At 69.8% G+C, this 57,671-nt stretch carries 48 protein-coding genes (1 of these 48 running past the window's edge); 28 read left to right on the top strand and 20 right to left on the bottom strand.

Going from position 1 to position 57,671, the window contains the following annotated elements:
* Positions 1–331 carry the end of an ATP-binding SpoIIE family protein phosphatase gene (locus ACZ619_RS28615; RefSeq protein ID WP_469604726.1) on the top strand. Its footprint begins 2,087 nt before the window's first position, so 331 of the gene's 2,418 nt are visible here — the last part of the coding sequence; its start codon lies off the left edge, out of view; the stop codon is at positions 329–331.
* A gap of 241 nt (positions 332–572) precedes the next feature.
* Here the strand turns inward: ACZ619_RS28615 and ACZ619_RS28610 are convergent, their stop codons facing one another.
* Positions 573–1,466 carry a cyclase family protein gene (locus ACZ619_RS28610; RefSeq protein WP_469604724.1) on the bottom strand — a complete coding sequence of 298 codons (894 nt, stop codon included), beginning with the start codon at positions 1,464–1,466 and terminating at the stop codon, positions 573–575.
* A 252-nt stretch (positions 1,467–1,718) separates the two neighbouring features.
* On the opposite strand from ACZ619_RS28610, the gene ACZ619_RS28605 reads away from it, so the two are divergent.
* The 4 genes from ACZ619_RS28605 (at position 1,719) to mftR (ending at position 4,838) form a co-directional block, all read left to right on the top strand.
* Positions 1,719–2,603: an SDR family NAD(P)-dependent oxidoreductase gene (locus tag ACZ619_RS28605; protein WP_469604722.1), complete on the top strand. Its 885-nt coding sequence runs from the start codon at positions 1,719–1,721 to the stop codon at positions 2,601–2,603.
* 178 nt (positions 2,604–2,781) lie between these two features.
* Positions 2,782–3,675 (top strand): enoyl-CoA hydratase, encoded by an 894-nt coding sequence (locus ACZ619_RS28600; RefSeq protein ID WP_469604719.1) that lies wholly within the window; start codon positions 2,782–2,784, stop codon positions 3,673–3,675.
* A gap of 93 nt (positions 3,676–3,768) precedes the next feature.
* Positions 3,769–4,089, top strand: coding sequence for a hypothetical protein (locus ACZ619_RS28595; RefSeq protein WP_469604718.1), 321 nt, complete (start codon positions 3,769–3,771; stop codon positions 4,087–4,089).
* A 95-nt stretch (positions 4,090–4,184) separates the two neighbouring features.
* Positions 4,185–4,838 (top strand): mycofactocin system transcriptional regulator, encoded by a 654-nt coding sequence (gene mftR, locus ACZ619_RS28590; protein WP_469604715.1) that lies wholly within the window; start codon positions 4,185–4,187, stop codon positions 4,836–4,838.
* Positions 4,839–4,975: 137 nt separating this feature from the next.
* Here the strand turns inward: mftR and mftG are convergent, their stop codons facing one another.
* Positions 4,976–6,559: a mycofactocin dehydrogenase MftG gene (gene mftG / locus ACZ619_RS28585; RefSeq protein ID WP_469604712.1), complete on the bottom strand. Its 1,584-nt coding sequence runs from the start codon at positions 6,557–6,559 to the stop codon at positions 4,976–4,978.
* Between the two features lie 311 nt (positions 6,560–6,870).
* On the opposite strand from mftG, the gene mftA reads away from it, so the two are divergent.
* The 6 genes from mftA to mftF are packed head-to-tail and all read left to right on the top strand — an operon-like array spanning position 6,871 to position 12,000.
* The gene (gene mftA / locus ACZ619_RS28580) at positions 6,871–7,029 is read left to right on the top strand and encodes a mycofactocin precursor MftA (protein WP_469604709.1); all 159 of its coding nucleotides are present in this window, start codon (positions 6,871–6,873) and stop codon (positions 7,027–7,029) included.
* Positions 7,030–7,043: 14 nt separating this feature from the next.
* Positions 7,044–7,331: a mycofactocin biosynthesis chaperone MftB gene (mftB, locus tag ACZ619_RS28575; protein WP_469604707.1), complete on the top strand. Its 288-nt coding sequence runs from the start codon at positions 7,044–7,046 to the stop codon at positions 7,329–7,331.
* Positions 7,328–8,566 carry a mycofactocin radical SAM maturase gene (mftC, locus tag ACZ619_RS28570; RefSeq protein ID WP_469604704.1) on the top strand — a complete coding sequence of 413 codons (1,239 nt, stop codon included), beginning with the start codon at positions 7,328–7,330 and terminating at the stop codon, positions 8,564–8,566. Before mftB ends, mftC begins: the two co-directional genes overlap by 4 nt.
* Positions 8,567–8,582: 16 nt before the next feature.
* Complete coding sequence (gene mftD / locus ACZ619_RS28565) at positions 8,583–9,764, top strand: pre-mycofactocin synthase MftD (RefSeq protein ID WP_469604701.1); 1,182 nt, start codon at positions 8,583–8,585, stop codon at positions 9,762–9,764.
* A gap of 2 nt (positions 9,765–9,766) precedes the next feature.
* On the top strand, positions 9,767–10,576 hold the full coding sequence (mftE, locus tag ACZ619_RS28560) for a mycofactocin biosynthesis peptidyl-dipeptidase MftE (protein ID WP_469604698.1): 810 nt from the start codon (positions 9,767–9,769) through the stop codon (positions 10,574–10,576).
* Positions 10,573–12,000 carry a mycofactocin biosynthesis glycosyltransferase MftF gene (gene mftF, locus ACZ619_RS28555; RefSeq protein WP_469604696.1) on the top strand — a complete coding sequence of 476 codons (1,428 nt, stop codon included), beginning with the start codon at positions 10,573–10,575 and terminating at the stop codon, positions 11,998–12,000. Before mftE ends, mftF begins: the two co-directional genes overlap by 4 nt.
* A 79-nt stretch (positions 12,001–12,079) precedes the next feature.
* Here the strand turns inward: mftF and ACZ619_RS28550 are convergent, their stop codons facing one another.
* Positions 12,080–13,879 carry a flavin-containing monooxygenase gene (locus ACZ619_RS28550; protein ID WP_469604690.1) on the bottom strand — a complete coding sequence of 600 codons (1,800 nt, stop codon included), beginning with the start codon at positions 13,877–13,879 and terminating at the stop codon, positions 12,080–12,082.
* Positions 13,880–14,406: 527 nt separating this feature from the next.
* Between ACZ619_RS28550 and ACZ619_RS28545 the strand changes: the two genes are divergently transcribed.
* A complete protein-coding gene (locus tag ACZ619_RS28545) occupies positions 14,407–15,252 on the top strand; it encodes a mycofactocin-coupled SDR family oxidoreductase (RefSeq protein WP_469604688.1) in 846 nt (281 codons plus the stop codon).
* Between the two features lie 124 nt (positions 15,253–15,376).
* Here the strand turns inward: ACZ619_RS28545 and ACZ619_RS28540 are convergent, their stop codons facing one another.
* Both ACZ619_RS28540 and ACZ619_RS28535 read right to left on the bottom strand, forming a co-directional pair.
* Positions 15,377–15,772 carry a nuclear transport factor 2 family protein gene (locus tag ACZ619_RS28540; RefSeq protein WP_469604686.1) on the bottom strand — a complete coding sequence of 132 codons (396 nt, stop codon included), beginning with the start codon at positions 15,770–15,772 and terminating at the stop codon, positions 15,377–15,379.
* 43 nt (positions 15,773–15,815) lie between these two features.
* The gene (locus tag ACZ619_RS28535; protein WP_469604683.1) at positions 15,816–16,862 is read right to left on the bottom strand and encodes a phosphotransferase family protein; all 1,047 of its coding nucleotides are present in this window, start codon (positions 16,860–16,862) and stop codon (positions 15,816–15,818) included.
* 101 nt (positions 16,863–16,963) lie between these two features.
* Between ACZ619_RS28535 and ACZ619_RS28530 the strand changes: the two genes are divergently transcribed.
* Complete coding sequence (locus ACZ619_RS28530) at positions 16,964–18,049, top strand: phosphotransferase family protein (RefSeq protein ID WP_469604681.1); 1,086 nt, start codon at positions 16,964–16,966, stop codon at positions 18,047–18,049.
* Positions 18,050–18,182: 133 nt separating this feature from the next.
* On the top strand, positions 18,183–18,914 hold the full coding sequence (locus ACZ619_RS28525; RefSeq protein ID WP_469604679.1) for a FadR/GntR family transcriptional regulator: 732 nt from the start codon (positions 18,183–18,185) through the stop codon (positions 18,912–18,914).
* A 64-nt stretch (positions 18,915–18,978) separates the two neighbouring features.
* Here ACZ619_RS28525 and ACZ619_RS28520 read toward each other — a convergent pair whose 3' ends face one another.
* The 10 genes from ACZ619_RS28520 to ACZ619_RS28475 all read right to left on the bottom strand — a co-directional run bounded on the left by ACZ619_RS28520 (position 18,979) and on the right by ACZ619_RS28475 (position 32,750).
* Positions 18,979–19,761, bottom strand: coding sequence for an SDR family NAD(P)-dependent oxidoreductase (locus tag ACZ619_RS28520; protein WP_469604676.1), 783 nt, complete (start codon positions 19,759–19,761; stop codon positions 18,979–18,981).
* Between the two features lie 79 nt (positions 19,762–19,840).
* Positions 19,841–21,349 carry a class I adenylate-forming enzyme family protein gene (locus ACZ619_RS28515; RefSeq protein WP_469604673.1) on the bottom strand — a complete coding sequence of 503 codons (1,509 nt, stop codon included), beginning with the start codon at positions 21,347–21,349 and terminating at the stop codon, positions 19,841–19,843.
* Positions 21,350–21,351: 2 nt separating this feature from the next.
* Positions 21,352–22,941: a CocE/NonD family hydrolase gene (locus tag ACZ619_RS28510; protein ID WP_469604670.1), complete on the bottom strand. Its 1,590-nt coding sequence runs from the start codon at positions 22,939–22,941 to the stop codon at positions 21,352–21,354.
* Positions 22,942–23,062: 121 nt separating this feature from the next.
* Positions 23,063–24,262 carry an acyl-CoA dehydrogenase family protein gene (locus ACZ619_RS28505; RefSeq protein ID WP_469604667.1) on the bottom strand — a complete coding sequence of 400 codons (1,200 nt, stop codon included), beginning with the start codon at positions 24,260–24,262 and terminating at the stop codon, positions 23,063–23,065.
* A 1-nt stretch (position 24,263) separates the two neighbouring features.
* Positions 24,264–25,280, bottom strand: coding sequence for an acyl-CoA dehydrogenase family protein (locus ACZ619_RS28500; protein WP_469604664.1), 1,017 nt, complete (start codon positions 25,278–25,280; stop codon positions 24,264–24,266).
* A gap of 26 nt (positions 25,281–25,306) precedes the next feature.
* The gene (locus tag ACZ619_RS28495) at positions 25,307–27,397 is read right to left on the bottom strand and encodes an acetate--CoA ligase family protein (protein ID WP_469604661.1); all 2,091 of its coding nucleotides are present in this window, start codon (positions 27,395–27,397) and stop codon (positions 25,307–25,309) included.
* A 62-nt stretch (positions 27,398–27,459) separates the two neighbouring features.
* Entirely contained in the window at positions 27,460–28,374 is a 915-nt protein-coding gene (locus tag ACZ619_RS28490; RefSeq protein WP_469604659.1) for an enoyl-CoA hydratase/isomerase family protein, read from the bottom strand.
* Positions 28,375–28,391: 17 nt separating this feature from the next.
* Complete coding sequence (locus tag ACZ619_RS28485; RefSeq protein ID WP_469604657.1) at positions 28,392–29,672, bottom strand: CaiB/BaiF CoA transferase family protein; 1,281 nt, start codon at positions 29,670–29,672, stop codon at positions 28,392–28,394.
* Positions 29,673–29,674: 2 nt separating this feature from the next.
* The gene (locus ACZ619_RS28480; RefSeq protein WP_469604655.1) at positions 29,675–30,805 is read right to left on the bottom strand and encodes a CoA transferase; all 1,131 of its coding nucleotides are present in this window, start codon (positions 30,803–30,805) and stop codon (positions 29,675–29,677) included.
* 52 nt (positions 30,806–30,857) lie between these two features.
* Positions 30,858–32,750 (bottom strand): flavin-containing monooxygenase, encoded by a 1,893-nt coding sequence (locus tag ACZ619_RS28475; RefSeq protein ID WP_469604652.1) that lies wholly within the window; start codon positions 32,748–32,750, stop codon positions 30,858–30,860.
* Positions 32,751–32,985: 235 nt separating this feature from the next.
* Here ACZ619_RS28475 and ACZ619_RS28470 point away from each other — a divergent pair, with 235 nt between their 5' ends.
* From ACZ619_RS28470 to ACZ619_RS28445, 6 genes are all read left to right on the top strand, one after another.
* On the top strand, positions 32,986–34,194 hold the full coding sequence (locus ACZ619_RS28470) for a CaiB/BaiF CoA transferase family protein (RefSeq protein ID WP_469604650.1): 1,209 nt from the start codon (positions 32,986–32,988) through the stop codon (positions 34,192–34,194).
* Positions 34,191–34,982 carry an enoyl-CoA hydratase-related protein gene (locus ACZ619_RS28465; RefSeq protein WP_469604647.1) on the top strand — a complete coding sequence of 264 codons (792 nt, stop codon included), beginning with the start codon at positions 34,191–34,193 and terminating at the stop codon, positions 34,980–34,982. Before ACZ619_RS28470 ends, ACZ619_RS28465 begins: the two co-directional genes overlap by 4 nt.
* Positions 34,982–36,118 carry an acyl-CoA dehydrogenase family protein gene (locus ACZ619_RS28460; protein ID WP_469604644.1) on the top strand — a complete coding sequence of 379 codons (1,137 nt, stop codon included), beginning with the start codon at positions 34,982–34,984 and terminating at the stop codon, positions 36,116–36,118. The genes ACZ619_RS28465 and ACZ619_RS28460 overlap by 1 nt, the downstream gene beginning before the upstream one ends.
* A complete protein-coding gene (locus tag ACZ619_RS28455; protein WP_469604642.1) occupies positions 36,115–37,119 on the top strand; it encodes an acyl-CoA dehydrogenase family protein in 1,005 nt (334 codons plus the stop codon). Before ACZ619_RS28460 ends, ACZ619_RS28455 begins: the two co-directional genes overlap by 4 nt.
* Before the next feature lie 96 nt (positions 37,120–37,215).
* Positions 37,216–39,036 carry a CocE/NonD family hydrolase gene (locus tag ACZ619_RS28450; protein ID WP_469604639.1) on the top strand — a complete coding sequence of 607 codons (1,821 nt, stop codon included), beginning with the start codon at positions 37,216–37,218 and terminating at the stop codon, positions 39,034–39,036.
* 65 nt (positions 39,037–39,101) lie between these two features.
* Positions 39,102–40,010, top strand: a complete 909-nt coding sequence (locus ACZ619_RS28445; protein ID WP_469604637.1) for an SMP-30/gluconolactonase/LRE family protein — start codon at positions 39,102–39,104, stop codon at positions 40,008–40,010.
* 110 nt (positions 40,011–40,120) lie between these two features.
* Here ACZ619_RS28445 and ACZ619_RS28440 read toward each other — a convergent pair whose 3' ends face one another.
* From ACZ619_RS28440 to ACZ619_RS28425, 4 genes are all read right to left on the bottom strand, one after another.
* Positions 40,121–41,101, bottom strand: coding sequence for an NAD(P)H-dependent flavin oxidoreductase (locus tag ACZ619_RS28440; protein ID WP_469604634.1), 981 nt, complete (start codon positions 41,099–41,101; stop codon positions 40,121–40,123).
* Between the two features lie 59 nt (positions 41,102–41,160).
* Complete coding sequence (locus ACZ619_RS28435; protein WP_469604631.1) at positions 41,161–42,216, bottom strand: MBL fold metallo-hydrolase; 1,056 nt, start codon at positions 42,214–42,216, stop codon at positions 41,161–41,163.
* Between the two features lie 102 nt (positions 42,217–42,318).
* Positions 42,319–43,071, bottom strand: a complete 753-nt coding sequence (locus tag ACZ619_RS28430) for an enoyl-CoA hydratase/isomerase family protein (protein ID WP_469604629.1) — start codon at positions 43,069–43,071, stop codon at positions 42,319–42,321.
* Positions 43,068–44,252, bottom strand: coding sequence for a thiolase family protein (locus tag ACZ619_RS28425; protein WP_469604627.1), 1,185 nt, complete (start codon positions 44,250–44,252; stop codon positions 43,068–43,070). Before ACZ619_RS28425 ends, ACZ619_RS28430 begins: the two co-directional genes overlap by 4 nt.
* Positions 44,253–44,458: 206 nt before the next feature.
* On the opposite strand from ACZ619_RS28425, the gene ACZ619_RS28420 reads away from it, so the two are divergent.
* From ACZ619_RS28420 to ACZ619_RS28385, 8 genes are all read left to right on the top strand, one after another.
* Complete coding sequence (locus tag ACZ619_RS28420; protein ID WP_469604624.1) at positions 44,459–45,412, top strand: LLM class flavin-dependent oxidoreductase; 954 nt, start codon at positions 44,459–44,461, stop codon at positions 45,410–45,412.
* 121 nt (positions 45,413–45,533) lie between these two features.
* The gene (locus tag ACZ619_RS28415; RefSeq protein ID WP_469604621.1) at positions 45,534–47,300 is read left to right on the top strand and encodes a flavin-containing monooxygenase; all 1,767 of its coding nucleotides are present in this window, start codon (positions 45,534–45,536) and stop codon (positions 47,298–47,300) included.
* A 73-nt stretch (positions 47,301–47,373) separates the two neighbouring features.
* Complete coding sequence (locus ACZ619_RS28410) at positions 47,374–48,057, top strand: 3-oxoacid CoA-transferase subunit A (RefSeq protein WP_469605009.1); 684 nt, start codon at positions 47,374–47,376, stop codon at positions 48,055–48,057.
* A 1-nt stretch (position 48,058) separates the two neighbouring features.
* A complete protein-coding gene (locus ACZ619_RS28405) occupies positions 48,059–48,691 on the top strand; it encodes a 3-oxoacid CoA-transferase subunit B (RefSeq protein WP_469604618.1) in 633 nt (210 codons plus the stop codon).
* A gap of 458 nt (positions 48,692–49,149) precedes the next feature.
* Positions 49,150–50,715: an ABC transporter substrate-binding protein gene (locus ACZ619_RS28400; protein WP_469604615.1), complete on the top strand. Its 1,566-nt coding sequence runs from the start codon at positions 49,150–49,152 to the stop codon at positions 50,713–50,715.
* A gap of 114 nt (positions 50,716–50,829) precedes the next feature.
* A complete protein-coding gene (locus ACZ619_RS28395; RefSeq protein WP_469604612.1) occupies positions 50,830–51,777 on the top strand; it encodes an ABC transporter permease in 948 nt (315 codons plus the stop codon).
* Positions 51,774–53,681, top strand: a complete 1,908-nt coding sequence (locus tag ACZ619_RS28390; RefSeq protein WP_469604609.1) for a dipeptide/oligopeptide/nickel ABC transporter permease/ATP-binding protein — start codon at positions 51,774–51,776, stop codon at positions 53,679–53,681. The genes ACZ619_RS28395 and ACZ619_RS28390 overlap by 4 nt, the downstream gene beginning before the upstream one ends.
* A gap of 123 nt (positions 53,682–53,804) precedes the next feature.
* The gene (locus ACZ619_RS28385) at positions 53,805–54,776 is read left to right on the top strand and encodes an ABC transporter ATP-binding protein (protein WP_469604607.1); all 972 of its coding nucleotides are present in this window, start codon (positions 53,805–53,807) and stop codon (positions 54,774–54,776) included.
* A gap of 566 nt (positions 54,777–55,342) precedes the next feature.
* Here the strand turns inward: ACZ619_RS28385 and ACZ619_RS28380 are convergent.
* Entirely contained in the window at positions 55,343–56,935 is a 1,593-nt protein-coding gene (locus tag ACZ619_RS28380) for an MFS transporter (RefSeq protein WP_469604605.1), read from the bottom strand.
* Between the last annotated feature and the right edge of the window lie 736 nt (positions 56,936–57,671).

Raw genomic sequence — 57,671 nt, 5'->3', positions numbered from 1 at the left:
CGAGGCCCGAATGGTGACCGCCCGGCAACTGAGCATCTGGGGACTGGACGAGCTGGCCTTCACCACGGAACTCATCGTCAGCGAACTGGTGACCAACGCCCTCCGCTACGCCGGCGGTCCGGTCGGCCTGCGGCTCATCCGCGAGAACGTACTCGTCTGCGAGGTCACCGACCCCAGCAACACCCAGCCCCGCCTCTTCCACGCACGCACGACTGACGAAGGAGGCCGCGGCCTCTTCCTCGTCGCCCAACTGACCGCGCGCTGGGGCAGCCGCTACAGCCGGCGCGGCAAGACGATCTGGACCGAACAGCCGTTGACCGCAGCCGTTTAGGCTGCCGCGGATAGCCCGTTCCGGAGCCGCTCCTGCGACAACCACGGGCCAGGGTCGCAACGGTGACGAGCCGGAGCCTTCGGTTCCTTGTCCAGCACCGCTCACTTGGGCTGGGCCGGCCTCCGTGCCCCGGCAGCCTGCGGTGGCACCGGCGAAGGCCGAAGCCGCACCGCTTCACCGTCCACCCGTCAAGCGGGGAGCCCCATACGAGCGGCCGCGGTCGAAGCTCGCCCCGCTCGCCTCAGAACAGCGCGATCGGGTTGATGGCCGTGCCGGTCGTGCCCAGGCACCGCAGCGGTGCGAGCACGAAGGCGAACTGCCACCTACCGACCGCACGCGCGTGGCCGGCCAGTCGGCTCAGGGAGGCGTTGTCCACCAGCGGAAGACCCATGAACACCAACGCACCGACGTGGACGGGAAGATACGGCGTTCGCCGCGGGAGGGCGTCACTGCCGCCATCACTCATCAGTACGGCCACGTCGCGCTCTCGCAGCCACGGCAGGCACTCCGTGGTCATGCCAGAGAGAGTCGTCTGCCCGTCCACGCGCTCGCATTCCCGCCCTTCCGCCAGCACCCGCGCCTCGCGACCGCAGTTGACGGCCAAGATGTCGCCGGGCCCCACACGGACCCCGAACTCGCGCTCCGCGGCGTCGAGTTCCTCAGGGCGGACGGGGTCATCGGCCGGGATGAAATCGGTGCCGCGCAGTGCGGGGATGTCGAGGAGGACTCCGCGTGAGACGACGCCGTCGACCATCGCGGACAGGTCGTTGGCCCGCACCCCGTTCGAGGCGACGAGCGAGGCGGGGCGGCCGTTGTACATCAGCCCGTCGAACGACACGTGGCACAGGGCGTCGAGGTGGGTGAAGGTCCCGCCGTGCGGCGCGATCGTCAGGGTGTCGGTCGCCACACCGACACCCTCGGCCGGTGCGACATCCCCGCCCTGCAGGAGCGACCACTGCGCCGGGTTCCAGTTGTGCTCCGACCCGGACTTCTCGATGTCGCGCGAACAACTGATGGTCACACCCTCCGACACCGTGGCCAGCGCGCGGAGCCGCTCGTCGGGCCCGATGAGGTTCAGCGTCCCGGCCTCGTCGTCCTCGCCCCAGCGCCCCCAGTTGCTGACCTCGCCGAACAACGCCCGAAGAGCCTTTGCCTCAGGATCCATGCCTGCCTGCTCCGATCTCTACGAGGGCACCCTGCGGGTGGTGTACATGGCCACAGCGCCAATTTAATAGTATCCTACTTTAAGGATCGCGTCTCGGTCATTCGATCACGACCGGATCCGCCCCGATCCCCCTCCCGCGACCCCACTGGAGCGCGGAGGCACCCAGCGACTCCCCGCCCGTCCATGCGGGCTCACCCACATACCAGGAGACAGGGGAAGACGATGCGAAAGCTCGACGGCCGCGTCGCGGTCATCACCGGAGCCGGACGGGGTATCGGCCGCGAACACGCCCTGCTCTTCGCGCACGAGGGCGCCAAAGTCGTGGTCAACGACCTCGCGGCGCACGACGGCACCGGATCCGGCACCTCGCCGGCGCACGCGGTGGCGGCCGAGATCTGCGCCGCGGGCGGCACGGCGACCGCCAACGTGGACGACGTCTCGACCTGGGCGGGAGCCGCGAGGGTCGTCGAACAGGCGGTCACGGAGTTCGGCGGCCTGGACGTCGTGGTCAACAACGCCGGGATCCTGCGCGACGCGTTCCTCACCGACCTGAGTGAACAGCAGTGGGACGACGTCATCACGGCGAACCTCAAGGGGCACGCGGGGATGCTGCACCATGCCGCCGCGTACTGGCAGGGCCGGAGCAAGGCGGGCCACCGGGTCGACGGCAGCATCATCAACACCTCGTCCGGCTCGGGCACGACCACGGTGGTCCCGCGCGAGATCAACTACGCCGCCACGAAGGCCGCCATCCTGGCCATGACCCAGGTCGCGGCGTTCGAACTCGGGCGGTACGGGGCGCGGGCGAACTCCATCGTCCCGTTGGCCCGCACCCGACTCACGCTGGCCGCGCCGGCCCTCCAGGACCGGATGGCCAAGCCGGAGACCGGCGTCGACGCCTGGGACCCCGCACAGATCTCACCGCTGGTCGCCTTTCTCGCACAGGCCGACTGCCCGATCACGGGTCGCGCCTTCGCGGTGCGCGGCGGGGAGATCGACGAGCTGGAGGGCTGGCGCTCGATCCGCTCCGTCACGTCCGACGAGCCGTGGACGCTCGACGGCATCGGCGCGATCGACTGGAAGCACCCTCGACCCGGAAACGCATGAGAGCCCTCGACCGCCTCTCGGGGCGTCGCGGCCTGCCAGTGAGTGGCTCCCCGACAGGACGGGCGACTCCACAACAGGACGAGCAGCTCATTGACAAGAGGCACATACCAAACCGTAATAGTAGTACACCACTTTCAGTGACTGCTGGTCGTGGGTAGAGCTGGGAAGGATATTCGACATGGACCACGTCACAGTCGAGCGCCTGGACGACGGCCGGATCGTTCGCATCACGTTGAACCGGCCGAAGCAGCGGAACGCCCAGCATCGGGGGCTGTTGGTCGAGTTGGACGAGGCCTTCGCCGACGCCGAGGCCGACGACGCGGTCCGGGTCGTCATCCTGGCCGGCGCGGGCTCGTCCTTCAGCGCGGGCCATGACCTCGGTTCCGCGGAGGCGGCCGCGCAGCGGAGCCCAGGGCCCGGCCAGCATCCGACGTTCAGGTCCCACGGCGGCACGCGGCAGGCGGCCGAGAAGCGCATGTTGCAGGAATCGAGCTTCTACTTCCGCAACACCCTTCGCTGGCGCAACCTCCGCAAGATCACTGTCGCGCAGGTGCAGGGGAAGGTCCTCTCGGCCGGACTGATGCTGATGTGGGCCTGCGACCTGATCACGGCGAGCGAGGGGACGGAGTTCGCCGACGTCGTCGCCACGCGGCTCGGTATGTGCGGCGTGGAGTACTTCGCGCATCCTTGGGAGTTCGGGCCGCGGCGCGCCAAGGAACTGCTGCTGACGGGAGACAGCCTGGGCGTCGAGGAGGCCTACCAGATCGGCATGGTCTCCAGAGTGTTCCCCAGCGACTCCCTCGCCGACCGGACGCTGGAGTTCGCCCGGCGCATCGCCTCACTTCCGACGGCGGCCTCGCTGCTGGTGAAGGAGTCGGTGAACCAGGCGGTCGACAACATGGGGTTCTACAACGGCCTCCAGGCCGGCTTCGCGCTGCACCAGCTCAACCACGCGCACTGGGCTGAGCTGCGCGACGACGGCTATCCCGCCGCCCGTGTCGAGGACGGGGTGGACGACTGGCGCAAGCCCTCGCCGATCCGTGTGCGATCCCGTAGCGAAGCGTCCGCCTGACCGCCACTGCCGCCGGTTCGCGCATCGCGCGCACATGAACGGCGAACACAGGCGGCCTGGAACGCCCGCACGTATGCGAAAGAGGAGTTTCTTGTGGTCCATCTGAAGCCCGGCGCACGATTTCGGAGCGCCGTCTGCACCACCGAGGTCGTGGTGGTCGTCGCACCCGGCCAGGACGTCCCCCTGGAGTGCGGGGGACACCTGATGGTCGCCATCAACGGCGGCACAACGACAACGGACGACATCGAGCTGGACCCAAGGAGGGCCGCGGGCACCCAGCTGGGGAAGCGCTACACCGCCGGTGAGGATCTGAAGCTGGAGCTTCTCTGCACCAAGGCCGGCCAGGGGTCACTCGCGGTCGATGACACGCCGCTCGGGGTCAAGGAATCGAAGCAGCTCCCGTCCTCCGACTGACCTACCCCGTCGCCTACCCCGCCGCCGGGACGCGCCTGCCCGCCGCCGTCCGGACAGCCCTGTGGTGGAATGCCTCCAGGCGGAAAGAGGCGGGCGTGGAGTCGACATCGCAGAGCGGAAACGTCGCGGAAGGGTCACTGCCCGCGAGAGAGCGGCCGGAGGCCGCCGGCGGCAGGAACGGACGGCCCCGCGCCACCTCGCGGGCCGAGCTGGAACGCATCGGCTTCCGCCTGTTCGCGCTCCAGGGTTTCGACGACACCACGATCGACGACATCGCCCGCGCGGCGGGGATCGGCCGGCGTACCTTCTTCCGCTACTTCACCTCGAAGAACGACCTCGTGTGGGGCGACTTCGACCAGCAGCTGAGCGGGTTCCGTGAGCTTCTGAGCGCGGTGCCGCCCGGTGTCCCGGTCATGGACGCGCTCCGCGAGGCCGTCGTCGAGTTCAACCGGTTCGATCCGTCCGTCGTGCCCTGGCACCGGCAGCGCATGACGCTCATCCTGACCGTGCCCGCCCTCCAGGCCGACGCCACCCTCCGCTACGCCTCCTGGCGCCGCATAGTCGCCGAGTTCACCGCGGGACGCATGGGCCTGTCCCCCGAGGACATGGTGCCCAGGCTCTCCGGCCATACCGCGTTGGCGGCGGCCATCTCCGCGTACGAACACTGGCTGTCGGACGGACAGTCCTCTCTCACCGAGGTACTCGATCGGCTCATGCGCCAGCTCGCCGACGGGCTCGGCAGGTTGTAGATCACAGCGTCTCCGACGGCACCCGCAGGACCCGCTGATACTGCCCGTGTCATCCGTTTCGGCAGGGGGACCAGTCATGCCGGGCCCGGATGTCGGCGGCCCCCTTGTAGGACCGCGAAAGACATGACGGGAGAAGTTCAGCGCGCGTCGGTTCGGAGGGCGTGTGCGACGAGTTCGCCGATGAGCACGGCGGTGGCCGCGGGGCCGCGGTGGGGCGCGTCGGGGAGGATCGAGGTGTCGGCGACCCGCAGGCCCGGTACGCCGTGCACACGGCCGAACTGGTCGACGGCCGCGTGTTCCGGATCATCGGCGGGGCCCATGGGGACGGTGCCGCAGGTGTGCTGGGCGGTCCCGAGGTGCTCGCCGATCCAGCGGTCCAGGGCGCGGTCGTCGTCAAGAATCGCCGGGTCGGGACCGGTCAGGGAACGGGACACGGCACGGAACGGCGGTGTCTCCACCAGGGTCGCGACGACACGGACCGCCTCGCGCAGGCGCCCGAAGTCACCCGGCGTGGAGAGGTAGCCGTAGTCGACGCGGGGCGGAGTTCTCAGGTCGGCGGACCGGATACGCAGCCGACCGGTGCGGCGGGGCGCCAGATCGGAGACGAGAAACGGCAGCGGGGCGCCGGCGACACCCGCCACGCCGGTCACGAGCCCGGCCAGGGGAACTACCGACTGGAGGATCTCCAAGTCGCCCGGCCCCCCGGAGGAAGGCGCGGAGGCGGATACGGCACGCGTTCCGGACCGGAGATGAAGGCAGCCTCCGAGCCAGGTATCGGCCGGGGCGCCGAGGTCCTCGCGCGGGGTCCACTCCACGACCAGCTGCGGGTGGTCGCTGATGCGTGCCCCGACGGCGGGCGCGTCCCGCACGAGGGGTATGCCGTGCCGCTCCAGATCGGCGCGCGGGCCTATGCCGGACAGGCACAGCAGCTGCGGCGTGACCAGGGCACCCGCGCACAGGACGACGGTGTCCCCGCCGACCTGGACGAGGCGTCCCCCATGTTCGTAGAGGACGCCGGTCGCGCGGCCGTGCTCGATCAGGACCCGGTGTGCCTGGCAGCCGACCCGGACGGTCAGGTTGGGACGGCTGCGCACCTCGGGGGAAAGGTACGCGAGGGCCGTGTTGCGGCGGATCCGGTCGACCGCGTTGCTCGGCACGGGGCCGAAGCCGGGCGGGGCCTGGTCGTTCTTGTCGGGCTCGGCGGGAAACCCGGCAGCCCGCGCCGCGTCGCGGAAGGCCGCGGCGGCGGGGTGTCCGAGGCCGGCCCGCCGGATGCGCATCGGTCCTCTGTCGCCGTGCAGTTCCTCCGCAGTGTGGTCGAGATCCGTCTCCAGCCCTCGAAGGAAGGGCAGGACCCGGTCGTAGGACCAGGCGGGGTTCCCGGCGGCCGACCACCGGTCGAAGTCGGCACGCCGGGCGCGGATGAAGTATCCGCCGTTCACCGTGGTAGACCCGCCGAGGATCCGCCCACGCGGGACCTTCCAGGGCCGTCGCGGCGTGAGGTGCACCAGGTGGGCGGTGGTGGCGGGATGCTCCGGCCGCGCCCCGGGCACCAGCCGGGCGTCCAGCAGTTCCGGGCCGAATCCGGCCGGGGTGGATGGCACGGGTCCCGCCTCCAGCAACAGGACACGGCGTCCGGGATCCTCGGTCAGCCGTGCGGCCAGAACAGCCCCGGCCGCACCCGCGCCGACCACGACGACATCGTGGTGAGAACGCTCCATGGCAGGTGATCCAAGGCGATCACGGCGGCCCTGCGCAAGACCCCGGGCGGTGCCGCGCGGGAAGTCCGGAAGATTGGTGCACGCACGCGTCTTTCTTTTGGCACACGATGCCAATAGTCTCCGACGAACGGCGCGCAGCCCCACGCGGCATCGGCGAATGCCCGGTGGCGGGCGGGCAGCGGCCGACGTCCTCACACGTGTCCGCACCCGACGACACGTCACCTCCGTACCCGCGGTACCGCACGGAGCCACCAGAACCGCCCCGCCAGCGGTTCCCCTCCGAGGTGTGCCGCCTACACCAGGGAGAACACATGAGCAACGGCATGTTCCCGGCGTCCGAGGCCGAGCGGATCCGTACCGAAGCGGTCCACGCCGAGCAGACCGCCGCACCCGACACCGATGTCGCACTCGTCGAGGCCGACGACCTCATCGAGGAGGTCTCGATCGACGGCATGTGCGGCGTCTACTAGGCCCGGGCGACGACATGGTCACGCAGTATCCGGACCTGGACCGGGCCTGGGACCTGCACCCCCAGGTCTCGGTGCGGCCGGAACCCTTCGGTGCGCTGCTGTACCACTTCGGCACGCGCAAACTCTCGTTCCTCAAGGACCGCAGGCTGCTCGCGGCCGTTCAGGCGTTGGCGACGGCGCCCACGGCGCGCGCGGCCTGTGCGGCCGCCGGCGTCGACGAGGGTGAACTGCCCCGGTACTCCAGGGCCTTCTCCGCGCTCGCACAGTCGTCGATGGTCATCGAAAGGACTCCGGGTTCATGACAACAACCCTGGACGCGCAGCGTCAGGTTCCGCGCCCCGACCGCCTGGTCGATCTCTTCGAGTACGGCCTCACGTCCCCGATCTGCCTGACCTGGGAACTGACCTACGCCTGCAACCTGTCCTGTACGCACTGCCTCTCCAGCTCGGGCCGTCGGGACCCCCGCGAGCTCAGCACGGCCGAGGCGAAGGCCGTGATCGACGAACTGGAGGCCATGCAGGTCTTCTACGTCAACATCGGCGGAGGCGAGCCCACGGTCCGCCCGGACTTCTTCGAACTCCTCGACTATGCCACCGCCCACCACGTCGGCGTGAAGTTCTCCACCAACGGTGTGCGCATCACTCCCGAAGTCGCAGGCCGACTGGCCCGCAACGACTACGTGGACGTGCAGATCTCGCTCGACGGCGCCACCCGCGAGGTCAACGACGCGGTACGCGGACCCGGTTCGTACGACACCGCGCTGCGAGCCATGGCCAACCTGGCCGACGCCGGGATGAAGAACTTCAAGCTGTCCGTCGTCTGCACCCGGCACAACATCCCGCAGATGGACGAGTTCAAGGCCATCGCCGACCGCTACGGTGCCCAGTTGCGGCTGACCCGGTTGCGTCCCTCCGGGCGCGGCGCGGACGTCTGGGACGAGCTGCACCCGCTGCCGACCCAGCAACGGCAACTCTACGACTGGTTGATGGAGCACGGGGACCACGTCCTCACCGGCGACTCCTTCTTCCACCTGTCCGCCTTCGGCAAGGCGCTGCCGGGACTGAACCTGTGCGGCGCGGGCCGGGTGGTCTGCCTGATCGACCCGATCGGTGACGTGTACGCCTGCCCGTTCGCCATCCACGACGACTTCCTCGCCGGGAACGTCCGTGAGCCGGGCGGTTTCGCCGGGGTGTGGCGGGAGTCGGAGCTGTTCGCCCGCCTGCGAGAGCCGCAGAGCGGGGGTGCGTGCACGTCCTGCTCGTTCTACAGCAGCTGCAAGGGCGGTTGCATGGCCGCGAAGTTCTTCACCGGGCTGCCGCTGGACGGACCCGACCCCGAGTGCGTCCGAGGCCACGGTGAGCGGCTCCTGGCCGAGCGCTCGCAGGACACCACGGACCGGCCGAAGCCGTCCGGCGACCACTCACACCGGACCGGCCCGGTGGACGTGCGGTTGACGCGGCGTCCGCCGACCACACCCTGCGACGAGAGCCCCGTCGCCGGCCTGCACCCGGCGCCACCGGTGCCGCAGCTCCCCTGACAGAGAGGACCCGCACGTGGCAAGGAACTCCTGGTTCGAGACCGTCGCCGAAGCACAGCGCCGCGCCAAGCGCCGGCTGCCCGCCTCGGTCTACGGCGCTCTGGTCGCCGGCTCGGAACGGGGCCGGACGATGGACGACAACACCGCGGCCTTCGCCGAACTCGGCTTCGCCCCGCGCGTCGTGGGCCATCACGCCGAGCGGGATCTGTCCACGACGGTACTCGGCCTGCCCGCCTCGATGCCGGTGGTGATCTCCCCGACGGGAGTACAGGCCGTGCATCCCGACGGGGAGGTGGCGGTGGCACGCGCGGCCGCCAACCGCGGTGTGAGCATGGGCCTGAGCTCCTTCGCCAGCAAGCCCGTCGAAGAGGTCGTCGCCGCCAATCCGAACACCTTCTTCCAGATGTACTGGTCCGGCACTCGGGAGACGATGACCCAGCGCATGGAGCGGGCACGGGCGGCCGGTGCGAAGGCGCTGATCGCCACGTTGGACTGGTCGTTCTCGAACGGCCGGGACTGGGGCAGCCCGAGCATTCCCGAGAAGATCGACCTCAGGACGATGCTCCGGTTCGCCCCCGACGTCCTGCCGCACCCGGGTTGGCTGTGGTCCTACGCGCGCACGGGGCATATCCCCGACCTGACCACGCCCAACCTCCAGCCGCCGGGCGGCGACGCCCCCGGGTTCTTCGGCGCCTACGGGGAGTGGATGCAGACGACGCCGCCCAGCTGGGACGACGTCAAGTGGATGCGGGAGGAGTGGGGAGGTCCCTTCCTGCTGAAGGGTGTGGGCCGGGTCGACGACGCCCGGCGGGCCGTCGACGCCGGGGTGTCGGCGATATCCGTCTCCAACCACGGGGGCAACAACCTGGACACCACCCCCGCCACCATCCGGCTGCTGCCGGCGATCGCCGAAGCCGTCGGCGGCGAGATCGAGGTCCTGCTGGACGGCGGTGTCCGCCGCGGCGGGGACGTGGCCAAGGCACTGGCCATGGGCGCACGGGCCGTGCTCATCGGGCGCGCGTATCTGTGGGGTCTGGCCGCGGGCGGGCAGGCGGGCGTGGAGAACGTCCTCGACATCCTGCGCGGCGGGCTCGACTCGGCCGTGCTCGGCCTCGGCCACTCCTCGGTCCACGAACTGTCGCGGGACGACCTGATCGTGCCGGACGGTTTCAGTCGCGTGGCCGGAGCGAAGGCCTGACGATGCCCGACAGGACCGAACAGTCGTCACACGGCCGGAGACTGGCGAACCTGACCTCGCCCAAGGTGCCCGCCGCTCCACTCGTCCTGGTGCCGGTCGGCTCCACCGAACAGCACGGCCCGCACCTGCCGCTGGCCACCGACACTGTCATAGCCACCGCCGTGGCACGGTCAGCCGCGGACGAACTGTTCCTCCTCGCGCCGGAGACCCCCGTCGTGCTCGCTCCTGCCATTCCCTACGGAGCCAGCGGTGAGCACGACGGGTTCGCCGGGACCGTGTCGGTGGGGCACGAGGCGCTGCACGCCGTCCTGGTCGAGACCGTGCGGTCGGTGTCGGCATGGGCCGCGCGGATCGTCTTCGTGAACGGCCACGGCGGCAACGTCGCCACCCTCGACTCGGCGGTGGGAAAACTGCGCTACGAAGGCCACGACGTGAGCTGGTTCGGTTGTGAGGCACCCGGCGCCGACGCGCACGCCGGCCGTACGGAGACCTCCCTGATGCTGCATCTGGCGCCCGCCGACGTGCGGCCCGCCGACGCCGTGCCGGGTGATATCCGGCCGCTGGCCGAACTGCTTCCCGAGCTGATGGCACATGGCGTGCGGGCCGTGTCGCCCAACGGCGTGCTCGGAGACCCGTCCGGTGCCACGGCCGAGGAGGGCCGGACCCTGCTGGCCGTCATGGTGACGGCGGCGACGCACGCCGTACGCTCGGGGAAACCGGACGCCAGGGGCCGTCTCCGGGCCGGAGCCGTGGGCGGACGCCGACTGCCCGCAGGCATCGAACCGCCCAGGGCGAAGAGGGGCTCGCGATGACACTTCCGCTCGGCTTCACCGTGACCCTCGACGAGGACACCGAAGTGCTCGACGGAGGGCGCGCCCTGCTCGGCGGGCACCCCACCAGACTGGTCCGGCTGACCCCGCGGGCCAGGGCGCTGCTGTCGGGTCGCACGCTCCGCGTTCGGGACCGGGCGGGCTCGGCCCTGGCCGACCGTCTGCTGAGTACCGGCCTGGCACACCCGTCACCGACCGTCGGCCGGCCTGCTCCGGGTACGGGTGCACACGAGCCGTCGTGGACCTATGTCATCCCGGTGCGTGACCGCCCGGCGCAACTCGCCAGACTTCTGGCGAGCATCCCGGAAGGCAGCGAGACCGTGGTCGTCGACGACGCCTCGCACGATCCCGGCCGTATCGCGGCGGTCGCCGCCCGGTACGGCGCACGCCTGTTGCCGCTGGCGGCCAACTCCGGTCCGGCGGCCGCCCGCAACGCCGGGCTACACCTGGTCACGACGCCGTACGTGGCCTTCGTCGACTCGGACGTCGTGCTGGCACCCGACACCGTCCCCACCCTGGTACGGCACTTCGCCGATCCCCGGGTCGCGCTGACCGCGCCCCGGATCACCGGCCTGCCCCAGGCCGCCCCCGGCTGGCTCGGCCGCTACGAGAACATCCGCTCCTCCCTGGATCTGGGCCGCCGGCCGGCCGCCGTCCGGCCCGGTACACCGGTGTCATGGGTCCCCAGCGCCTGCGTGGTCGCCCGGGTGGACGTGCTCGCCGCCCTCGGTGGCTTCGACGAGGACATGCGGATCGGCGAGGACGTCGACCTGTGCTGGCGGCTGGACCGACAGGGCTGGCGCATCCGGTACGAACCCGCGGCCCGCGCCGCACACGAGCACCGTGCGCGCTTCACCGACTGGTTCACCCGCAAGGCCGCCTACGGAAGCGGCGCCCACGCACTCGCCGAACGCCATCCCGAACACATCGCCCCGGTCGTCTTCGCCCCGTGGACTGCGGCCCTTCTCCTGGCCCTGGCCGCCCAGCGCCGCTGGTCCGTTCCCGTCGCGGGTACGGTCTGCGCCCTCACCGCCGAGCGGATCGCCCGCAAGCTGCGGGGGACCGCCCGGCCGCGGCGGCACGCGGTCCGTCTCACCGCCAACGGTGCCGTGACCGCGCTGGTACAGGGCGGAGCGCTGCTGACCCGCCACTGGTGGCCGCTGGCCGCCGTCGGCTGTGTGGTCTCCACACGGGTGCGGCGGGCCGTGGCGGTCGCCGCGGTGGCCGACATCGCTCTGGAGTACCGTCCCGGCCGTACGGATCTGGACCCCTGGCGTTACGGGCTCGCCCGCCGGCTCGACGACATCGCGTACGGGACAGGCGTGTGGCTCTCGGCACTTCGGGGCCGGTCCACCGCCTCCCTGCGCCCCCGCGTCATGGTCCCCTCCCGGCGCGCCCGGGGTTGAGCGGCTGGTTCGGCCCGTCGCCGTCGGTGCTCCCCCACCCGACCGCGACGGGCCGAACCAGCCGGCCGGCCCGACGGACTCAGGACGGTTCCGTGCGCTCCGTGCCGTCCATGCGCAGCCCCTCCAGGTCACCGCGGGCCCGCCACGCCGCGGTGAGTTCGTCGAAGGCGGCCACGCCGGGTGAGTAGCGGTCGAAGGTCCATCCGCCGGCCTTTCCCACCTGGCCCTCGTTGTTCATGTAGCCGGGCGTGCACGACTCCAGGAACTCCGTGTTGTCGACGGTCACGCGGCGGAGCTCGGCGAGCCAGGCCGCCTGTCCCTCCTCGGTCGCCTCGACCGTGCGCGCGCCACGGCCGCTCACCTCGGCGATGATGTACGCGATGTTGGCGGCCTGGCCCTCGATGGTGGCGGTGTAGTTGACGGAGATCGCGGCCTGGGTCCGCCCGATGTAGAACCAGTTGGGGAAACCGGTGGTGCTGTGGCCGTGGAAGGTGCGGAAGCCGTCACGCCACCGCTCGTGCAGTTCGACGCCGTCCCGACCGACGACCGGGATCGCCATCCGGCGGTTCAGGGACGTGCCCCACTCGAATCCGGTGGACAGGATGACGCAGTCCAGCTCGTACTCGACCCCCCCGGCCACCACCCCCTTGGACGTGAAGCGTTCGAGCCCACGGCTCTCGCTCACGTCCACGAGTGAGACGTTCGGACGGTTGAACATGTCGAGGTAGGTGTCGCTGAACGTCGGCCGCTTGCAGCGGGCGCGGAACCAGGGCTTCAGCAGCTCGGCGACGTCCGCGTCGCGCACCGCCCTGTCGACCCGGGCCCGCACCTGGTTGAGTTCGCGGAGGTCGGCGAGTTCACCCCGTATCGCGGGGGTGAGGTCCGCATGCTCCTCGGCGGTCACCGTGGACGGCTGGAGGCGGGGATAGAACTCGGTCCATCCGTCCTGGATGAGGTCGTCGTCGGTGCGACGGCCGAGCAGACTGTCCTCCAGGTTGTAGCGGCGTACGCGCTGCCAGCCGGGTTCGAGCGAGTTCGCCCACTCGTGGTCGGTCTTCTGGTTGTTCCGTTCGAGCACCATCGCCGGGGTGCGCTGGAAGAGGATCAGTTCGCCCGCGTCCCGTGCGAGGTAGGGCATCGCACCGATACCCGTGGATCCGGTGCCGATGAAACCGACCTTCTTGTCGGCGAGTCCCGTGAGCCCGCCGGAGGTGCTGCCGCCGGTGTAGCCGAAGTCCCAGCGGCTCGTGTGGAACATGTGTCCCCGGTAGTCCTCGATCCCCGGGACGCGCGGCAGTTTCGGCTTGCTGCCCGGTCCCAGCGCGAGGACGACGAAGCGCGCGGACAGCTCGTCCTCGCGGTCCGTCGAGAGCCGCCAGCGGCCGGCGCCCTCGTCCCAGCTCATCCGGGTCACCGCGGTCTGGAGGATCGCGTTCTCGTACAGGCCGTACCGCTGGGCGATGCGCTGGGCGTGCCCGAAGATCTCGGGCTGGTGGGAGTACTTGTCCTCCGGTACGAAGCCCGTCTCCTCCAGGAGCGGGAGGTAGCAGTAGGAGTCGATGTCGCACTGGGCTCCGGGGTAGCGGTTCCAGTACCAGGTGCCGCCGACGTCAGCCGCCTCGTCGATGATCGCGACGTCGCGGACGCCCGCTTCCTGGAGCCGTATGGCCGTCACCAGGCCGGCGAACCCGGCCCCCACGACGATCACGTCGTGCTCGCGCCGGATCGGCCCGCGGGCGAAGGACGGGTCGGCGAACGGGTCGGCGGCGAACGACGCGAACTCCGTCCGGACGTCGAGGTACTGATCCTGGCCGTCGGAGCGCAGTCGCCGGTCCCGTTCCTCCCGGTACCTGACGCGGATCTCTTCGAGCTCACGCAACGTAGGAGTCGCCACTTCGTCGTCGGCCACCATGCCACCTCTGCCTAGCCCACTCGAACACTAAAGTAGTTCACTACTAAGTTACGGTGGCGCTTCGGGGCTGGTCAACCATCCGTTCCCGGTACGCACGCCCGCCATCGCACACCCGGCAACCGACGCGGTCACAGCCCGCGCGGAAGCGGTTGACACCGCCACGAGCGACTCCTAATGTGATGCACTACTTTCAAGAGGTGTACTACTTTCAAGAGGCAAGGTCGCCGCGGACAGAGCGGGCATGGCAGTCGCCCACCTCGCAGTCGGCAGCCTGCACGGTCGCGGCCGAACGGTCCTTCCGCGACCTCCGACGGGACCCTCCGTCCCGGTCGATCAGGGAGCCTCCGTGTTCCCGCGCTCCATCTCACAGGTCATCCGCACCATATTCCGCGAGGTGCAAGCGCCGCTGACGCCTGAACGGCGGGCGGAGAGCTCGAACCCCCTTCTCCCAGGACGGCCCCAGGCGCCTGGACCTCGCAAGAAAGGTACTCATCGTGGGACGTGTAGAGGGCAAAGTCGCCTACGTCACCGGCGCGGCCAAGGGGCAGGGCCGAAGCCATGCCATCCGGCTGGCCGAGGAGGGCGCGGACATCATCGCCATCGACATCTGCAAGGAGTACGTCCCCGAGACCTCTTTGGGGAAGGGCCCCGCGATGGGGACAGCCGACGACCTGGCGCAGACGGTCGAGGAGGTGAAGGCCCGCGGGCGCCGGATCATCGCGGTCCAGGCCGACACCCGTGACCTCGCAGCGCAGCAGGAGGTCCTCGCGGAGGGGGTGGCCGAGTTCGGGCGCCTGGACATCGTGGCGTCCAACGTCGGCATCGGCTCGTACGGAAAGGCCGACGAACTCCCGGTCGAGAACTGGCAGACCGACCTGGACGTGAACCTCACCGGCTCGTGGAACACCTTCAAGGCGGCCATCCCGCACATCCGCGCCGGCGGCCGGGGCGGCTCCATCATCATGACCACCTCGGGCGCGGGGCTCCGAGGCACCTGGAACCTCTCAAGCTATGTGACGACCAAGCACGGCGTCGTCGGGCTCATGAAGGCGCTCGCTCTGGAGCTGTCCCAGGAGATGATCCGGGTCAACGCCATCGCGCCCACGACGGTGAACACCGACATGGTCCGCAACGAGCAGATCTGGCGCGCGTTCCGGCCGGACCTGGAGAACCCCACCGAGGAAGACGTGATCCCCGGCTACACCTCGCTGAACGCCCTGCCCATCCCCTGGGTCGAGCCGGTCGACATCAGCAACGCGCTGCTCTTCCTGGCCTCGGACGAGGCACGCTACATCACCGGCGTCACGCTGCCGGTCGACGCGGGGTTCATGCTCAAGTAGGGATTCTCCCCCGCCCACGCCTTCGGCCCGTACCCGGTACCGACACCGGGTACGGGCCGAAGGCGACGCGGCCGTGCAGCCGTTTCCCGGCCCGGCCGCCGCTTGGCAGCACGGCCGGGGGACCCTACTCGCTCACGAGACTCGACCCACGGTTCTCCCGGGTGACGAACACCCACGCGCCGGAGGGACCCGGCTTCAGCGTGTCGTGATACCGCCCGCCACGCATCGCCACACCGCCGATACCGGTCGCCTGCACCAGCAGATAGTCGGACACCGCGGTCGCGCGCCCGTCCTTGATGTCGATGACGGAGTTGACGGTGAGATGCTTGACACCGGTACGCACCGGCCACGATGTCACCACGGCGCGGATCGCGTCGATGCCCTCGTACGTGACGCCCTGCACGGTCCACCGGGCGTCGGCGTCGAACAGCTCGGCGGCCTCGTCGTACCGGCCGTCGTCCATGAGGTGGCCGTACAGCGCGAGCGTGCGCCGTACGCCCTCGATCTCGTCGGCGGTCATTCTGTTCCTCCAGCGTCCTCGCGGTACGGATCGGCGACGGCGGTCACGCGCCGAGGAGACGGAAGGTCTCCAGATCGGTGACGGCCGTCCCGAGCCGCTGGGTGAGCTCGAGAATGATCGGCCGCGCGACCTTCCTGGTGACGGCCCACATGTACAGGCCGTACACCATGGCTTCGCGATAGGCCTCGAAGGCCTCCCCGAAGCCGGGCGCGTCCACGCCGTAGGCCGTCAGCCGGTCGAGATAGTGGGCCAGGAGGGCGCGCTCTCCCGCTCGGCGGTCCTCGACCGAGAGGACCGCGGCCACGTGGTAGGCCACGTCGATCGACCAGTGCGCCCGCTGGACGAGCTGCCAGTCGATCAGGGAGATGCGGCCGTCGTGTTCGTACACGTTCCCGGCATGGGGGTCACCGTGGATCATGGCCTCCGGCCGGCCCGCCACCCGTGCGGCGAGCGCGCGCAGGGAGGCGTGGATCAGGCCGACGTCGGTCACCTCGGCGGCGAGGCCTTCCGCACGGCCGTCGCCGAGGAGCTCGGCGAGCTCCTCGTCCGTCCGCCACGGGCGGGCCGCGAGTCCGGCGAGCCGGTCGATGATCCACGGGTGGCGGTCGAGCCCGCCACCGCCCCAGTGGGACGCGTGCAGCCGGGCGAGCTGGTCGAGGCTCGCGCTCGCCTGCTCGTGCGTGTAGGGGCTGAGCGCCTGGAGGAACGTCGCCCCGGCCGCCTTGACGTCGTCCATCAGCAGCAGCCCATGGCCGGTCCCCGGGTCGATCCCGACGTAACGGACGGGCGGATGGCGCACGCCCACCTTCTCGACGACCTCTTCGTAGAAGCGGGCCTCGGTCTCGGAGACGCGTGCGACGAAGGGGGTGAGCGGGTCGTGGTCCAGCATCGCCTTCACGAAGACGTCGAGGCTCTGCGTACCGGACGGCGTGTCCACGATGAGCCGCGTCCGCACTTTCGTCGCGACGGTCACCTGACGTTCCACGACCTCCACCGACGTGACGGGGATCCCGAGCGCCCACCCGAGCCAGTCGGTGGAGAGCACGTGATCGAGGGAGGTGGGGGCCGGATTCCGGTCCGAGGGCGACATGGCGCTCCTTCCTGTCCGCCCGCTCTGTCACCAGGCCGACTAATCTAGTATACTACATATCCCGTCCAGCGAAGAAGGGCAGTTCAGTGAAGGAAGGGTCCGTGTTCCAGGGCAGGTCACCGGAGAACGCCATCGTGGCGCCCCGCGTGCGGGACTTCTCCGAGTTGGCCGGACAGCTCACCGGCTGGCTCGCCCAGCGCCTTGAGGGAGCCACCGACCTGCGACTGGCCGACTTCGAGTACCCCAGCGGCGCCGGCCAGTCGCACGAGACGATCCTGTTCGACGCGCACTGGCACGAGTCGGGCCGGCAGCGCACCCAGGGGCTGGTCGTCCGGATCAAACCGACCAGCTTCACCGTGTTCGTGGACGACATGTTCGCCGAGCAGTACGACGTGATGCGGGTCCTCGCTGCCGACGGCCGCGTCCCCGTGGCCAAGGTCTTCTGGTTCGAGGAGGACCCGGGCATCGTCGGCGCACCCTTCTTCGTGATGGAGCGGCTCCGCGGCAGGGTCGCGGTCAGCAACCCCCCATACGTGCAGTCGGGCTGGGTGGCCGAGGCGACCGAGGCTCAGCGGGCCAGACTCTGGGACCAGGCGGTACGCGCCCTGGCCTCGCTCCAGACCCTGCCGCTCAACTCGTTCCCCTTTCTCGCGCCGCCCGCCGGGATGACCGGCTTCCAGCACGAGTGGAGCCGCTGGGAGGACTTCCTGATCCACGTGGACACGCCGGACCGCCCGCTCCCCGAGTACCGCCGGATCTGGTCGGATCTGCGGGACCGGATGCCGGCGGACCCGCCGCCCGGACTCGTGTGGGGTGACGCGCGGATCGGCAACATGCTCGTCGACGACGCCTTCGACGTCGTCGCCCTCATGGACTGGGAGCAGCCCTCGCTCGGCGGCGCCCTGCACGATCTGGGCTGGTGGCTGTTCATCGAGCGGGTGATCACCCGGCGGAACGACGGACGGTCGCTGCCCGGCATCCCCGACCGTGAGCGCACGGCCGCGATCTGGGCCGAGGTCACCGGCATCGAACCCGTCGACCTGCACTGGTACGAGGCGTTCGCGGGATTGAAGATCGCAGCGCTCGGCGTCAACGTCATGGACATGCGCGGACTGGTGCCGCCCGGCGGCGACTACACCGCGACCTCCCCGATGCGCGCGCTCCAGGAGTGTCTTCTTGAGCGCTGATTACCCGCCCGCCGGTGCGCTCGGATAACGTTTCCGGTGTTGACCTGGGTCCGTCAACGCCCTGATCCTGCTGCCCCGCAGCGCACCGCGGCGGCCTCACGCGGACCATGAATTAGAAGGACAGTGCTTTCCAGTGACAAACAGCAGCGAGACGCCTCAAGCGAGCGGCAAGTGGATCGAAGTGGCCCGCAACCTCGTTTCCGAGCTGGCCGATCGTCGCGTGGCTCCGGGTCAGGTCCTCAACATCGAGGCCGACATCGTCGCCCGGTACGGCGTCTCTCGGGCGACGCTCCGTGAAGCACTGCGCCTTCTGCAATATCTGGGCCTGGTGGAAGTCCGGATGGGGCGTACTGGCGGAATCGTTCTCCAGGAGCCGACCGCCGAGCACTTCGCGCAGATCCTGACGCTCTACCTCCAGTGTGCCGGCTGCACCTGGCGCCAACTCCTGGAAGCCTACGTACAGATCAAGCCGCTCATCGTGGACGCGGCCGCCCGGAACCGGACCGATGAGCAGGCCGCGCAACTGGAGTCGCTGCTGTCGGAGATGGGGCAGCTCCCGATCGAGGAGCAGGCGCACATGATTCCGACCCTGGTGAAGTCGTACCACGCGATGTCGGGCAATCCGATGCTCAATCTGATCGGGCGGGCTTTCGAGACGGTCGTCCTCTCCCACTCCGCGGTCGACCGCACCACGAAATCCGATTTGCCGAAAGTCGTCGAGACCACGCGACTGCTCGCCCAGGAAATCGCGAACGGAAACGCGCCCCGAGCCGTCAAGATCGCGCAGCGCCAGGGAGAAGCCGTCCTGGAGATCCGCCGGCAACGGCAGCCGGAACTCCTCGACTCCGTCATTTCGTGGGAATGACGGAGTCCCTCACGGATCCCTGAGTCGCCTTGTGCCTGTTCGGGGGACCAAGGTCAGGTGACGATCACAGCAGGGTGACGGAGGCGGGTTCGATACCGGCCGTCCGGAGAACGTCCTGGCTGTAGAGCACCTGGCCGGTGACGCGCTCGCCGAGCGGACCGGTCAGGTATCCCACGGCGTTGGCCATGTCCTCCGCGCTCTCCAGCTCGCGCCCCTTCAGATCGAAGAAGGCGCCGGCGCCGAAGGTCGGCACGATGTGCGTCGGAGCCAGCGCGTTGACGTCGACACCCTCGTCGTAGACCTCCGCTGCCAAACCGGTCGACAGTCTTTCGACGGCCGCCTTGCACACGCCGTAGATCGTGTTCAGGGAGGCGTCGGCCCGGGGAGCGGGAACCTTCGGGTGTACCGCCGCCTTGGAGCTGACGTTGATGATCCAGCCGCGCTTCTGCTCCCTCATCGCGGGCAGCACCGCCTGGCACAGGTCCAGGACGGCGCGCACCTGGACTTCGAGCATGAGGTCCAGCCGCGAGGCACGGAACTCGGCCACCGGCTCGAACGTGGAGACGGCCGCGTTGTTCACCAGGACGTCCACGGGGCCCAGTTCGTCGGTCACACGGGAGATCAGTTCGCCGCGTTCCCGGGCCACCGACAGATCGCAGTCGAAGGGAACGGCGTGGCCCCCGAAGCCGAGGATCTCGTCGACGGCGTCCTGCGGTGTCGCCGGATAGCGCGCGTCGACGCGTGCCGCGATCGCCACCGACATGCCGTCCCGCGCGAGCCTGTTGGCGATCGCCCGGCCGATGCCTCCGCTCGATCCGGTCACCAGCGCGACGCGAGGTCGTGTCATGTGTGCCACTTTCCTTCCCTTGCTGTGTGCTGCCCGGTTCGGCGTGCCGCCGGTGCCGGCGTGGGTGTGGTCCGCCCCGTCAGCCCTGGCCGACCACCAGGTCGACGAGAGTGCGCCGGAGCACCTTTCCGGTGGGCGTCGTCGGAAGCCCGTCGAACATCACGACCCGGTCGGGAGTCTTGGAACTGCGCATCCTGGCCTTGACGAACTGCCGGATCTCTTCGGCGAGCGCGGCCGTGTCGAGCCGCCGCCCGGGCCGGAGCACGACGCAGGCGACGATGCGCTGTCCCCACTCCTCGTCCGGTACTCCGATGACCGCGCTGTCGGCGACGGCCGGATGGTCGGCCAGGACGGCCTCGATCTCCTCCGGGGCGATGTTCTCGCCACCGCGGATGATCGTGTCGTCCGAGCGCCCCTTGACGAACAGGAAGCCGTCGGTGTCCAGGTAGCCGATGTCACGGGTGGGGAACCAGCCCTCGGCGGTCAGCCGGCTGCCGCCCTCCAGATACTCGCCCGCGACCTGCGGACCGCGCACCGCGATGTCGCCCACGACACCCGGCGCAACCGGCCGTCCCTTCTCGTCGTGGATCTCGATCTCGACGGTCGGCAGGGGCTTGCCCACGGACGACAGCCGGGCCCGCACGTCCGGGTCCTCGGCGGCCAGGGCCTCGCGATGCTCCGCGGGACCCAGGACCGCGATCGAGGACGCGGTCTCGGTCAGCCCGTACGCGTTGACGAAGCCCGTGTCCGGGAAGGTCCGGAGCGCCTCGACCAGGGCCGGCCGGGCGATCTTCGCCCCGCCGTACGACAGCGTCCGCAGCGAGGGCGGCCCCTGCTCGTCACGGGACCTGAGCTCCTCGACGATGCGCACCAGCATCGTGGGCACCACCATCGCGTGGGTCACCCGCTGGGTACGGACCTCGTCCAGCCACCGCGCCGGACCGAAGTGGTCCAGGTAGACGATCCGGCGTCCCGAGTACAGGTTCGACAGCAGGTTCGCGACCGCCGCGACGTGGTACGGCGGGACCGAGAGGATGGTCGCCTCGGTGCCCTCGGAGGCCATGAACTCGACCGAGCCGATCACGTACGCGGTCAGGTTCTCGTGCCGGAGCACGGCGCTCTTGGGCGCGGCGGTCGTCCCGCTCGTCATGAGCAGCACCGCGACGGCGTCGTCGTCCGCGGTCTGCGGGGCGGGCACCTCGTCGCCGCGGTCCTGCCGTGCCCTGGCGAGCAGTTCGTCGACGGTCATCGTCGGGTTGGCCCCGATCGCCGCGACCCGCTCCGGGGTGTCGGAGACGACCAGGGAGTCCGGGTGGCGTCCCAGGATGTCGGCGAGCTGCTCCGTCGACAGCCGGTAGTTGACCGGCAGGAAGGGCACCCGCGCGTAGGCGGCCCCGAAGAACGCGGTGGGATAGGCGAGACCGTTGCCCGCCAGGTACAGCAGGGAAGGCGTCCCGGAGGCCGCGATGACGCGCCCCGCGGCCTGCGCGTCGTCCCTGAGCTGCCGTGCTGTCACGCCGTGCTGCCGGTCGCCCAGGAGCACGCGGTCGGGCATGCCCTCCGCCGCCATGTCTAGAAGCACCGTCACGTTCACGAGGCGTCCTCCTCAAGGACCGGCAGGACCACGTGGCTCGGACGCGCGCGGACCGTCGTCATGGATGGCTGGGTGCTGCCGAGTTCCAGGCGCGGGTGGTTGGAGTTCGCGATCTGGAGGCGGAGGCGGTGCCCCCGGTCGAACCGGTGGGCCGTGGACCCGAGGGACACGGAGGTGGCGCGGGGCCCCTCCGCGCGCACCCGGGTCACGCCGTCGACCACGTTGACGGACCGGCCGTCCTGGTCGACGTCGGTCAGCTTCACACAGAGGTCGTAGGGGGCGGCGCTCGACTCGGCGTGGATCACCGCCGTCACCGGTCCGGCGACCGTCACCGGATCGGCCAGCGGCGCCGAGGTGAAGACCAGCACGTCGTCCCGCGCCTCGACCCGGCTCTGCTCGCGCGGCCCGGCGATCCGGGTGCCCGGGGCGATGAACCGGCCTCCGACGGAGGGCACCGGCCGCGCCGGGTCGAAGAGCAGCCGCCACGCGTGGTCGTCCTCGGGTGCGCCGGGGGTCAGTACGCCGTCGCCGCGCCGTGACTGCGGGGCACGGCCGTCCAGGTACCAGACCGTCTCGGTGTGCGGCGGGGGCCAGCTGGGCCAGTCCCGCCACTCGTCGGCGCCCATCACGAACACCCGCACCCGGGGCATCGCCGGCTCCGTGCCGCTCATGACCGCGTCGAAGAAGCGGAGCTGCCGTCCCGCCAGGTCGACCGCGGCCGGCGCGGCGGCCGGGCCGAAGTCGACCTCCCCCACGACCTGTTCGATCACCGTGTGCTCCCACGGCCCCACGAGCAGCCGCTGGTCGCGCCGTACCTGGCCGGAGGGACCGTGCTCGGTGAGGCCCTGGAAGTTGGCCAGGGTGCCTTCGAGGAACGCGTCGTACCAACCGCCCAGGTGCAGGCCCGCGGTGCGCAGGCCGGCGTACTGGGCGTCCATGTTCCACGCGTCCCAGTACGCGGGGTCGTCCCGGCGGCTCAGCCACGTCCGGTAGTGCGGGACGGCCTCGGCCGCCTCCGGGCCGAAGGCTTCGGCGACGGGCCGGGTGAACGCCTCGGGGTCGACGGCGAAGGCCGCGAACTCACGGCGTGCCGCACGGCTGGCGCCCGGCGCCGTCATGCCGAGGGATGCCGTCCAGGTCTGGAGGAAGTGCTGTTGGAGCACCTCGTCCTCCAGCAGCCAGCCGGTGCGGTAGCCGGCGGCGGTGAAGGACGGCGCGACGCCCACCAGGCCCTCCGGTCTCCCGGCGGCGGCGAGCAACTGGGTGGCCCCCACATAGCTCGCCCCCCACATGCCGACCCGGCCGTCCGCCCACGGCTGCCGACGGCACCAGTCGATGGCCGCCGCGCCGTCCGCCGCCTCGTTCTCGAACGGCAGGAACGTACCCTCGGCGTCGAACCGGCCGCGGCAGTCCTGGACGACCACCGCGTAACCGCGCCGCGCCGCCCGCAGCGGGTTGAACAGGGCCAGGTTGGTCAGGGCCCGGGAGTACGGGGTCCTGGACAGCAGGACCGGGTGGCGGTCCCCGTCGTCCGGGAGGTACACGTCCGCCTGGCTGGTCAGGCCGTCCGCGAGCGGGACGGGCACGCCCGTCAGTATCTTCAGCGCTTTCACACGGGCTCCAAGTGCGGGCACCCCTTGCGGTACCGCTGTCGGCCGGGGCGTGCCGCGAACGTCCTGGCGGGTGCTGCGCGGGAGCTTCGCCACCTCACTGGTCCTTGCCGCGCATCCGGCGAAGGCCCAGGCGGCGTTCGGCGATGATGTCGCGCTGGACCTCGCTGCACCCCCCGGCGATGGTGGAGACCTGCGCGTCGCGGAACGAGTACTCCAGCCAGCCGTCCGCGGCGGAGGGGGCGTCGGCCGTCGGCGCCACCAGGCCGTGGGGGCCGCCGAGATCCAGCAGGTCCGCGGTGATCCGGACGTAGGCCTCGGAGGCGTAGAGCTTCGCTCCGTTGCCGACCCCTGGCTGCCTGCTGTCGTCGTCGTTGCGACCGTCGAGAAGGCGCGAGACCTCGCAGTCAATCGCGGCCCGGGCCAGCCGCCGGCGTACGTAGGGGTCCTCCAGCAGCGGAGAACCGTCCTGCTTGGTCGCGCCGTCGGCCCATGTGACGGTGCGGCGGAAGAGCGCCTCCAGGCGTCCCCAGCGCTGCCACATCGTCACCATCCTGCCGACCTGGGCGGTGGTCCTGACCTCCTGGGAGTACCGGGCACCGGCGCCGTGCTCGAAGTCGAGCGCGACCCGCATCACCTTCCAGCCGGCGTCGACGTCGCCGACCCGGCACGAGTCGGGGACCCGGACCCCGGTGTAGTAGGTCATGTACGTCGCGTGGCCGCGCAGCGTCGGCACCTCGCGGATCTCGACCCCGGGCAGGTCCAGCGGCACGAGGAAGAGCGTCAGGCCCTGGTGCTTGGGCACGTCGGGGTCGGTGCGCGTCAGAAGGAACACGTGCGTCCCGATCTCGGCGTTCGACGTGTACATCTTCTGCCCGTCGATCACCCAGTCGTCGCAGTCGCGGACGGCCCGGGTGCGGGCCGCGGCGACGTCGGAGCCCGAGTCCGGCTCGGTGTAGCCGAGGACGGCCACGTACTCGCCGTTGACCAGACGCGGCACGAAGTCCGCCTTCTGCTCGGGCGATCCCACCGCTTCGAGGATCGAGGCGACCAGACCGACGGTGCTGGTCGAGCGCAGCTCCAGGCCGGCCCGGTCCACCTCGCGGACGAAGGCGTTCGCCTCGGCCTGCCCGGCGTCGGCGAGGTGCTCGACCTGCCACGCGGAGAACAGCCGGTGGAACTCCTTGTCGAAGGGCCAGTCGAATCTCCTCGCCCGCATGCCGGCGGGGAAGTGCTCGTCCAGGAAGCCCCGGAGCTCGGCCGCGAGCTCCTCGTTGACCGGTTGCGCGAAGTCCATCTCAGCTCTCCTGTGCCAGGTACTTCTGGATCATGCGGTCCGCGATCGGCCCGAGTTCGTCCTCCGGATCCCCGCAGACCAACGGCCACGCCTTGGCCCGGCGCAGAAAGAGCTGAGGGCTGCCCTCCAGGGCGAACCCGATGCCGCCGTGCACATGGAGGGCGTCGGCGGTGGCCTGCCGGGCGGACTCGACGGCGTGGTAGTAGGCCATGGCGGTGAGATACGCGCCGTCGGGTGCCTCCTGGTCGAGGTTCCAGGCCGCGTCCAGGCACAGCAGCCGGGCGCCGTCGAGCGCCACGGTGTCGTCGGCGAGCGGGTGCGCCACGCCCTGGAAGCTGCCGATGACCGTGCCGAACGCCTTGCGCTGCTTGACGTAGCCGAGGGCGATCTCCATGGCCCCCTCGGCCGCTCCGACCAGGGCCGCGGCCGTCAGCAGCTTCCACTCCGAGAGCGCCGACGCGAAGAGCTCCCGGGCCCGCTCCCCCTCGGCGAGCAGCTCGGCGTCCTCACGCACGGCACAGGTGGACAGGGGCATGGAGCCGAGGTTGGTGGGGGACGGTCGCGGCCTGTCGCCGTCGATCCCGCTCAGGGTCAGCCGCTCGCCGTCGAAGGTGATCATCCGCGCGGCGACCGCGCCCGCCGGGACCGACGGAACGGAGGTGCCGCGCACTGTCCGGGGCACGAAGGTGACGATTTCGTCCGGTGACGGCCGGCTCTCGGGGCGGCTCCGGCTCATGAGCCGGTGCACCACCATCGCCTCGACGAGCGGCACGGGGGCCAGCGCCCGTCCGCAGGCCGTGGTCACGAGCATCAGGTCGACGAGGGTCGCGCCGGGGCCGCCCGCGCTCTCCGGGACCCCGAGTTCGGGCAGCCCGAGCCGGGTGACGCCACGCCACAGGTCGGCGTCGAAGCCCAGGGGTTCGGCGGCTCGCACCCGGTCGAGGGGGCACTCCTTGGCGAAGAACCTTTCGACGCTGTCCCTCAGGTCTTCCTGGGTGTCGCTGAGATGTGTATCCATGGTCCGCAGTCCTTCGGTCCGGCCCGTCAGGCCTTGGTCCTGATCACGCCGTCCACGCCCACGACGTAGTCGGTTCCGACGATCAGCGGGTTGATCTCCAGTTCGAGGATGTCGTCGGCGTGCTCGACAGCCAGTCGGCTCACCTGCCGCAGCACGGCGACGACGCCGTCCACGTCGGCCCGGATCCCGCGCCGTCCTTCGACGAGCGCTCGGCCGAGCGGGAGCGTGCGCAGCATCTCGCGGGCGTCGTCGTCGGACAGGACTCCGTACCGCCAGGCGCGGGTGCCCTCCAGCTCGGCCCAGGTGCCGCCGACCCCGAGCATGACGTGGACGCCGAACCGGGGGTCGTTCACCGCGCCGACGATCAGCTCGGCGACCTTGCCCTGCACCTCCGGTTGCAGCACCACGGTGCCTTCGGCGCCGACCTCGGCGGAGAGCCTCCGCCAGGCCTGGTGGAGGGCTTCCTCGGTGCGGATCCCGATCTGGACCAGGCCCCGGTCGGTCTTGTGGGTCACGCCGGGCAGCAGTCCCTTCAGGACGACCGGGTAGTGCATGCCGCGCACGGCGGCGACCAGGTCGTCCTCGGTGGCGACCTCGTGCGACTCGATCATGCGGACCCCCGCCTGCGCGAACCTGCGCATCGCGTCCAGTTCGGGGAGCGCGTGCGATTCCTCCGCGGGAGTGCTCCCGGCGGCCGGCGCCGACGCCCCGACGGGGCTGCGGTGGGGTTCGACGTCCTCGCCGATGATCGCGCGCAGGGCCCGCCAGGCCGCGTCCCCGTCGTCGACCAGTCCGATGCCCGCCGCCGCGAGGCGCTCGCGGAAGGCGCGGCCCATGGTCGACGCGTGGACGACGGGAACACGGCCCGCGAGGTCGACGTACCTCTGGATCGAGGACTCGATCCACTCTGGCCGCCAGTCGGGGTACTTGAAAGCGGCGCCCCCGAGGATCACGACACAGCTCACGTCGGGGTCGTCGGCGATCAGGCGGTCCAGCTCACCGGTCAGCCCGCGCTGCGCCACCGCCGCGGTGGTGTCGATGGGGTTGGCCAGGCCCGCTTCGGGGGCGATGGCGCGGATCTTCGCCACGGTGTCCGGGTGCAGGCTCGCCAGGGGGACCCGGTTCTCCTCGCACAGGTCCGACACCAGGGCGGCGTCTCCCCCGGAGCCCGCCATCACGACGACGCGGCCGTGGAGTCGTCCGACCGTCAGCAGGAGTCCGCAGACCTGTGCCGCCTCACCCACGGTGCGGCACCGCACGACGTCGCACTCGCGGACCATCGCGTCGACGAAGACGTCGGGTGAGGCGAGGGCGCCGGTGTGCGAGGCGATGGCGCGATTGCCGCGCTCCGTGCGGCCGGGCTTCAGCAGCACCACTTCCTTGCCCGCCGCCCGTGCGGCCTTCAGGGACTCCCGCAGCGCGGCCGGGTCCGGAATACCCTCCAGGTAGACCAGAACGACGCGGGTCGTGTCCCGCTGCACCAGGTAGTCGATCACCTCCGGGACGGAGATGTCCGCGCAGTTGCCCATGGTCATCCACAGGTCGACGCCCTGCCCGAACTCGGAGACCTCCTCCATCAGACGGCAGGCGACGTTGCCGCTCTGCGCGACGACGGAGACGGCTCCGGCGCGGCAGTCGTCGAAGGGGGGCCGGGCCGCGAAGAGGCCGTCCCGGAAGTTGATCAGGCCCATGCAGTTCGGGCCGAACAACCGCACACCGCGGGCCCGGGCCAGCTCCCGGACGCGTCGCTCCGCCTCCGCACCGGCGGCGTCGACCTCGCCGAAGCCCGCGGTGACGACCGTGGCCACCCTGATCCCGGCGCGCGCGCAGTCCTCCACCGCGTCCTCGACGCCGGCCAGGGGGACGGCGATGAACGCGAAGTCGAGCCGGTCCTTCAGCGGGCTGTCGGCGGCCGAGGCGACCGTCCCGACGCCGTGAATGGTCTGAGGACGCGGGTTGACGAAGACGACGCGGTCGGCGTAGCCGTGCCGCATCAGGTTGTCGCCCACCCGGGCACCCTGGGCCCCCAGGGACCGCTCGCTGGCTCCGTACACCGCGACAGCGCGCGGGGCCAGACCACGGTCGAGCCAGCTCCAGTCCGTTACCGACGCAGACACACACCGCTCCTTAGTGAAGTCGGGGCGCCCGTGTCCTCGACACGAGCGGCCACAAGGGTCGACTAGAAACCGAGTTCGTCCCACTGGCGGCGCATCTCGCCGAGCGCGCCCTTCACCCCCAGGGTGTTGCGCTCCTTGAGGAAGTTGAACTCGTCGTCGCGCCACACCACGTTGGTGAAGAGCGGCTGGGCCACGCTCACGAAGTCCTCGTACGACTTCGCGCCGACCAGCGACCAGAAGATCCGCAGCGACCGCCGCCCGATCATCAGGTTGTCCGTGGAGTGCCAGGCGACGGCACGCGCGTATTTCATCGCCTCGTCCATCAGCGACTCCGAGGGCACGACCGACTCGACGACACCCCACTGCTGCATCTCCGTCGCGGGGACCAGCCGTCCGGTCAGGAGCATCGACCGGGCGCGGTTGACCCCGGCCTTGAGGGCCAGGACCGGGAAGCTCACCGAGAAGCCGGCGTATCCGATCCGGGACTCCGGCTCACCGAACACGGCGGTCTCCGAGGCGACGACGAGGTCGGCCTGGACCGCGTAGTTGAAGCCTCCCGCCACGCACGGTCCGTCCACCGCGCAGATGACGGTCTTGTCGCAGTTGAGGATCAGTGAGTTGGGGTTCTTCCACTGGTGCATGCGCACGGACTGCGGCAGGCGCCCGCCGGGACGCTGCCCGACCGACTCGACCGGCGTCCGGCGCAGGTCGACGCCCGAACAGAACGCGCCGCCCGAGCCGGTGAGAACGATGACCTTGATGTCGTCGTCGTCCTCGGCACGGGCGACCTTGCGCTCCAGCTCCCGGAAACTGTACGGGGACAGGAGCGCGTTCTTGCGCTCGGGCCGGTTGAAGGTGATGAGCGCGATGTGCGGCTCGACCACCTCGTACAGGACCAGATCATCGATCTGCTCGGCCGTGAGGTCGTCCGGGGCTCGGTCGTCCGGGCGCTCCTCGGCATACGCTTCGCGCGCCATGGCGCCTCCTGGGTTCACTACGTCGGCTCGCCGAGCCGGGATGGACAGGGGAACGTCGTCGCTGGGCCGAAGGCGCCGTTCGAGTGGGCCTCCACGATCTCCTCGTCGGTGAGTCCCAGCACCTCACTCAACGTCTCGTAGGTGTGCTCGCCGAGGTCGGGGGCGGGTCCGATCGGCCGGTCCGCCCTTCCATCCACCTTGATGTCGAACGGCAGTTTGGGAAGTACGGCGCTGTCGAGCTCGTTGTGGACGACCTCTCCGAAGTACCCCGAATCGGTCAGGAACTTGTCCTGGAAGACGTCGCTCGCGGTGCGCACCGGCTCGGCGGCCACACCGGCGGCCTGCAGCTCCTGTGCGAGGGAGAACACGTCGTGGCGTACGGTCGCGGCCGAGAGGACGGCGTCGAGCGAGGACCGCTGCTCCCAGCGGTCCTCGGGGCTGCCGAAGCGTTCCAGCACCTCGTCCGGGAGTTCCAGAACATCCGCCACCGCGCGCCAGTCCTCGTCGTCGAAGGTGGCGATGGCGATCCAGGAGTCCCCCGTGCCGGCGCACGGATAGCAGCCGTGGGGTGCGAAGCCCGTCTCGTCGTTCCCGCTCGGGCCGATGGCCTCTCCGGTCCGCGCCGCCCGCAGCACCGTCTCGGGGGCGACCGCGATCGCCGCCTCGATCATCGAGAGGTCGATGAAGCAGCCTCCGTCGTCCTCGCCGCGTCCGTGGAGGGCGGCCAGGACGGCGAGGGCGGCCGCCTGCCCCGCGAGGACGTCGCTGTAGGTACCGAAGATCTGCTCCGCCCGGCCGCCGGGATACCCCGTGCTCGCGGACAGACCCGAGAAGGCGTGGATGGACGGCCCGAGGGCGACGAACGCGGCGTAGTCGCTGTCGCTGCCGAAGCCGGACAGGGCCGCGTAGATCAGCCGCGGATTGGCCTCGCTCACGGTGTCGTAGCCGAGCCCCAGGGCGTCGAGCACGCCGGGGCGGTAGTTCGAGACGACGACGTCGCTCTCGGCGATCAGGCGCCGGCACAGTTCCAGCCCCGGCTCGGTCTTGACGTCGAGCGCGCAGCTGCGCTTCATCAGGTTGGTCCCGACGAAGACGGAGCTGTTGTTGAGCGTGGGGGTCGTGCCGGGCTTGAGCAGTGACATCCGGAACGGGTCCGGGCGTTTCGGCGACTCGATCCTGATGACCTCGGCCCCCAGGGCGGCCAGCCAGAGCGTGCAGTGCGGTCCGGCGACGAACTGGGTGAAGTCGACCACTCGAACACCTTCGAGCGGTCGGCCGACCTGCGAGGATTCTCCCATCGTCATCCTCCTCGCCTCTCGGGGAACGTGACGAGGGCCGGGCCCGCGGGCACCCTCGACGGTCCGTCCCCGTCCCAGAACCCACGGTTCACCAGTACGTCCTCCGCCAGGATCTCCGGTCCGGTGTTGACGGGCGCGCTCGGTACGCCGAAGGCCTGGGCCAGGTTGAAGACCTCCTGCTTCGAGCGGTCCGCGAGCCACGTGGAGAGACGGGAGTAGATCTCCTTCCAGTTGCGGTAGCGCAGTCCTGGAGTGGCGAACCGTTGGTCCTCCATCCAGGCGGGGCTGTCGAGCATCGCGCGGAGCGCCTCCCACTGTTTGACACCGGTGTAGTTGAGGTTCACCGCGCCGTCCCGGCAGGGCAGGTTCTGCTGGTCGGCGGTACCGCCGGCGCCGCGTCCCTTGGCGAGGTCCCGTCGCAGGCCACCGGCATGGTAGGCGTAGGTGCTCAGGTTCTGCCGGAACATGTTGGCCATCGCCTCGTACGCGCTGAGGTCGGCGCTCACCTGCCGGCCGCCGGCCGCCCGCCGCTGGTGGAGCGCCGAGACGACCGTGATGGCGGCGGTCAGTCCGCTCGCGAAGTGCCCCTGGTGGCTGCGCGGGCGCAGGGGGGCCATCGACGCCGGGTCGGCGACGAGTCCGGGGGTCGCGAATCCGGGGCCGCCGCCGTGGTAGATGGTCAGGTCCGACGCACGGCGGTCCGCGCGCTCGCCCCCGCCGAACGGGCTGAGGCGCACCACGATGATCTCGGGGCGGATCCGCACGACGTCGTCGAGGAGATCGGCGGTGCGCGTCGCCGCGCCCCGGCGGAAGTCGGTCACGACGACATCGGCGGAGGCGATCAGTCCGACGATCTGCTCCCGGCCGGCACCGGTCTCCGGGTCCGCGTGCACCGCGCTCTTGTGCCGGTCGAGGTACGGGGCGTAGTGGGGGGCCGTGCGCAGATGGGCGTCCGCGAACGGGGTGGCTCCTTTGCGGCGGAGTTCGTCGAGTTCGAGGCTGGTGACCCGGGCGCCGTATCCGGCCAGCAGCTGGGTCGCGAACGCGCCCATCAGGGACACCGAGCAATCCACGATGTGCACGCCTTCGAGGAAGCCGTAGCGGCGGGCCGCTCCGCTCTCGTTCATCGTCATGGTCGCTTTCCAAGGTAGAAGAGGGCCATCCGGCAGGGAGGAGTGCCGCCCGTTATGTCTGAGTGGGCGGCGCGTCGGACTCGGTCGTGGAGAAGACGTACGGCTCTCCGCCCTCGCGGGCCTCCTGCCACCAGCGGCGCCAGGTGGCCGCCCCGCCGTAGTAGGCCAGGCTTCCGGGCTGCGCGGCACCGTCCTGGTTGTAGTAGGAGAAGCAGTCACGGAGGGGCGACGTGGCGACGTCCACGTCCCGGCAGTGCTCGGACCACCGGGCCTCGGCGCTCTCCTGGACGTCGACGACGTCCACGCCCCTGTCCCGCATCTCGGTCAGGAGCCAGGTGACGTACTCGCTGTGCGCCTCGATGCCGTCGGTGAAGTTGAGACCGCCACCGCCGCCCTGCGGCCCGGTCATCACCAGCAGGTTGGGGAAGCCGTGGCTGTGCAGACCGAGAAAGGTGCTGGTGCCCTGCCGGTCCCACTTCCCCGAGAGCGACTCACCCTTCTCACCGTGGACCATCCCGAAGGTCGAGCTGTCCATCCACTGGAAGCCCGTCGCGTACACCAGGACGTCCACCGGGTACTCCACGCCGTCATGGACCACTCCGCGCTCGGTGACCTGTTCCACGCCGCCCGGGGCCACGTCCACCAGGTGGGTGTTGGCCCGGTTGAACGTCGGCAGGTACTCGTCGTGGAAGGTGGGCCGCTTGCATCCGTAGATGTAGTACGGCTTGAGTGTCTGCGCGGTCGCGGGTGTGTCCACGACCTCGTCCACACGTGCCCTGATCCGCTCCATCAGGCGGAAGTTCGCCTGCAGTTGCCGTTCGACAGCCTCCGGCGTCAGGTCGGCGGGCCCGGTCTGCGGACGCGCGGGGCGCTCCACCCTGCCCGCGAGATAGTCGTCGTCGGCGAGCATCGCGGCGCGGCCCCGGGGCAGTTCGGAGAACCTCTTGCGGCGGGCCCGCGCCCAGCCGGGCTCCTTCGCCCACGTCTCGCGCTCCTCCTGGGTCGTCTCGCGCTGACCGCGGACGTCCACGGTCGAGGGGGTCCGCTGGAAGACGTACAACTGGTTTACGGACTTGGCCAGTTCGGGCACGATCTGCACCGCGGTCGCGCCGGTGCCGATCACGCCGACCCGCTTGCCGGCGAGGTCGACGGAGTGGTCCCAGCGGGAGGTGTGGAAGCTCTGTCCCGCGAAGGTCTCCATGCCCGGGATGCGGGCCAGTTTCGGGGTGGTCAGGATGCCGTTGGCGAGGACCAGGACACGGGCCGACATGGTGTCACCCCGGTCGGTGCGGACGGTCCAGCGCTCGCTCGTCCCATCCCAACGGGCCTCCTCGACCGCGGTGTTGAACAGGCACCGGTCGTAGAACCCGATGCGTTCCGCCACCATCTGGCAGTAGTTGTATATCTCGAACCCGGAGGCGTACTTCATCGAGGGGACGTAGCCCATCTCGTCGAGCAGCGGCAGATAGCTGTAGGACTCGATGTCGCAGGCGACGCCCGGGTACCGGTTCCAGTACCAGGTGCCGCCGACGTCGCCGCCGCGCTCGCAGAAGCGGATGTCCTCGAAGCCGGCCTCCTGGAGCCTGTGGCAGAGCACCAGGCCGGCGAATCCGGCTCCGACGACCAGGACGTCACAGCTGTCGTCGAGCGCTTGCCTGGGGACCGGCTCGGTGGAGAAGACGTCCGCGAGGTAGGGGGCGAAGTCGCCTTCGAGCCCTACATAGGACGCCTTGCCCCGCCGGGACTCACGCTCGGCGCGATAGCGCTCGCGCTGGTCGCCGTCGAAGGACGTGTCGTCCGGGGCTCCGGGGAGGCTGGTCAGACGCGCGTCCTCGACGACCGCGTAACCCGAGCCGGTGAGGCCGGGATGCGCAGCGGTCGACCGCGTGGCGAAGACCTTGCGCCCGGTTCGGGGGTCGATGCGAATGGCGGGGACCGACTGCATTGGCACTCCTTCAGACCACCTTCGAGTCCGCTTCCCGGGTCGCGGACCATCAGGCGATCCACCCAAGAAAGTAGTACACTACTATAGAGGCCGCCCCGGCGAGCGTCAACGGCACAGGGCGCGCGACGGGTCACAACCACCCGCCCCCACCACCCGGACCTGCCGATTGACGACGCCGAAACGCCAACTTAAAGTAATGCACTACTTTTAGCCGCGGCTACGAAAGGGGTCCCAGGTGACCCGGGACGGACAGGACGGCCCCCGCCCGCTGGCCGGTGTACTGGTCGCTGACTTCTCACGCGTCCTCGCGGGGCCCAGCGCGGCCATGCTGCTCGCCGACCTCGGTGCCGACGTGATCAAGGTGGAGCGCCCCGAAGGCGGTGACGACACCCGCGCCTGGGGCCCACCGCACCGCGGTGAGACCAGCACCTACTACCTCGGCACCAACCGGGGCAAGAAGGGAATGGCGCTCGACCTCAAGGACCCCGCCGACCTGGAGACGGCCCGCCGGCTGGCGCTGCGGGCCGACGTGCTGATCGAGAACTTCCTGCCCGGCACGCTCGACCGGTACGGGCTGGGCTACGACGAACTCCGGCCCGACAACCCGGGCCTGGTGTACTGCTCGATCACCGGCTTCGGCAGTGCCGGGGGCGCCGGGCGGCCCGGCTACGACTTCATCGCCCAGGCCGTGGGCGGCCTGATGAGCATCACCGGCGAGCCGGACGGCCAGCCCATGAAGGTCGGGGTGGCCCTGGTCGACGTCGTGACCGGGCTCCACGCCACGATCGCCGTCCTGGCGGCCCTCCGCTCCCGCGACGCGTCCGGCGTCGGCCACCGCGTCGAGGTCGACCTGCTCTCCTCCCTGCTGAGCGCCCTGTCCAACCAGTCCAGCGCCTATGTCGCGGCCGGCGAGGTGCCGTCCCGGCTGGGCAACCGGCACCCCAGCGTCGCCCCCTACCAACTGCTCCGGACGGCCGACCGGCAGATCGCGATCGGGTGCGGCAACGACACCCAGTTCCGCGCGCTCTGCCGCGCACTCGACGTGCCCGCCCTGGCCGACGATCCGCGCTTCGCGACCAACCGCGACCGGGTCGCGCACCTCCCGGACCTGCACGTCGAACTCGACGCCGCCGCACGGCGGCGGCGGTCCGCCGATGTGCTGGCCCAGTTGGAGTCCGCCCGGGTCCCGTGCGGCCCGGTGAACACGATCGCCGAGGCCTTCGCGCTCGCCGAGACGCTCGGCCTCGAACCGGTCCAGCACATCGAGACGGACACGGACTCACTCCCCCAGGTGTCACCGCCGTTCTTCTTCGACGGCCGCCGGGTACGGGTGTCGGGCCCGCCACCCGCGCTCGGAGAGCACACCGAAGACCTCCGCGCGTGGCTGGCGGCCACGGACCGGGAGACCTCCTCCTCCCCCATCCCCGAACGAGAGACCCCATGACCGAACCGCTCCTCGTCGACGCCCGCGGCCCCGTCGAGATCTGGACCATCAACGACCCCGAACGCCGCAACCCCGTCACGGGCCCGGAGTTCCTCAGCGCCTTCGCCGAGCAGATGATGCGGGTCAACGACAGCCCCGACGTGGGCGCCGTCGTACTCACCGGAGCCGGGCGCGCCTTCTCCGCGGGCGGCGACGTCAAGGCCATGGCCCGCCGCGAGGGCATGTTCGACGGCGACATCGTGGCCCTGCGCCGCAGCTACCGCAAACACGTGCAGAGCATCCCCCGGCTCATGTCGGCCAACGAGGTGCCGTTCGTCGCCGCGGTCAACGGCCCCGCCGTCGGCGCCGGCTGTGATCTGGCGTTCATGTGCGACCTCAGGGTCGCCGCCGACACCGCCTTCTTCGCCGAGAGTTTCGTCAAACTCGGTCTGATCCCGGGCGACGGCGGGGCGTGGTTCCTGCCCCGGAGTCTGCCCGCCGCCCGCGCCGCCGAGATGGTCCTCACCGGGGACCGGGTCCCGGCCCGCCAGGCGATGGAGTGGGGCATGCTCAACGCCGTCGTCGAGCCGGACCTCCTGCTGGAGACCGCCCTGCGGCTCGCCGAACGGGTGGCGGCCAACCCGGTCCCCGCGGTGCGCATGGCCAAGCGGCTGCTCCGCGAATCGAGCCGCTCCGACCTCAGCGGTGTGCTGGAACTCTCCGCGGCGATGCAGGCGATCGCCCACCAGACCGAGGAGCACGGCCAGGCCATGCGGGACGTCCTGGCCCCACGCCCGGAGGGACAGTGATGCTGCGGTCACCGGAGATCGTCGCCGAGGACGAGCGGCTGCGGGCGCTCCGAGCGGAGGTCCGGGCCTTCCTCGCCCGATGGGGCGACGCGCACGGCCCGTTCGCCGCGGTGGACAGCTGGCTGACCCGCTGGGACCCCGGGTTCACCCTGGCGCTGGCCGGGCGCGGCTGGCTGGGCATGACCGTCCCCGTCGAGTACGGCGGCACCGGCGCCACCTTCGTCGACCGGTTCGTCGTGACCGAGGAGCTGCTCGCCGCCGGTGCGCCGGTGGCCGCGCACTGGATCGCCGATCGGCAGATCGTGCCGTCCCTCCTCGCCTTCGGCACACCTGAGCAGCGGAAGCACTTCCTGCCCCGGATCGCGGCGGGAACCTGCTCGTTCGGCATCGGGATGAGCGAACCCGACACGGGCTCCGACCTGGCCGGAGTGCGCACGCGTGCCGAACGGGTCGACGGCGGATGGCGGGTGCACGGCTCCAAGGTCTGGACCTCGGGCGCCCACCGGGCCGAGGCGTTCTTCGCCCTGGTGCGCACCGCGCCCCGCGACGAAGCGCACCGGCACGCGGGACTGTCCCAGCTCATCGTCGACCTGCGCGCGCCGGGCGTCGAGATCCGCCCGATCGAGTCGATGAACGGTCAGTGCCACTTCAACGAGGTGTTCCTGGACGACGTGTTCGTCCCCGACGAGCGGCTGCTGGGGACGGAGGGCGACGGGTGGCACCAGGTGACCTCCGAACTCGCCTACGAGCGCAGCGGTCCGGAGCGGTTCCTCTCCACCCAGCTGCTGCTGGAGGCGATGGTGACCCGGGCCCCGCTCTTCGACCCCGCCGAACTGGGGCACGCCGTCGCCCGGGTGCACGCCCTGCACCACATGTCCACCGCGATCGCGCACCAGCTCCAGGCGCGGTCCAAGCCCGACGCGGCGGCGGCCGTGGTGAAGATCCTGGGCACGACACTGGAGGGGGACATCGCCGACATGGCCGACCTGCAACTGGCGGACCTCGGCGCGCGCGTCGACACCGCGCTCCACTCGACCCTGGTGGACTCGGTCATGCAACGGCCCGGATTCACCCTGCGCGGAGGCACCAACGAGGTGCTCCGCGGGATCCTCGCACGAGAGCTGGGGCTGCGATGACCGTCACGACGGCGATCGACCACGACATCGAGACCCTGATCGGCGGCGTGCTGGGGGCCGAGCCCCCGGAGGGCGGGCTGTGGCCGCTGCTGGTCGAGACGGGACTGGCCCGGCTCGGCACCCCCGAGCGGCTGGGGGGCAGCGGGGGCGGCCTCACGGAGGTAGCCGCCCTGCTCCGGGCCGCCGGGCGCGCCGCGTGCCCGCTCCCGCTGGCCGAGCACGACCTGGTCGCCGGACGCCTGCTGGAGGTCGCCGGCGACGCCCGTCTGCGGACCGTCGGGCACCTCGCCGACGGCGATACCGTGCCGCGCGTGCCGTTCACGTCCGAGGTCGAGCTTCTCGTGGTCCTGCGGTCGGACCCGGAGGGCGGCACCCGGGTGGCGGAGGTGCCGGTGAGCGCCTGCCGGGTGGCCGAGGGGGTGAACCTGGCCGGTGAGTCACGTCCGACCCTGGTCCTCCCCGCGGACCGGACCGCGTGGACGGAGGCGACGCATCCGGAGACGGCGCGCGCGGCACGCCTGCTCACGGCCTGGGCGCGCGCGACCAGCGCCGTCGGGGCCCTGGACCGGATCCTTGAGCTGTGCGTCGAGCACGCCGGCGCACGGGCCCAGTTCGGCCGCCCGATCGGCCGGTTCCAGGCCGTGCAGCATCTCGTCGCCGACATCGCGGCGAACGCGGCGCTGTCCCGGGCCGCGGTCGGCGCCGCCACGCTGCGTCTGGGCGACGCCGAGGGGGCGGAGCTGGCCGAGGCGGTCATCGCCGGGGAGTTCGAGATCGCGGCCGCCTGCTCCGTGCTGGGGCACGCGGCCTCGACGGTCGTGCGCAACGCCCACCAGGTCGTCGGCGCGCTCGGCACCACGCGCGAACACCCGCTGCACCGCTTCACCACGCGCGTCCTGGCGTGGCGTTCGGAGGTCGGCCCGGTCCGCGAGTGGGACCGCCTGGTGCTGCGGCACACGGTGGAGGCGGGCGGCGCCTGGCCTCGGATCGCACCCGTCTGACCGCTTGTCACATCGACGTGACACAAAATATAGTGCACTACTAAATTGCCAGCCGGCCGTCTTCGACCAGGTCCGCAGACAGGAGATCCGGAAGCCATGCCAGCCAACATCATCGTGGAGCAGGACGTCGTCATCCCGCTGCGGGACGGCACTCGCACGCGGGCGGATGTCTTCCGGTTCGACGACGACATACGGCGTCCGGTCGTCCTCCAGCGGTCGATCTACGGCAAACAGGGATACATGGAGCACGCCTATCCCGGGCCGATGGCCATCGTGCGGGCAGGCTACGCCTATGTCTCCCAGGACTGTCGCGGCTGCGGCGCGTCAGAGGGGTTCCTGGACTTCTCGTTCCAGGAGCAGGAGGACGGATACGACTCGGTCGAGTGGGCGGCGGCGCAGCCGTGGTCCGACGGGAAGGTCGGGGTCGTCGGCAACTCGGCCCTGACCATGACCGCCCTCCAGGCGGTCGCCGCCCAGCCGCCCTCGCTGGGCGCCGCCTTCGTGGTGGACGGCCACACGGACATGGAGTCCTGGACCCACCGGGCGGGTGTCCCCTCGGAGGTCTACTTCGCCGCCCAGTTCATGTCGCACATGGCCACGCTGAACAACCTGCCGCGCCTCGGTCTCGGCGAAGCCGAGCGCGAGGAGCTCCTGCGGGAGGTGCGGTCGGCCGTCAGATCGACCCGGGAGGATCTGCTGCGCCTTCCCCTGCTCGATTTCACAGCACTCAAGGACGATCATGTGACCTCGGGGCTGCGCAGCATCTTTCTCGCCGAGCCCACGGATCCGTTCTGGAAGAAGGACTCCCGCGCCCTCGGAAAGGATCCCTCGCGCGCCCTCGTCCCCATCAAGGCCGTCACTGGTGTGTACTCACCCTTCGCGGCGTCGATGGCGAAGATCTGGGCGGCCGATCCGGACATCGGCCATGAACTCGTCATAGGACCCTGGGGCCACTTCGGCACCGTGGGGACACCGTCCGGCCCCCGCGACCACCTCGACGCGCCGGCCGGCGGCCGCAAGGTATGGTGGGCGGCCATGATCGCGTGGTTCGATCGCTGGCTGAAGGACCCGGCCCCGGCGGCGACACACCCGTCCAGACTGCACTACTACCTGTCGGGCGAGAACAAGTGGGCCGCGTCGAGCACTTGGCCCCCGAGCGGATCCGCATTCGACGTCTTCCTCGACAGCGCCCCCGCCGCGCAAGCGGAACGGGAAGGCCTGCTGGCCTTCGAGGCACCCGCCGGCTACGGAAGCCCCGCCTACACCTACGATCCTGCCGACCCGGCGCCGACCATCGGTGGCGTCCTCATCGACATCGGCCAGGTCGCCCGGTTCGACCGCACGCTGACGGCCGACGGGGCACACGACCAGCGGCCCCTCGAAACACGCGACGACCTGCTGGTCTACGACTCTCCGGTGCTGACGGACGTGGTGCGGGTGGCCGGATCCGCGCAGGCGACCGTCTGGGTCTCCAGCAGCGCGGAGGACACCGACTTCATCGTAAGGATCATCGACGTGGCGCCGGACGGCTTCGCGGCGAAGCTCGCCGAGGGAGTCCTGCGCACCCGCTACCGCGGCGGCGGCAACGCGTCATGGCTGACACCGGGTGAGCCCGTGGAGCTGGACATCGCGATCGACCCGATCGTCCACTCCTTCCTGCCCGGCCACCGGATCCGCGTGCACATCACCAGCAGCAGCTTCCCCAAGTACTCGCGCAACCTGAACTCCCGGGTCGTCCCCGAGGTGGGACGCGAGACGGACATCAGCGTGGCCGCCCAACGTGTCCACACCGGGCCCGACATGCCCTCGCGCGTCACCCTGCACGTGGTGCCCGAGACCGCGGCCTCGTCGCCCTACGACCTGTCAGCCGCGCAGCGCCCGGCTGAACTCGACAGCAGGAGCGGGGGGCCGTCCTGAGCCCTGCCCAGGTCCAGGGGGTTGCCGCCCCGAAGAGCCACCGCCCATGAGATGAAGAGAGCCGCATGGACAGCAACGCCACTCAGTTCGACATGTCCACCCTGCGCGTCGTCGGCACCGGGCTGCGCTTCCCGGAGGGCCCCGTCGCCATGGACGACGGAACGGTGCTGGTATCGGAGCTCGCGGGCGCCCTGGCCCGGATCACGCCGGACGGCTTCCTGCACCGTTACGAGTGCGGCGGCGGTGTGAACGGCGCCGCGTTCGGCCCGGACGGCCACGTCTATCTGGCCAACAACGGCGGCACCCGCCTCGTCGTCGACGAGCACGGCATCACGAGGACGAACGGCGGCGGCCCCGGCAACGAGAAGTTCGACCAGGGCAGCCTGCAACGCCTCGACCTGGACACCGGCGAGGTCGACACCGTCCACACCCACGCCGAGGGTCACCATCTCGGCTGGCTCAACGACATCGTCTTCGACACCTTCGGCAACTGCTACTTCGTCGACACCACCACGGGGAACATCTGCTATGCCGACCCCATGGGCCGGTGGATCCGGTGGGCCGTCACCGGCCTCGCCCTGCCGAACGGTGCGGGCCTGTCGCCCGACGGCACCCGCCTGTACGTGAGCGAGACCTTCGGCGATCTGAACGTGTGGGACGTCGTGGCTCCGGGAGAGCTCACCAACCGACGCATCCTGTTCCACGACGCCGAGGGGCACGGCTGGGACGGGCTGGCCGTCGACGGCGCCGGCAACGTGTGCGCCGCCAATCTGAAGAGGTCCGGGATCTCGGTCGTCTCACCCGAAGGCCGGGAGATCGGACGGTTCGTGACTCCGGAACACGACCCCTGGGTGACCAACATCTGCTTCGGCGGCACCGACCCGGGCACCGGCTACATCTGTTCCTCGGGGCGCGGGATCCTGTACGCCGTCGAGTGGCCCTGGGAAGGTCACCGGCTCAACTTCGCCCGCTGAAGGGCGCACTCGGGGACAGCGAGGGAAGAAGCCGCGGCCGACCGTGCCTTCCGGCACCGTCGGCCGCGGCTCCCTTCGTACGTCCGGACGCCAACCGCCGTCCGGACAGCTCAGGCACCGACGAGGGCCGGCAGCCGCTTGACCATGATCTGCTCGGCCTCGGTCATGATCCTCGTGACGACACGGGCACAGGTGTCGACGGAGTCGATCAGACCCTGGGTCTGTCCGGCCCACCACATACCGCCCTCCACGTCACCTCCCGCGAGCACGTTGGTGCGACCGCGTACGCCGGACGCCAGCCCGGCCACATCCGCGAACGTGGCTCCGGGACGCTCGGAGATCTCGACGATCTGCTCGGAGACGCTGTTGCGCGCCACACGCGCGGTGTTGCGGAAGTTCCGGAAGACCAGGACGGTGTCGCGCTCGTCGTTGGCGACGATCCGCTGTTTGACGTTGTCGTGGACGGGTGCCTCGGTGGTCGCCATGAACCGGGTGCCCATGTTGACGGCCTCCGCCCCGAGCGCGAGGGCCGCGACGAGGCCGGCACCGGTGGCCATGCCGCCCGAGGCGATCACCGGCACCGCGAGTCGCCGCGCGGCCGCGGGGATGAGAACGAGCCCCGGTACGTCGTCCTCACCGGGGTGCCCGGCGCACTCGAAGCCGTCGATGCTCACGGCGTCGACGCCCTTGCGCTCGGCCGAGACGGCGTGCCGGACACTGGTGGCCTTGTGGATGACCTTGACGCCGGCCTTCTTGAAGTCCGGCAGATGGGGCTCGGGGCTGGAGCCCGCGGTCTCGACGACCTTGACACCCGACTCGACGATGACGGCCCGGTACTCGTCGTAGGGCACCGGGTTGATGGTGGGCAGGATGGTCAGGTTGACGCCGAAAGGCCGGTCGGTGAGGTCGCGTGTGCGGTGGATCTCCGTCGCCAGGGCCTCCGGTGTGGGCTGGGTCAGCGCGGTGAGGAACCCCAGCGCCCCGGCGTTGGCCACGGCCGAGATCAGCTCGGCGGTGCCCAGGCCGGTCATCCCACCGCAGACGATGGGGTGTTCGACGCCGAACATCTCGGTGACGCGGGTGCGGATCATGTGCCTTCCCTTTCCTGGCGCCGAGGGCGCCGATGGCTGTGCGGCGCACTGCCGCACCGTCAGGTCCCGGCCGCGGCGAACAGGACCGTCCCGTCCACCACTTCGCGAGCGGCACGTCCCCCGAGGACGAGGAGTTCGAGGTGTGCCTTGGTCTCCAGGGCGGCCAGCCGCTGGTTGAACCCGTCCAACTCCACGAACGACCTCTGTCGCCGCGTCCAGGGCAGCCCCGCGGCGACGGCGGCGGCCGTCGCGCCGGACGCGGTCAGCAGGTCGGCGCACTGGCCGAGCCGGTGCCCGTGCAGCGCGAGGAGTTCGTCCACCCGGGCATGGCTGGACGCGGTGACCGGTCCGTGGGCGGGCAGCAGACGCAGGTCGGGCAGACTGCGCACCCGCCGCAGCGACTCCAGGAAGCTGCCCAGCGGATCGTCCGGCAGCGGGAAGCTGAACCCGATCGACGGGGTGATGGTGGGCAGCACATGGTCGCCGGCGAAGAGCAGACCGGCCCGGCGGTCGGCGAACACATAGTGGCCCGGGGTGTGTCCGGGTGTCGGCACCGCGTCGAGGACACGTGACCCGACCTCGAACGTGGTCTCGCCGTCGATCCACCGGTCGGGTTCCCGCCACTCCCCCGGATCCGGCTTCGGCCGCTCGCCGGCGCTCATGAGGTCCGCCGCGCCCGCGGACACGAACGCGTCCCGCATCGTCCGCGCGAAGTACTGGTCGTCGCCGTTGATCAGGCCCAGGGCCGGCTCCTCGCCGCGGCCGAGCACGACCGTGGCGCCGTACTCCTGCGCGAGGACAGAGGCCATCGTGTAGTGATCGCGGTGCACATGGGTCACGAGGAACGTACGGATGTCCCGCAGGGTGTGACCGAGGCACCTGAGGCTCCGGGTGAGCACGTCGCGCGCGCTCTCGACGGCCCAACCGCCGTCGACGAGCGTGAGGCCCGCCTCGGTCTCCAGCAGATAGACGTTGACGGCCTTCAGCCCGTCGGCGGGCAGGGGCAGCGGGATACGGAACACACCGTCGGCGACGGGCCAGGCGCCTTCCGCCGTCCAGAGGAGCCCGGAGTCCGGGGAGACGGCCCGTGCCGTGGACGCGTGGTCGGTCGACATCGCCTCCCCTTTCACCGAGGTACGGGGGGAATTCCGGGCGCGACGGCCCTTGTCGCGTTCAGCAGCACTGTGAAACCTCTCTGTTCTCGGGGGTACGGCCCGTCACCGCTCGGTGAACGCCCTGATCAGTCGCTGGGCCTCGGGGGTCGAGACCGAGGCGGAGATGGTCGCGGCCTCGTCCCGGGCGTGCAGGTCGCGCGGCAGGTCGTAGCCCGTGCGGAGCAGACGTCGGGCCTGTCCCAGCGCCTGCGCGGGCCCGTTCGCCACGGCGGCGGCGATCTCGTACGCGGTCGCGGCCGGGTCCTCGGAGACCGAGGTCACCAGCCCCCACTCCTGCGCCTGCGCCGCCGTGAGGGTCTGCCGCCCGACTGTCATGGCCAGTGCCCGGCGCAGACCGACCACCCGCGGAAGGAGATAGGAGACCCCGCAGTCGGGCGTGAGCCCGATCTCGGCGTACGCCATCGTGTACTTCGCCGTCGGTGCGGACACCACGATGTCCGAGGCGAGCACGAGGGCCAGCCCGGCACCGGCGGCAGCCCCTTGCACGGCGGTGACGACCGGCTTGCGCAGGACCGAGAGCCGGCGGACCTGTGCCTCCAGGACCGTCGCCAGCTCCAGCAGGTACTCCGCCGGATCGTCGCCCGCCAGGAACGAGGACACGTCGCCCCCGCCGCAGAACCGGGTGCCGGCTCCCGTCAGCAGAACGGCCCGGACGTCGTCGGCCTCGACGCGGTCCATGGCGGAGCCGAAGGCGTGGGCCATGGGGAGGTCGAAGGCGTTGGCCCGGTCCGGCCGGTCGAGCGTGACGCGGGCGACACCGCCGTCGAGGTCGACCCGGACGAGTTCGTCGCTCATGCGGCCCGCCGGAACAGTGCCGCGAGTGCCTGGCCGCCGCCGATGCACATGGAGACGACCCCCCACTCACCGTCGGTGCGGGCCAGGTGCTTGGCGACCCGCAGGGTCAGGTTCGCTCCGGTGGCGCCGACGGGGTGGCCGAGCGCGATCGCCCCGCCGTAGGGGTTGGTCCGCTCGGGGTCGAGCTTGGCGTCGCGTATCACCGCCACGGCCTGGGAGGCGAAGGCCTCGTTGAGTTCCACGATGTCGATGTCCGAGGGGCGCAGGCCCGTCTGTTCGAACAGCTTGCGCAGCGCGAAGGCAGGGGCGTAGCCCATCAGTTCCGGCTCGTTCGCCGCCGTCGTGACGGCTTCGAGGGTGACCAGTCCCGTCAGGCCGCGTTCGGCGGCGACCGACTCGCGGGCGAGCACCACGGCCGCCGCGCCGTCGTTGATGCCCGAGGCGTTGCCGGCCGTGACGGTGCCGCCCTCGGTGAACGCCGGGCGGAGCTTCGCCAGGATCTCCAGGGTGGTCCCGGGCCTGGGGTGCTCGTCCTCCGTCACGGTGTGGGGCTTCCGGCCGCCCACCTCCACCGGCACGATCTCCTCGGCGAAGGCGGCCTTCGCACGGTCCGACGCGGCGCGTTGCTGCGAGACGAGGGCGAACTCGTCCTGGGCCTGCCGCGAGATGTCGTACCGCCGGGCCACGTTCTCGGCGGTGACGCCCATGTGGATGTCGTGGAACGGGTCTGTCAGCATCATGACGGTGCCGTCGACCAGGGTGCGGTCGCCCAGTCGGTAGCCGTTGCGGGCGCCGAAGTCGTAGAAGGGCATGCGGGACATGGACTCGTCGCCCCCGGCCAGCGCGAAGTCCACGCCGCCCCAGCGCATCTGCATGGCCGCGGCCCAGATCGCCTGCAGCCCGGAGCCGCAGAGCCGGTTGACCGTATGGGCGGGCGTGCTCACGGGCAGGCCCGCGGTGAGGGCGACCCGACGGGCGTTGAAGGCGTCGGGCCCGACCTGGCCGATGCATCCGAACACGACCTCGTCGATGTCGTCCGCGGCCACCGTCGCCCGGTCGAGTGCGGCCTTGGCGGCGACCGCACCCAACTCGAAGCCGGGGACGTCCTTGAAGACTCCCCCAAAGCTGCCGATCGGGGTCCGGGCGCCGTCGAGGACGACGATCTTCTCTGTGTTGGACACGGCCATGGAACTCCTTGCGTGTGACGGCTCAGACGTTGCGGCAGTGGGCACACAGGCCACGCTCTAAAGTAATACACTACTTTACGGCGACCATCGGCACGTGATTGACATCACTCCGTCACATTCCTAAAGTAATGCACTACTTTAGAGCGGCGATCGGGCGACGCCGCTGAAGGAGGCACTCCGTGTTCAACTTCGCTTTTGACATGCGAACCGCGCCGTTCGGCGCACCAACCCAGGAGCTCTACCGAGCCGCCCGCGAACTCACCGCGTACGCCGAGCAGCACGGCCTGGCGGGAGTCACCGTGAGCGAACACCACGCCTCCGGCGACGACTACCTCCCCTCGCCGCTCCTGCTGGCGAGCGCGCTCGCCGCGACGACGTCGAAGGTCCAGATCAGCGTGTCCGCCTTGATCCTGCCCCTGTGGGAGCCGCTGCGGCTCGCCGAGGAGATGTGCGTCCTGGACAACCTGAGCGGAGGCCGGGTGTCCTACACGGCCGCGATCGGATACCGGCCGGAGGAGTACACCCTCTTCGACGTCGAGTTCCGTCGGCGGGGACGCATCGCGGACCAGAAGCTGGAACTGCTGCTGCGGGCGAAGACCGGGGAACCCTTCGAGCACGACGGACGGCAGCTGCGGATCGAGCCGGCGCCGGTCACCCCGGGCGGACCCGTCGTGCGCTGGGGCGGCGGCTCGGTGGCCGCGGCGCGCAGGGCCGGCCGGTTCGGGCTCGACATGCGCTGCCAGGGAGGGGACGCCGCCGTCCTCCAGGCCGCCTACCTGGCGGCCTGCGAGGAGCACGGCATGCGGCCGGGAACCTGTACGGTCCCGGACACGGAGAGCGCGGCCTTCATCTTGGTCGCCGAGGACGTCGACCAGGCCTGGCAGGTCGCGGGTCCGCACCTGCTCCACCACGCCCGCAAGTACGCCGAGTGGTCCGTGGGGAACCCGACGGCGCTGATGTCCTCCGCCACCACCGTGGACGAACTGCGGGCGGAACGCGGCGCGTATCGCATCTTGACGGTGGACGAGGCGGTCGAGCGCATTCGTGCGGGCCGGGGGCTGTTCACGAGCCCTCTCATCGGGGGGCTGCCGCCGGACGCCGCGTGGGGTTTCGTGCGGTGCCTGGCCGAGCGGGTCGTGCCGGCGCTCGGCTGACCATCGGCCCGCGGCCTCCCCACGGGCCCCATCCGACCGTGCGGCGCGGGGGCGGGGATGCCGGCACGCCTTCCCCGTGCCGTGCGCGGCACACGTCCTGCTTCACCGAGGCCCTCAGGAGATGGAAGTGCCAGACACCACAGCACTGGACGAGGTCCGCGCACGCTACGCGGCCGAGCGGGCCCGGCGGCTGCGCTCCGACGGCAGCGGACAGTACGGCTACGTCGAGCAGATGGACGACCCGTGGGCCGGCCCGGTGGAGCGAGAGAGTCTGCACGACGAGGTCGACGTCGTGGTGCTCGGCGCCGGTCTCGCGGGGTTGACCTGCGGTGCCGAACTGCGCAAGCGGGGCGTCGAGCGGATCCGCCTGATCGACCGTGCCGGGGACGTCGGCGGAACCTGGTACTGGAACCGGTACCCGGCCGCCCAGTGCGACATCGAGTCCTACCTCTATCTGCCGTTGCTGGAGGAGATGGGGTACACACCGACGGAACGCTACGTCTACCAGCCGGAGATCCTGGAGCACTGCCGGTCGATAGCCCGCCGTTTCGATCTCTACCGGGACGCCTGCTTCCAGACCGAGGTGGTCGACGCGGAATGGGACGACGAGGAGTCCAGGTGGACCGTCCGCACCGACCGCGGTGACGAGATCCGCACCCGGTTCCTCGTACTGGGCGGCGGCGTTCTCCAGCGGCCCAAGCTGCCCGGCATAGCGGGGCTGGAGGACTTCCAGGGCGCCGTCTTCCACTCCAGCCGCTGGGACTACGGCTACACCGGGGGCGAGCCCGGCCCGAACGGCGGCGGGCTGCCGAACCTGGCGGACAAACGGGTCGGACTCATCGGAACGGGCGCGACCGGATTGCAGGTCGTCGCGCCGGTCGCGCAGGCGGCGGAACACCTCTACGTCTTCCAGCGGACGCCGGTGGTGGTGCTGGAGCGGGACAACCGCCCCACGGACCCGGAGTGGGCCGCGGGACTGACACCCGGCTGGCAGCGCGAGCGGATGTTCGCCTTCAACGAGCGGACCGTCGACCTCTCCGCCCCGGACCTGGTCCAGGATTCCTGGACCCGTTCCATCTTTCCGGCCCTTGTCAGCCACAACCGTGGTCTCTTCGGGAGCGAGGAGGATCGGGCGCGGGCGGAGCTGGACGATTTCGCCGCCATGGAGGCCGCCCGTGCGCGGATCGCCTCGATCGTCGAGGACCCGGCCACCGCGGCCGCACTGATGCCGAACTTCCGGTTGCTGTGCAAGCGACCCTCCTTCCACGACGAGTACCTGGCCACGTTCAACCGGCCCGACGTCACCCTCGTGGACACCAGGGGTCTGGGCGTGGAGAAGGCGACGCCCACCGGACTGATCGTCGACGGCCGGGAGATCGAGCTGGACTGCGTGATCCTGGCGACCGGGTTCGACCTCGGCCGCGGTCTGCTCCGGGCGTGGGGAGTCGATCCCGTCGGCCGGGACGGCGTACGGCTGAGCGGTCACTGGAGCGGTGGCATGCGCACCTTGCACGGAGTCCAGACCCATGGCTTCCCGAACTGCTTCCTCAACGCCGCCACACAGGTCGCCGCACCGGTCTACAACTTCACCAGCAACATCCTGGAGATCAGCGAGCACATCGCCTACGTGATCGACGAGGCGAGGTCCCGGGGCGTCGAGCGCGTCGAGTGCACCACGGCGGCGGAGGACGGCTGGCTGGGTGTCCTGGGGCAGACCCCGGAACCGCTGGTGCGGTTCCGCCAGGACTGCACCCCGGGCTACCTCAACAACGAGGGCCAGGTCCGGCCGGGCCCGTCCATGGCCTTCCTGCACGGGCCGAACGCGTTCTACCGCATCCTGCGGGAGTGGCGTGCGGACGGCGACCTGCCCGGACTGGAGCTCACATGAGGCGAACACCGTCTGGCCGGCTCGGCGCGCAGGGCGGCCTCGACGCCGTGGGAAAGGGGAGCGTGTGAGCGCCATGACGTACGACACCGTCGACGAGGCGGTCGCGGGCATCGAGGACGGGGCCACCGTACTGGTCGGTGGCTTCGGTCTGGCCGGTATGCCGTTCGACCTCATCGACGGCCTGATCCGGCAGGGCGCCACCGACCTCACCATCGTGTCCAACAACGCGGGCAACGGCGAGGTCGGTCTGGCGGCACTGCTGAAGGCCGGCCGGGTGCGGAAGGTCGTCTGCTCCTTTCCGCGCCAGGTCGACTCCTACATCTTCGACGCCCTCTACCGGGAGGGACGCATCGAACTGGAGGTGGTCCCCCAGGGCAACCTGGCGGAACGGATGCGGGCGGCCGGTGCGGGGATCGGCGCCTTCTACTGCCCGACCGGCGTCGGCACACCCCTGGCGGAGGGCAAGGAGACACGGGTGATCGACGGCCGCACCCACGTCCTCGAACACCCCATCCGCGGTGACGTCGCCCTCATCAGCGCCCACCGGGCCGACGCCCTCGGCAACCTGGTCTACCGCAAGACCGCACGGAACTTCGCGCCCGTGATGGCCACGGCCGCGACCACCACGATCGTCCAGGTCAGCGAGGTGGTTCCGGTCGGGACACTCGACCCGGAGTCGGTGGTCACCCCCAACATCTACGTCAACCGAGTGGTCCGGGTCGACGCACGCCGCTACACCGTCGAGGGGGCTCGCTGAGATGCCGTTGACACCTGACGAACTCGCCGCCTGGGTCGCCGCCGACATCCCCGAGGGCGCCTACGTCAACCTCGGCGTCGGGCAGCCCACCAAGGTCGCCGACCATCTGCCGCCCGAGCGCGGGGTGATCCTGCACACCGAGAACGGCCTGCTGGGCATGGGCCCCGCCGCCGTGGGCGACGAGATCGACCCCGATCTCACCAACGCGGGCAAGGTGCCCGTGACGGAACTGCCGGGCGCGGCGTACTTCCACCACGCCGACTCGTTCGCGATGATGCGCGGCGGTCACCTGGACGTGTGCGTACTGGGCGCGTTCCAGGTGAGCGCGACCGGCGACCTGGCCAACTGGCACACCGGTGAGCCCGACGCCATTCCCGCCGTCGGCGGCGCGATGGACCTGGCGATCGGGGCGAAGGACACCTACGTGATGATGACGCTCTTCACGAAGAGCGGTGTCCCCAAGCTCGTGCCACGCTGCACCTACCCGCTCACCGGCGTCGGCTGTGTCAGCCGCGTCTACACCGACCTCGCCGTCTTCGACCTCAGCCCCACCGGTGCGGTGGTGCGCGAGTGCTTCGGCGTCACCGTGGACGAACTCCGGGCGCGCCTGGGCCCCGACGTACCGCTCGCCTGAGGCCGTGCCCTGCATGGTGACGCCGGCCATGGCGGACAGGTGGGAGGCAGGGGCGACGGACGAGTGCGGCGAGTTACGCAGGGCCGGCCTGACGACCGCCCGGCCAGGTCGGCCAGGTCGGCCAGGTCGGCCATGGTCTCCAGCAACGGCTGGAAGCGCGGTTCGATGGCCTGGAGTATCGAATCCGAGATCTGGGGCACGCGTCGGCCCCAGGAGGGCAGCCAGGCTTTCTGGCGATCCGTCATCTGGCCGCCGGGCGCCGCATCGCGGCGTCTCGCCGGCCAGTCACTGGACCTTGACAAGTACACTACATCGATAGATGGTAACTAACTAATGTTAGTTCGCATGTCGGATGTCGCGCCATCGCCACATCGCCATCGCCGAGACGTCGTCGCCCAAACGCCATCGGCATCGATGCCTCCCGGTCGCAGTCGCGCCACGATACGGAGACTCAGAGAATGAGCCGAACACTCCGCCTGGTAACAGCTGCTCTTGCCCTCTCGTTTTCCGCTGGAACCACCCTGACCGGATGTGCTGCCGGTGCCGGGGGTGGTTCAGGAGCCATCAACCCCTCCGGCGTGTTGAAGTACGGGTTCCCGATGCCGGCGGCCGGACTTCACCTGGATCCCGCCAAATCCCAGATCAACACCGACTTCTTCTACTACAAGCTTGTCTACGGCACTTTGCTGCGCGAATCCGCGGACGGTACTTTCACTCCGTGGATGGCCAGGAATGTCGAGGTTGTGGACCCGGCCACCGTGAGGATCTCGCTGCGACCTGGCGTCCGTTTCAGCGATGGATCTTCTTTCGACGCGGCGGCGGTCAAGACCGGCCTTCTGCGCAACCACAGTCCGCTGACCCCGGCCGCCCAGGCATCCCTCGATCCTGGAATCAGGGCGCTGAAGAGCGTAGAGGTGGTCAATCCGCTGACGGTCGTCGTGCATCTCGACCGACCGATCGCCGGAGAATTCTACGCCGAACTGTCGATGCGCCCCGGCGCCATTGTGTCGCCGAAACAGCTTGCGACCCGTCCCGGCCAGATCGACTCGATTCCCGTCGGCGCGGGCCCGTTCACCGTCACGAAGAACGTGACGGGGCAGCTCATATCCTTCCGGAAGAGCCAGAAATACTGGGACGCGCCCACCGAGAAGTTGGGCGGCGTCGACGTCGTCAACACGCCGACCGGTCCACAGTATGCCAACGGCCTTCTTTCCGGGCAATTGGACTGGGCGAGCTATGTGTCGGTGGGCAGTGCGGCCAGCATCAAGGCCAACGGGAAATACGCGACTCGGGAGTTCAACACGTCCCCCATCTACTTGGAGATGTGCACCTCGAAGCCGCCGTTCGACAACGAGAAGTTCCGCCAGGCTGTCCAGGTCGGCATTGATCGAAAGCGCTTCTCCACCCTCGTCTACGGAGGGCTCGCGAAGCCGGTCTATGGTCCTGTCGGCGAGGCCGATAAAGCATTCGACCCCGAGCTGAAGAAGATCATCACGTACGATCCCGGCAAGGCGAAGGCCCTCCTCGCCGAATCCGGTGTTACGGATCCGGCGGTGAGCTTGCACTATCCTGTTACTGCGGTGAATGTTGGCCCCGCCGCGGAGGCGCTGCAGGCGCAGCTGGAAAAATTGGGTGTCAAGGTCGACGTCACGGGTGATGCCGATTACCGGGGCTCCTTTGTCGTGCCGCAGAAACCCGGCGCATTTCTGGCACCCGTGGTCGGAATGGCCACTTATGGCCAGTTCTACTTCGAGTTCGGTGCCGATGGTTACGGGGTGCTGTGCGGAGCAGATCGCCCCGATGTCATGAAGGACGTCAATGAGGCGGCGCGCTTCGCGCCGGACGACCCGAAGGCGATTGCCGCCCTGAGGAAGGCCTCCAGGCTGGTCGCCGACCACGCCTACCTGATTCCCGTCACTTCGTGGCCGACGGTTCAGGGATGGAACACGGGACGCGTCGCAGGCACTCCCGTGTTCGACGGGTTCGGTTACCTGAACTTCGACTCGGTCTATATCCAGGATTAGTTACCCGATGGCCTGTTCGGTGCCGCGCCCCTGAGACGACCGGGCTCGGTTCCCGGTCTCGGGCTGGCGAACCGGTGATGCGCGACGGACGCCACCGAAAGGTGAGTGATGTACATGTTCCGGATGATTATCAGGCGCCTTTCAATCTCCATACCCCTGCTTCTGGTCATGTCGTTCCTGGTGTTCAGCCTGGTAACGCTTATTCCCGGGGATGCCGCAACAACGATTGCCGGAGGCGGCAGTGCGCCTCCCCGGACGATAGCTCGGATTCGTCGGGAGCTGCACTTGGATGAACCTTTTCTTGGGCAATACACCACTTGGCTCAAGGGGGCGGCACATTTCGACTTCGGCCAGTCGCTCGTCTCGGGGCGACCGGTGGTCGACGACCTTCGCGAACGTATTCCTGTCACCCTGGGCCTCGCGTTCGCCGTCTTCATGATCGTCATTCCGCTGGCGCTGGCGTTCGGTACGATCGGCGGCCTTCACCCCGGAGGGGTTGTGGACAGGTTCCTGATGTTCACGACGAGCCTTGTGGTGTCGATGCCGCCGTTCTGGATCGCCCTTGTCCTGATCTCGGTGTTTGCTGTGAAGCTCGGCTGGGTGCCGCCATACGGTTACACCAATTTTCGAGATGACTCGCTGGGGTGGCTGCGGTCGATCGCCATGCCTGCGACAGCGTTGGCGGCCGCAGGCGTTGCCATCCTGTCGCGTCAATTGCGAGCCGGCCTCGCGGACACGATGGATACGGCGTTCATACGGACCGCCTGGGCGAAGGGCGGGAACACACGCCGTGTCGTCTTCGGCCATGCCCTGAAGAATTCCGCGACCCCCGCCGTCACTGTGCTCGGCCTCATGGTCGGCAACATCTTGGGAGCCACCGTCATCGTGGAGCAGATCTTCAACATCCCGGGAATCGGGTCTTACATGGTCACGGCAGTGAGCAGTAAGGACGTTCCGGCGATTCAGGCGACGGCCCTGGTGTTCGTGGTCGGCTACATTGTCGCGAACCTGCTGGTGGATATCACCTATGGGTACCTCAACCCGAAGGTGCGGACCTCGTGAGCGGGCGGAGCCCGGAAGGGCGGCACGGCGGCGTGGTTCGCCGGGCCGCGCGACGCTATCGCAGAGACCCTCTTGCGATGGGCGCGTTGGTGATCTTGACCCTTGTCATCCTCGCGGCGGTGCTCGCCAACGTCATCGCGCCTTATGATCCCAACGCCCAGCTGGACACCGCCCCGTTGGCCGGGCCGTCGGCATCGCACTGGTTGGGGACGGACCAACTCGGCCGCGATGTCCTCAGCCGGCTTCTGGCCGGCGCCAGGGTGAGCCTGCGGTTCAGCGTCCTGGTGGTGGTCGCCTCGATGCTGGTGGCCGTCCCGGCCGGACTGGTCGCCGGATACATCGGGGGTGTCCTCGATTCGGTCGTGATGCGGATCATGGACGGCCTTCTGAGCCTTCCTGCCCTCGTACTCGCGATCGCGATCGTCAGCATGCTGGGACCGAGCCTGCTCAACGCGGGCATCGCGATGGCGATCGTGCTGGTCCCCGGGTTCGCCCGGTTGGTCAGGGGACAAGCACTCGCGGTTCGCGAGGAGCTCTTCATCGATGCGTCCCGATCGATCGGAACCCCGACACACGTGATCATTCGACGGCATCTGCTGCCCCACGTGGTGTCGCCGCTGATGGTGCAGGCGTCCCTCTCCGTCGGTTTCGCGATCCTCATGGAGGCGGGACTGAGCTATCTCGGACTCGGCGTTCAGCCACCGACCGCCAGCTGGGGTGGGATGTTGAGCGCCGCGAACGACACCATGCTCAGCCACCCGTTCAGCGTGTTGGCACCCGGCATCGCCATCGTTCTCACCGTAGTCGCGTTCAACCAGGTCGGCGAAGGGATTCGGTCGGCCCTGGGCGCCTCCGAGACGGCGAAACGGCGGGGCCGCCCGGGCCTCACCACGGTCCGTCGCAGGACCGCGCCGCCGGTTCGCGTTCAGCAGGAACATCTGCTCGCTGTCGACGGGCTGGCCGTCGAGGTCGACGCGGAGAACGGTCCGATCCAGATACTCGACGACGTGTCGTTCTCCCTTGCGCGAGGCGAGGTTCTCGGCCTCGTGGGGGAGAGCGGCTCAGGAAAGACGGTCACCGCCCTGTCGATCATGCGGCTGCTGCCGTCGCCGCCGGCGAGGGTGATCGGAGGCTCCATCCGATTCGAGGGCAAGGATCTGCTCTCGCTCGGCTTCAACGACGTTGCGGCGCTGCGGGGCAGTGACATCGCGATGATCTTCCAGGACCCGATGTCGAGCCTCAATCCGGCGATGACCGTCGCCGACCAGGTCTCGCAAGTTGTCCGGTGGCACGAGCGAGTCTCCCGTCAGGAAGCCACTGCGCGCATGCACGAGGCCTTGGAGTCGGTCGGTATTCCGCGGCGACGGGCCTCGTCATACCCTCATGAGTTCTCTGGTGGCATGCGTCAGCGGGCGATGATCGCAATGGCCCTGGTCTGTCGTCCCCGACTGCTGATAGCCGACGAGCCGACGACCGCCCTGGATGTGACCGTTCAGGCGCAGATCCTTGAGCTTCTTCGCGAACTGCGCACCGAACTCGGGATGTCGATGCTGTTCGTGAGTCACGATCTGGGTGTCGTGGCCGACATCTGTGATCGCGTCGCGGTCATGTACGCCGGGCAGATCGTCGAGCAGGGCCCCGTTGACGAGGTGTTCCACCGGCCGCGTCACCCCTACACGATGGGTCTGTTGCGGGCCATGCCGCAACGCGTGACGCCACGCTCGCCGCTCCACGTCATCCCGGGCCAGGTGCCACAGTTCTCCGAGTGGGGAAAGGGGTGCCGACTCGCCTCCCGCTGCGGCTTCGTCCAGCCCGTATGTCGCGGTGATGTCCCCCTCGTGGAGGCCGGCGACAACCACCTCGCCCGATGCGTGCGCACCCATGAACTGACGATGACCGACTAGAGGGTGAGCCCCATGCCTGCCGAGGTGCCGACGGACAACCCGCTGATGGAGTTGAGGCATGTTTCGAAGACGTTCCCCGTACGGCAGCGTCTCCTGCGGCGAGCGCGCGGTCACGTACATGCCGTGACGGACGTCAGCCTGCAGATCTTCGCCGGCGAGTCTTTGGGACTCGTCGGTGAGTCCGGCTCCGGAAAGTCCACTCTCGGACGGCTCGCGATGCGCCTGGTGGATCCCAGCAGCGGTACGGTCCACTTCGGCGGAGGCGACGTGACTCGCCTGCGCGGACGCGGGCTGCGGCCGATGCGAGCCGAGGTGCAGACCGTGTTCCAGGACCCGTTCGCCGCCTTCGATCCGCTCCTGCCGCTTCGCGTCAGCGTCGGCGAACCGCTGGAGCTGCGCCGAGGACTTCGCGAAGGCGACCGTATGGAGCGGTTGCGCGAACTCATGCCGCTCGTCGGATTGTCGCCCGCGCACCTGGAGCGTTATCCACGAGAATTGTCCGGTGGCCAGTTGCAGCGCATGGCGATCGCCCGAGCACTGACGGTCGAGCCTCGCCTGATCATTCTCGACGAGCCCGTCTCGGCGCTCGACGTCTCCACCCAGGCGCAGGTCATCAATCTGCTGGAGGCCCTTCAACATCGCCTCGGAGTGGCGTATCTGCTCATCGCGCACAACCCCGCGCTCGTACGTCATGCGAGTGACCGGATCGCTGTCATGTACCTGGGTGAGATCGTTGAGATCGGCCCCGCCGGCGACGTCTACGACGAGCCCAGGCACCCATACACTCAGGCCCTGTTGTCCGCTGTGCCCGTCGCGGACCCTGAGGCGCAACGTACGAGGCAACGGATCGTCCTACGCGGCGACATCCCCAATCCTGCCGAACCTCCGTCGGGGTGTCGATTCCACAACCGCTGTCCACACGCGATGGAGGTCTGCGGCGAGCAGTCCCCACCGGCGTTCGTACTCTCGGACCATGCGTACGTGAGGTGCCATCTCCACACTGCCGGACCGCGGTTGGAGGGTCGCCCGGTCACCGCTCGCCCCGGTCCGAGCCTAGGTGTGACGAGTCCGAAGGAACGGTCGGGCGAGGACTGAGCACCTCAGACGTCGTTTTCTTCCCAGCCGAAGTCGTGCTTCTGGGTGCGAGGCCGGCTGCCCCGGCTGGGTGTACCCCTACTTGCGCGAAGCGGCTGCGGGTCGGCCTCGGGGCCGGGTCCTCGGACTCGGCTGTCCGACTGTTCGTGCTGGTCATCTGGGGTGGGGCTCCTGTCTCACCCAGGAAGGACAACCCGGCATACCGGGTGTCTCGGCACAGACTGACAGGGAGGGCGCCGGAAACGGTTCAGTGCGCGGTTCGGGGCGTCGGGCATGCGGTCCTCGACCGCGCAGATTCTGCTTCTCTCGTCTGCTGCCGGGGTTCCGGCGACGGTCGCCACACCTGCGTCAGGCGGCGGCGTCGGCCGGGCAGAGGTGGCCGGCCGCAGTGGCCTCGTCGAACGGCAATCGGTGGCACAGACGGCCACGGTCGCGGACGCCCGGGTCGGGGCACGGCAGCGCTGTGTCCTTCACACCCACGTAGAGCCTTCCCGAAGGCCACCAGGCGGGCCAGGCAGGCCGGGGGCGCCGCGGACGTCCCCCATGGCCTGCCTGGTGGCCTGGTGTCAGACGCCGGGGGACGCGTTGCCCAGGGGGATGGTGGGAGCGGCCTGGGTCTCACCGCTGACGTCGGCCGACCGTCTGCCGTGGGGCACCAGGAACACGACGAGCCCACCGACGGCGGTGACGGCCGCCAGGACCAGGTAGGTGGTGCGGAAGCCGGCGACGGTGTAGAAGGAGACCCCCGAGACCACGAGGGCGACCGATCCGCCCAGGATGGCGTAGGCGGCCTGGGGTATCACGGCGCTGACGACGCTGTTCACGGAGTTGCTGACGGCCATCGCGCTGGACCGCTGGTCAGGTGGGGTCGCGAGCAGCAGGAGCGCGAAGGCCGCCTCCGAGGCCAGGAAACTCCCGCCGGTCAGAGCGAAGGCGGTCATGGCGAGCGCTGGTGCGGCGGTCAGCGTGAAGGCCATCAGGACCAGTCCGAGGATGCCGAAGAGCGCGCCGATGAACATGTAGTTGCGGTAGCCGACCTTGTTCGCGGTCGCACCCAGGACCAGTCCGGTCAGGGTGACCACCACGCCGTAGGGGATCATCCAGAGCGCGATGTGGGTGGCGTCGAGACCGCGGCCGTAGGCGGCGATCTGATGAGGAGTCGCCCACTGCAAGGAGACGAGAACCAGAGCGGTGACGCTGCCGCCGAAGATCAGGACGTACCCCGCCACCGGCATCGCGGATCCTCGCTGTCTCAACAGGGACGGGTTCACCATCGGGGTCCTGGTCGACCGGCTGTGGACGTACCAGCCGACCAGCAGCGCCAGGCCGCCGCATCCGTAGACCGCAACCTGCCAGTAGGCCCAGCCGTGTGCCTGCACCTGGGAGAGTCCGAAGGAGACGCCCACCGCGCCGACACCGATCAGTGCGACACTGAGGTAGTTCACCCGGGTGCGGATCCGCATCGGGGTCTCGGGAACCACCAGCAGGGTCAGCACACCTACGACGAGCCCGAGGAGGAACTGGAACATGAAGGGAACTCGCACACTCCATCTGTCGACGAGCCATCCCGACAGCAGCGGGCCGAAGATGGTCACCACACCGGTCCCACCGAGCGCCACCGCCAGGACCAGTTGACGCGCTCGCGGCGGGAACACCTCGCGGACCAGCGGCAGCACCAGCGAGAGGTAGCCGAAGGACACACCCATCAGCACTCGGCCCAGCAGCAGGATCGTGTAGTCGGGCGCGGCATAACAGACCAGACAGCCGACGCTGGTGATCCCGACGGCGACGATCAGCACGATCTTCTTGCCGTAGATGTCGCCCAGCTTGCCCATCAGCGGCAGCGCCACTCCGCCGCTGATCGCCGTCGCCGTGATCACCCACAGGACGTTCGTGGTGTGGAACTCCTGTGCGAGGTCCGCCAGGACCGGGGTGTAGAGCAGGTTACTGAACGCGCTCTGCTCCGCCAGCAGGATCAGCGTCAGGGCGACGATCACCCACACCGCTGCGCCACGGTGTCGAAGACGCTCCAATTTCTCGGCGTTTCGCGGGACGGTATAGGCCTCGGCGACAATGTCGGATGTCTGGTAGATCTCGCGACCGAATCCGGCATCCTCGCCGGGCGCGGATTCGTGGTTCGCGTCAGGGAATTGGGGCATCAAGACTCCTCAGTTGATCCTTCGAGGGTGTTGGAACCATTTGGGGCCACCGCGTCTCGGGCGGCCATCAGGACGGACCTGCGGACTTCGGGCAGGGCGGCTTCCGACCTTTCACGGAAAAGGGTTCACCGGCGGGCCCCCGCTTCCGGGTTTCGTCATAACGACCACTGCGGAGCGCCACACCGCTCATGTAGGTCGCCTGCACAACCACGTAATCGGAAACGGCGGACACACATCGCATTCCAGATCGATGTCGGAATCAACGGTGAGATGAGGGAAAGCCATCGATTGCAGAGTCGTTGCACATCGCCCTCCTTCACGCTTGGCAAACTCCGCCGGCGGCGGTCTTCTCGTGGAGATGACGACGGTTATGCGCTCAGGCGGCTGAGTGTCGCGAGATCAGTGACGGCCATCCCGAGCCGCTGGGGTGACCTCGGAAATGATCGGCCGCACGAGCTTCCTGGTGACAGCCCACGCGTACGACCCGTGGACCATGGCCTCGCGACAGGCCGAGAACGCATCCTCGGAGCCGGCCGATCCACGCCGTAGGTCCTCGGCTGGTCCGCCCGGTGGGCGAGGATGCCTTGTTCCGTGGCCGCCGGTCCTCGACCGAGAGAACTGCCGCCACGTCGAGCGATCAGTGATTCCTAATGCTGTCTGTCAAGCCGCGAGAGCGGTGGGTGGTACGGGTTCGTAGGTCCGTCCGTCGCGCAGGAGGGCCCAGAGGACGTTGACG

This window comes from Streptomyces sp. NPDC104367 (genome assembly GCF_055583825.1).
Note: the sequence above shows the minus strand (reverse complement) of the source record. Positions and strands in the feature narration are given on the sequence as shown.

Bases quoted from the DNA above. Each gene is read 5' to 3' on its own strand.
- ACZ619_RS28605 (WP_469604722.1), top strand. From the start codon at position 1,719: ATGCGAAAGCTCGACGGCCGCGTCGCGGTCATCACCGGAGCCGGACGG.
- ACZ619_RS28600 (WP_469604719.1), top strand. From the start codon at position 2,782: ATGGACCACGTCACAGTCGAGCGCCTGGACGACGGCCGGATCGTTCGC.
- mftG (WP_469604712.1), bottom strand. From the start codon at position 6,559: ATGGAGCGTTCTCACCACGATGTCGTCGTGGTCGGCGCGGGTGCGGCC.
- mftA (WP_469604709.1), top strand. From the start codon at position 6,871: ATGAGCAACGGCATGTTCCCGGCGTCCGAGGCCGAGCGGATCCGTACC.
- mftB (WP_469604707.1), top strand. From the start codon at position 7,044: ATGGTCACGCAGTATCCGGACCTGGACCGGGCCTGGGACCTGCACCCC.
- mftC (WP_469604704.1), top strand. From the start codon at position 7,328: ATGACAACAACCCTGGACGCGCAGCGTCAGGTTCCGCGCCCCGACCGC.
- mftE (WP_469604698.1), top strand. From the start codon at position 9,767: ATGCCCGACAGGACCGAACAGTCGTCACACGGCCGGAGACTGGCGAAC.
- mftF (WP_469604696.1), top strand. From the start codon at position 10,573: ATGACACTTCCGCTCGGCTTCACCGTGACCCTCGACGAGGACACCGAA.
- ACZ619_RS28540 (WP_469604686.1), bottom strand. From the start codon at position 15,772: ATGACCGCCGACGAGATCGAGGGCGTACGGCGCACGCTCGCGCTGTAC.
- ACZ619_RS28535 (WP_469604683.1), bottom strand. From the start codon at position 16,862: ATGTCGCCCTCGGACCGGAATCCGGCCCCCACCTCCCTCGATCACGTG.
- ACZ619_RS28520 (WP_469604676.1), bottom strand. From the start codon at position 19,761: ATGACACGACCTCGCGTCGCGCTGGTGACCGGATCGAGCGGAGGCATC.
- ACZ619_RS28505 (WP_469604667.1), bottom strand. From the start codon at position 24,262: ATGGACTTCGCGCAACCGGTCAACGAGGAGCTCGCGGCCGAGCTCCGG.
- ACZ619_RS28500 (WP_469604664.1), bottom strand. From the start codon at position 25,280: ATGGATACACATCTCAGCGACACCCAGGAAGACCTGAGGGACAGCGTC.
- ACZ619_RS28490 (WP_469604659.1), bottom strand. From the start codon at position 28,374: ATGGCGCGCGAAGCGTATGCCGAGGAGCGCCCGGACGACCGAGCCCCG.
- ACZ619_RS28485 (WP_469604657.1), bottom strand. From the start codon at position 29,672: ATGGGAGAATCCTCGCAGGTCGGCCGACCGCTCGAAGGTGTTCGAGTG.
- ACZ619_RS28480 (WP_469604655.1), bottom strand. From the start codon at position 30,805: ATGACGATGAACGAGAGCGGAGCGGCCCGCCGCTACGGCTTCCTCGAA.
- ACZ619_RS28475 (WP_469604652.1), bottom strand. From the start codon at position 32,750: ATGCAGTCGGTCCCCGCCATTCGCATCGACCCCCGAACCGGGCGCAAG.
- ACZ619_RS28465 (WP_469604647.1), top strand. From the start codon at position 34,191: ATGACCGAACCGCTCCTCGTCGACGCCCGCGGCCCCGTCGAGATCTGG.
- ACZ619_RS28460 (WP_469604644.1), top strand. From the start codon at position 34,982: ATGCTGCGGTCACCGGAGATCGTCGCCGAGGACGAGCGGCTGCGGGCG.
- ACZ619_RS28455 (WP_469604642.1), top strand. From the start codon at position 36,115: ATGACCGTCACGACGGCGATCGACCACGACATCGAGACCCTGATCGGC.
- ACZ619_RS28450 (WP_469604639.1), top strand. From the start codon at position 37,216: ATGCCAGCCAACATCATCGTGGAGCAGGACGTCGTCATCCCGCTGCGG.
- ACZ619_RS28445 (WP_469604637.1), top strand. From the start codon at position 39,102: ATGGACAGCAACGCCACTCAGTTCGACATGTCCACCCTGCGCGTCGTC.
- ACZ619_RS28440 (WP_469604634.1), bottom strand. From the start codon at position 41,101: ATGATCCGCACCCGCGTCACCGAGATGTTCGGCGTCGAACACCCCATC.
- ACZ619_RS28435 (WP_469604631.1), bottom strand. From the start codon at position 42,216: ATGTCGACCGACCACGCGTCCACGGCACGGGCCGTCTCCCCGGACTCC.
- ACZ619_RS28430 (WP_469604629.1), bottom strand. From the start codon at position 43,071: ATGAGCGACGAACTCGTCCGGGTCGACCTCGACGGCGGTGTCGCCCGC.
- ACZ619_RS28420 (WP_469604624.1), top strand. From the start codon at position 44,459: ATGCGAACCGCGCCGTTCGGCGCACCAACCCAGGAGCTCTACCGAGCC.
- ACZ619_RS28415 (WP_469604621.1), top strand. From the start codon at position 45,534: ATGGAAGTGCCAGACACCACAGCACTGGACGAGGTCCGCGCACGCTAC.
- ACZ619_RS28410 (WP_469605009.1), top strand. From the start codon at position 47,374: ATGACGTACGACACCGTCGACGAGGCGGTCGCGGGCATCGAGGACGGG.
- ACZ619_RS28405 (WP_469604618.1), top strand. From the start codon at position 48,059: ATGCCGTTGACACCTGACGAACTCGCCGCCTGGGTCGCCGCCGACATC.
- ACZ619_RS28400 (WP_469604615.1), top strand. From the start codon at position 49,150: ATGAGCCGAACACTCCGCCTGGTAACAGCTGCTCTTGCCCTCTCGTTT.
- ACZ619_RS28395 (WP_469604612.1), top strand. From the start codon at position 50,830: ATGTTCCGGATGATTATCAGGCGCCTTTCAATCTCCATACCCCTGCTT.
- ACZ619_RS28380 (WP_469604605.1), bottom strand. From the start codon at position 56,935: ATGCCCCAATTCCCTGACGCGAACCACGAATCCGCGCCCGGCGAGGAT.